We start from the raw sequence: 57069 nt of genomic DNA, 5'->3' as shown, positions 1-57069 counted from the left end.
GTACGGACCGTGACCGTGCCGGTCTTCGCCTCGGTGATACGGATGTCGCCCTTCAGGGTGCGGAGTTCCGCCGGGCCGCCCAGGCGGCCGACGGTGATGTCACCGGCCTGCAGGGTCAGGCGGGCGGAGGCGGTCTCGTCGAGCTTGACCGTGCCCTGCGCGCTGTCGTAGGTGACGTCACCCAGGCGCCCCACACCCCGCAGTTCCGCGGTCGCGGTGGTCGCCTCGACGCGGGAGCCGGCCGGGAGCTGGACGGTGACCTCGACCGCACCCGAGCCGCCCAGGATCCGGCTCTTCGGCTCCGCGGCCTCGATCCGCAGCACACCGTCGCCGTAGGCGACGGCGACCCGCTCGGCAGCCTTGACGTCGTTGCTCTTCGACGGATCCGCGGGGAGGACCTCGACCGTGGTGTCCGTCCGGTCGGCGGCGATGAACCGGATCCGGCCCGCCGGGACGGCCAGGACGGTGACGATCGCGGCGGGGGTGGCGAACTTCTGCATGATGCGCTCCTCGTGTTCTCGCGGCCGGCCCGGACTCCTCGCCCGCGCCGTTTCCGACAAGAGAAACGCTACGTTGCGTTCGACAGTTCGGCAACGCCTCCGTTGCGCTGGATGCGCATCATTGCAGGTCATTGGCGGGAATTCATTGCAACGGCCATGCCGTCTAACGCAACAATCCTTCCTCCTGCGTTGCAATGAATTGATGGTGAATGTCAGGTCGCAACGGCATCGAAGAGGGCGAGGGCGCAGCGTTCCCGTCGTCGGCCGAGTGGCCGAAGGGTGTCCCTCGTGGGAAGTTCGGCCTGGTGGAAGGGTTCCAACTGACGGGAGTGCGGCACATGGCTGACGATTTCTCTGGTCTGGCGACGGAAGCGTGGCTGTTCGGCTATCCGCTGATGCTGATGGACACCACGCGTCGAGCGATGACGTCGGGCCCGCAAGAGCCACCGGTCAATGCGTTCTCCCACCGGCGGGAGTTCCCGGACGCCTCGTTCACCTCGGTGGTGTCGCCCAATGCCGACACGCTGTACTCCATCGCGTGGCTGGACCTGCGGGCGGAGCCGATGCTGATCAGTGTCGCGGACAGCGACGGCCGGTATTGGATGCTGCCGATCCTGTCGGCCTGGACGGACGTCTTCGCCTCTCCCGGCAGCCGCACCACGGGGGGACGTGCCGACGTCTTCGCGGTGTGCGGTCCGGGGTGGGACGGCACCCTGCCGGACGGGGTCCAGCGCCTCGACGCGCCCACCGCCCTGGCCTGGGTGATCGGCCGGATCAACACCGCCGGGCCGGCGGACTACCCGGCCGTGCACGCCTTGCAGGACAAGATGCGCCTGGAACCGCTGTCCCGCTTCGACCCGGCAGCGCCGCAGCCTCCGTCCGTTCCTCCGCTGCCCGCGCAGCCCCCGAGCGTGGCTCCCGTGGAACACGTCGAGGCACTGAGTGGCGAGGCGTTCTTCTCTCAGCTGGCCGAATTGCTGGTCGACAACCCGCCCACTGCCGCCGACGCTCCGGCGATGGAACGCTTTGCCGCCCTCGGTCTCATCGCCGGACAGCCCTGGAACCCGGACGCGCTGAGCCACGAGGCCCGCCAAGCCGTGCTTGCCGCCCCCGCTGCCGGCCGGGAGGCCCTCGCGCAGGCCAAGGCGGCACAGTTCGACAACAGCCCCGGAGGCTGGTCCACCCTGCGGGACAACGGAGACTTCGGCACCGACTACACCCGGCGGGCCTTCGTCGCCCAGATCGGCCTGGGCGCCAACCTGGACGCCGACGCGATCTACCCCGGCGCGCGCCAGGACGACCAAGGCCGCCCCCTGACCGGTCGGCACCGCTACCGGATCCACTTCACCGCCGAGCAACTGCCCCCGGTGGACGGCTTCTGGTCCCTCACCCTCTACGACGAGCGTCAGGCTTTCGCCGACAACCCGCTCAACCGCTACGCCATCGGCGACCGCGATCCCCTCGTCCTGGCCGACGACGGCTCGCTGACCCTCCATGTCCAGCAGGACAGTCCCGGCCCGCATCAGGAGGCGAACTGGCTCCCCGCCCCCGCCGGGCCCTTCAACCTCTTCTTCCGCCTCTACTGGCCCAAGCCACCCGTCCTCGACGGCACATGGACCCTGCCGCCCCTCCGGCGCATCGACTGACCAGAAACACGTCCTAGTCGTTCGTCTCCTCCAGGACCGGGAAGCGGCGCGGTGCCAGGGTGAGGAGGGCCAGGAGTGCGAGGGCCGCCGCGCCCGCCGCGCCCAGGTAGACGTAGTCGACCGCCGCGTCGACCGCCCGGCGCAGGTGGTCCATGGTCTCGGCCGTGAGGGACGCGGGGGCGTCCAGTGCGCGGGCCAGGGTGTCCAGGTCGGTGCCGCCGCCCAGGCGGGCCGCCAGGACGCCGTTGGCGACCGCGCCGAAGAGGGCCGCGCCCACGGTCTGGCCGATCTGGCGGCAGAAGAGGACGGAGGCGGTCGTCGTGCCCCTTTCCTCGTACGGGACTGTCGACTGGACGCCGACGATCAGGGGGAGTTGGAAGAGGCCCAGGGTGCCGCCCAGGAGCAGCATCAGGAGCGCGGGCTGCCATGGTTCGCCGGGGAACGGCAGGAACGGGAAGGCCAGCAGTAGGAGGAGCGCGCCCGAGATGCCGAGGATCGCCGTGGCGCGGAAGCCGATGCGGTTGTAGACGCGGTTGGAGAGCGCCGCCGTGACGGGCCAGCTCAGGGTCCAGGACGAGAGGACGAAGCCGGCGGCTATGGGTCCGAGGCCGAGGACGGACTGCGCGTACGTCGGGAGGAAGACCGTCGGGGCGACCATCAGGAGGCCCAGGGCGCCCAGCGACAGGTTCACGGCGGCTATCGTGCGGCGGCGCCAGACCCAGCCCGGGATGATCGGTTCGGCCGCGCGCCGTTCGATGACGACGGTGAGGGCGCCGAGGGCGGCGGCCCCGCCGAGCAGGCCGAGGGACGGGGCGGAGAGCCAGGGCCAGGCGACGCCGCCCTGGACGAGCGCGGTGATGAGCACGGCGCCGGTGGCGAAGACGGCGAGTGCGCCGGCCCAGTCGATCCGGGTCTTCTCGCGGGGTGTGGTGCGCTGCGGTTCGATCAGGTGGCGGGTGACCAGCCAGAGCGCCACCAGGCCTATCGGCAGGTTGATGAGGAAGATCCAGCGCCAGTCGGCGTAGCCGGCGAGCAGTCCGCCCACCGCCGGGCCCGCGACCGAGGACGCGGCCCAGACGGAGGAGAGCCGCGCCTGGATCTTGGGGCGTTCCTTGAGCGGGTACAGGTCGGCGGCGATCGTCTGGACCGTGCCCTGGAGTGCGCCGCCGCCGAGGCCCTGGACGACGCGGAACGCGATGAGCGAGGCCATGCTCCAGGCGGCGGCGCAGAGCAGGGAGCCGATGAGGAAGAGGACGATCCCGGCGATGAGGACGGGCTTGCGGCCGAAGGTGTCGCTGAGCTTCCCGTACACCGGCAGGGTCACGGTCACGGCGAGCAGGTAGCCGGAGAACAGCCAGGAGAAGACGGCGAGTCCGCCGAGGTCGCCGACGATCTGGGGGACGGCGGTGGAGACGATCGTGCCGTCGATGGCGGCGAGCCCCATGCCGAGCATGAGCGCGGCCACGACGGGGCCTCGGCGTGCGGCCGTGCCGGGGGTGGGGGGTGCGGTGGTGGGCGGTGTCCCGGGCCCGCCTGCTTCCGCCGGTGTCGTGGACGGCTCGGTCACCGCAAGATTCCTTTCTTCGTACACCTAAATGTTCGCCGTCAGGGTCTCACCAGGACTACGGGTGGAGGAACCCCTAGGGGGCTCTCCCCCATACGGGCCAGGGGTCGTTCGTCCCGGCGGAGGAGGAGATGGCCGGTTCTTGCTTCTTAACTTGAACTTACAAACCCACCCACTGCTCTAGGAGAAGACCGTGACTTCGGCTGTGACCATCCCCAGGCACGGGGGTACTGGAGGGCGTACTACGGCCGTCGCCGCGCGGGCGCGTCAGGTCGTCAAGGCGTACGGCACCGGGGAGACCCGGGTCGTCGCGCTGGATGCCGTCGACGTGGACATCGCCCGCGGCGCCTTCACCGCGATCATGGGGCCCTCCGGCTCCGGCAAGTCGACCCTGATGCACTGCCTCGCCGGGCTCGACACCGTCACCAGCGGCGAGATCTTCCTCGACGAGACCGAGATCACCGGGCTCAAGGACAAGAAGCTCACGCAACTGCGCCGGGACCGGATCGGCTTCATCTTCCAGGCGTTCAACCTGCTGCCGACGCTGAGCGCCATCGAGAACATCACGCTCCCGATGGACATCGCAGGGCGCAAGCCGGACGCCGAGTGGCTGCGCCGGGTCGTCGACACCGTCGGACTCTCCGACCGCCTCAAGCACCGCCCCAACCAACTCTCCGGCGGCCAGCAGCAGCGTGTCGCCGTGGCCCGCGCGCTCGCCGCCCGGCCCGAGATCATCTTCGGCGACGAGCCGACCGGAAACCTGGACTCCCGGGCCGGCGCCGAGGTCCTCGGCTTCCTGCGGCAGTCCGTCGACGAGCTGGGGCAGACGATCGTCATGGTCACCCACGACCCGGTCGCCGCCTCCTACGCCGACCGGGTCCTCTACCTCGCCGACGGGCGGATCGTGGACGAGATGGAGCGGCCCACCGCCGACGCCGTCCTCGACCGCATGAAGGACTTCGACGCGCGCGGGCGGACGTCATGACCGTCCTCAAGACGTCGCTGCGCAACTTCCTCGCGCACAAGGGACGCATGGCGCTCTCCGCCGTCGCCGTCCTCCTCTCCGTCGCGTTCGTCTCGGGGACGCTCGTCTTCACCGACACGATGAACACGACGTTCGACAAGCTCTTCGCGTCGACCGCCTCCGACGTCACCGTCAGCCCGAAGGGTGCGGCGGCGAACGACGAGACCCCGCAGTCCGGCCGCCCCGAGTCCCTCCCCGCCTCGCTCGTCGAGCAGGTCAGGAAGGCGGAGGGCGTCCAGGCCGCGCAGGGCGGGATCGCCTCCACCAGCGTCACCGTCGTCGACGCCGGGAACAAGAACGTCGGGCCCACCAGCGGCGCCCCGACCATCGCCCTCAACTGGAGCCCCAACGAGCTCCGTTCGGTGGAGCTCGTCTCCGGCCACGAGCCGCGCGGCCCCACCGACGTGGTCGTCGACGGCGCCACCGCCGAGAAGCACGGCCTGAAGCTCGGCGACGAGCTGCGGACGATCGCCGTCGACGGCGACTTCACCGCGAGGATCTCCGGCATCGTCGACTTCAAGGTCACCAACCCCGGCGCCACCCTCGTCTACTACGACACCGCCACCGCCCAGCGCGAACTCCTCGGCAAGGAAGGCCTGTTCACACAGGTCCAGGCCGACGCGAAGCCCGGCGTCAGCGACGACGCCCTCAAGGCGGACATCGCCGCCGCCGTCGGCGACGGCTACAAGCTCCAGACGGCGGCCGAGGCCGCCGACGCGGGCCGCGAGGACGTCGCCGGATTCCTCGACGTCATGAAGTACGCGATGCTCGGCTTCGCCGGGATCGCCTTCCTCGTCGGCATCTTCCTCATCGTCAACACCTTCTCCATGCTGGTCGCCCAGCGCACCCGCGAGATCGGCCTCATGCGGGCCATCGGATCGAGCCGCAAGCAGATCAACCGCTCCGTCCTCGTCGAGGCCCTGCTCCTCGGCATCGTCGGCTCGGTCGCCGGCGTCGCGGCCGGCGTCGGGCTCGCCGTCGGCCTCATGAAGCTCATGTCCTCCATGGGCATGGAGCTCTCCACCCGCGACCTCACCGTGGCGTGGACGACCCCCGCCGTCGGCCTCGCCCTCGGCATCGTCGTCACCGTCCTCGCCGCCTACATCCCGGCCCGCCGGGCGGGCAAGGTCTCCCCGATGGCCGCCCTCCGCGACGCCGGCACCCCGGCCGACGGCAGGGCCGGACGCGTCCGGGGCGGCCTCGGCCTCGCCCTGACCGCCGCCGGCGCCGCCGCCCTGTGGGCCGCGACCCGCGCCGACGAAGCCGGCCCCGGCTCCCTCTGGCTCGGCCTCGGAGTCGTCCTCTCCCTCCTCGGCTTCATCGTCATCGGCCCGCTCCTCGCGGGCGGTGTGGTCCGCGCCCTCGGCGTCGTCGTCCTGCGGGTCTTCGGCCCGGTCGGCCGCATGGCCGAGCGCAACGCCCTGCGCAACCCGCGCCGCACCGGCGCCACCGGCGCCGCCCTGATGATCGGCCTCGCGCTGGTCGCCTGCCTCTCGGTGGTCGGCTCCTCGATGGTCGCCTCGGCCACCGACGAGCTGGACCGCTCCGTCGGCGCCGACTTCATCGTCCAGTCCGGCACCGGCCAGCCGATCGTGCCGCAGGCACAGGCCGCCCTGGAGAAGGTCCCGGGCCTCGACCACGTCACCGAGTACAAGTGGGCCGTCGCCACCATCACCGACCCGCGCGGCCGGACCAAGACGGCCGACCTGGCCGCCACCGACCCGACGTACGTGCAGGACCTCCGGCGGGAGATCAGCTCCGGCACGCTCGCCGACGCCTACGGCACGGACGCGATGTCCGTCGGCAGCGAGTACGCCACCGAGCACGGCGTGAAGGTCGGCGACGTCCTGACCGTCGCCTTCAAGGGCGGCGAGAAGGCGAAGCTCAAGGTCGCGGCGATCACCGTGGACACCGGCACCGTCGACAACGGCGCGATGTACACCAACGTCACCACCCTCGCCCGGTACGTCCCGGTCGACCGGATGCCGCACAGCCTGCTCCTCCTCGCCAGCGCGAAGGACGGCCAGGAGACCCAGGCGTACGAGGCGGTCAAGAAGGCCCTCGCGCCCTACCCCCAGTACAAGGCCAGCAACCAGGCCGACTACAAGGAGGACCTCAAGAGCCAGGTCGGCCAGCTCCTCAACATCGTGTACGGGCTCCTCGCCCTCGCGATCGTCGTGGCGATCCTCGGTGTCGTGAACACCCTGGCCCTCTCCGTGGTCGAGCGGACCCGCGAGATCGGCCTCATGCGGGCCATCGGCCTCTCCCGCCGCCAGCTGCGCCGCATGATCCGCCTGGAGTCCGTGGTCATCGCCCTCTTCGGCGCCCTCCTGGGCCTCGGCCTGGGCATGGGCTGGGGCACGGCCGCCCAGAAGCTGCTCGCCCTGGAGGGCCTCGGCGTCCTGGAGATCCCCTGGCCGACGATCCTCACCGTGTTCGTCGGCTCGGCCTTCGTGGGCCTCTTCGCGGCCCTCGTCCCGGCCTTCCGGGCCGGCCGGATGAACGTCCTGAACGCCATCGCGAGCGAGTAGCGGTACGTGCATCCGAGCGGCCCCGGCGGACCCCCGAAAGGGGTGGACGCCGGGGCCGCACCGCGTCGCCTCCCGGTGTTTCGGAAGCGACTGTCGTCGCCCCGTCGTACGCTGGGCACCCCGGCCCGTTCGACGTGTCGGGCTGTTCGCGTTGTCCGCCCCGCGCCACCGCGCCCCGTACTCCGAACCCGGGATGGAAAGCTCCATGAGCCTGCACGGCCTGCTTGATGTAGTCGTCAAGGACGCGGCCCTCGCCGAGGCGGTGAAGGCCGCCGCCGACGGGAACCGCCCGCACGTCGACCTGGTCGGGCCCGCCGCCGCGCGGCCGTTCGCCGTCGCCGCGCTCGCCCGCGACTCGGGGCGCCCGGTGCTGGCCGTCACGGCGACCGGGCGGGAGGCCGAGGACCTGGCCGCCGCACTCCGCTCGCTCCTCGACCCGGACACGGTCGCCGAGTACCCCTCCTGGGAGACCCTGCCGCACGAGCGGCTCTCGCCCCGCTCCGACACCGTCGGCCGCCGCCTCGCCGTGCTGCGCCGCCTCGCGCACCCGCGCGACGACGACCCGGCCGCCGGCCCCGTCAGCGTGGTCGTCGCGCCGATCCGCTCCGTGCTCCAGCCGCAGGTCAAGGGCCTCGGCGACCTGGAGCCGGTGGCGCTGCGCAGCGGCCAGAGCGCGGACCTGAACGAGATCGTCGAGGGCCTGGCGGCCGCCGCGTACTCCCGGGTCGAGCTCGTCGAGAAGCGCGGCGAGTTCGCCGTCCGCGGCGGCATCCTGGACGTCTTCCCGCCCACCGAGGAGCACCCGCTCCGCATCGAGTTCTGGGGCGACGACGTCGAGGAGATCCGCTACTTCAAGGTGGCGGACCAGCGCTCCCTCGAAGTCGCCGAGCACGGTCTGTGGGCGCCGCCCTGCCGCGAGCTGCTCCTCACCGACTCCGTACGCGAGCGGGCCAGGGCGCTGGCCGAGGCCCACCCCGAGCTGGGCGAGCTCCTCAACAAGATCGCGGAGGGCATCGCGGTCGAGGGCATGGAGTCGCTGGCCCCGGTCCTCGTCGACGACATGGAGCTGCTGCTCGACGTGCTGCCGAAGGGCGCCATGGCCGTGGTCTGCGACCCGGAGCGGGTCAGGACCCGGGCCTCGGACCTGGTGGCGACGTCGCAGGAGTTCCTCCAGGCGTCGTGGGCGGCGACCGCCGGCGGCGGCGAGGCCCCGATCGACGTCGGCGCGGCCTCCCTGTGGGGGATCGCGGACGTCCGGGACCGGGCGCGCGAGCTGGACATCGCCTGGTGGTCGGTGGCGCCGTTCGCGGCGGACGAGGTCCTGTCGGGCGACACCCTGCTCCTCGGCATGCGCGCCCCGGAGTCGTACCGCGGGGACACCGCCCGGGCGCTCGCCGACACCAAGGGCTGGCTGGCCGACGGCTGGCGGACGGTGTACGTGACGGAGGCCCACGGCCCCGCGACCCGCACGGTCGAGGTCCTCGGCGGCGAGGGCATCGCCGCCCGCCTCGACGCGGACCTCGCGGAGATCTCCCCGTCCGTCGTGCACGTGTCGACCGGCTCCATCGACTTCGGCTTCGTCGACCCGGCGCTCAAGCTCGCCGTCCTCACCGAGACCGACCTGTCCGGCCAGAAGGCGGCCGGCAAGGACGGCCAGCGGATGCCGGCCAAGCGCCGCAAGACGATCGACCCGCTGACCCTGGAGGTCGGCGACTACATCGTGCACGAGCAGCACGGCGTCGGCCGGTACGTGGAGATGGTCCAGCGGACCGTGCAGGGCGCGACCCGCGAGTACCTCCTCGTCGAGTACGCCCCCGCCAAGCGCGGCCAGCCCGGCGACCGGCTGTACATCCCGACGGACCAGCTGGAGCAGGTCACCAAGTACGTCGGCGGCGAGGCCCCGACCCTGCACCGGCTCGGCGGCGCGGACTGGACGAAGACGAAGGCGCGAGCGAAGAAGGCCGTCAAGGAGATCGCCGCCGACCTGATCAAGCTGTACTCGGCGCGGATGGCGGCCCCCGGGCACGCCTTCGGCACGGACACCCCGTGGCAGCGCGAGCTGGAGGACGCCTTCCCGTACGCGGAGACCCCCGACCAGCTGTCCACGATCGCCGAGGTGAAGGAGGACATGGAGAAGACGGTCCCCATGGACCGGCTGATCTGCGGCGACGTCGGCTACGGCAAGACGGAGATCGCGGTACGGGCCGCCTTCAAGGCGGTCCAGGACGGCAAGCAGGTCGCCGTCCTCGTCCCGACCACGCTCCTCGTGCAACAGCACTTCGGCACGTTCAGCGAGCGCTACTCGCAGTTCCCGGTGAAGGTGCGGGCGCTGTCCCGCTTCCAGAGCGACACCGAGTCGAAGGCGACCCTGGAAGGCCTGCGGGAGGGCTCGGTCGACGTCGTCATCGGCACCCACCGCCTCTTCTCCTCCGAGACGAAGTTCAAGGACCTGGGCCTGGTCATCGTCGACGAGGAGCAGCGCTTCGGCGTCGAGCACAAGGAGCAGCTGAAGAAGCTCCGCGCCAACGTCGACGTCCTGACGATGTCGGCCACCCCGATCCCGCGAACCCTGGAGATGGCGGTCACCGGCATCCGCGAGATGTCGACCATCACCACCCCGCCGGAGGAGCGGCACCCGGTCCTCACCTTCGTCGGCCCGTACGAGGAGAAGCAGATCGGCGCGGCGATCCGGCGTGAACTCCTGCGCGAGGGCCAGGTCTTCTACATCCACAACCGGGTCGACTCGATCGACCGGGCGGCGGCGCGGCTGCGCGAGATCGTGCCGGAGGCGCGGATCGCGACCGCCCACGGCCAGATGTCGGAATCGGCGCTCGAGCAGGTCGTCGTCGACTTCTGGGAGAAGAAGTTCGACGTGCTCGTCTCGACGACGATCGTCGAGTCCGGCATCGACATCTCCAACGCGAACACCCTCATCGTGGAGCGCGGCGACAACTTCGGCCTCTCGCAGCTCCACCAGCTGCGCGGCCGCGTCGGCCGTGGCCGCGAGCGCGGCTACGCCTACTTCCTGTACCCGCCGGAGAAGCCGCTGACGGAGACCGCGCACGAGCGGCTCGCGACGATCGCCCAGCACACCGAGATGGGCGCGGGCATGTACGTGGCGATGAAGGACCTGGAGATCCGCGGCGCGGGCAACCTGCTGGGCGGCGAGCAGTCCGGCCACATCGCGGGCGTCGGCTTCGACCTGTACGTCCGCATGGTCGGCGAGGCGGTCGCGGACTACCGGGCGCAGATGGAGGGCGGCGTGGAGGAGGAGGCGCCGCTGGAGGTCAAGATCGAGCTTCCGGTCGACGCCCACATGCCGCACGACTACGCGCCGGGGGAGCGGCTGCGCCTCCAGGCGTACCGCTCGATCGCCTCCGCGAACTCGGAGGAGGACATCCGGGCCGTACGCGAGGAACTCACCGACCGGTACGGCAAGTTGCCGGAGCCGGTGGAGAACCTGCTCCTGGTGGCGGGCCTGCGGATGCTGGCGCGCGCGTGCGGCGTCGGCGAGATCGTCCTCCAGGGCCCGAACATCCGCTTCGCGCCGGTGGAGTTGAGGGAGTCGCAGGAGCTGCGCCTGAAGCGCCTGTACCCGCGCACGGTCATCAAGCCGGCGGTCCACCAGATCCTGGTGCCGCGCCCGACGTCGGGCAAGATCGGCGGGAAGCCGGTGGTGGGGCGCGAACTGCTCGCGTGGACGGGCGAGTTCCTCACGACGATCCTGGGCTCGTGACGCGGTGACCGTCTCCCGTCCGGCAGGATGTCCCCATGCCGGACGGGGGACGAGGGGGCTGGATGGCACGCGGGTGGCTGCTGGGGGCGGGGGTGCTCGCCCTGGTGGTGGCGGGTGTCCTGTGGGCCCTGGACGGCGAGGACGCGACCGGCCCGATGGAGCTGTCGGAGCGGACGGACCTGATCGCGATGGTCTGCGCGGTACTCGGCGGTGTCGCGGTGCTCGCGACGTTGTGGCGGCGACCGGAGGAGGACTCGGCGGCAGCGGTCGCGCGGCTCGCCAGGGCGGTCAAGTCCATCGGCGAACCCCAGTGGACCAGTTCCCTGGGCGGTGACCTCAAGGCCATCGACGTCACGTTCGCCTTTCGCCCGTACGCCAGTGCCCGGGCCGCCGCGCTCCCGGCGTCGCCCGCCGGGCGGCTTGAGCGGGTGGTCGAGGACTATCGTGACCTGCGGCCCCGCCGGATGGTGATCACGGGGGAGCCGGGGGCCGGGAAGACGGTCCTGGCGCGGAAGTTCGTGATGAAGCTGATCGAGGTGCGGGGCGAGGACGAGCCCGTGCCGGTGCTGATCGCCCTGGCCGACTGGGATGCGGGCGAACCCTTCCGCGACTGGCTGATCCGGCACCTCCAGCGCGACTACGGCCTGCCGCCCGCGTCCGCCCGCCGGGTCGTCGCCGCCCGTATGGTCCTCCCGGTCCTCGACGGTCTGGACGAGATGGACGCCACGGGCGCCGACCCGGAGGACTCGAGGGCGGCCCGGGCCCTGGACGCGCTCGGCGGCTACCAGGACGGCACCGATCCGGCGCCCCTGGTCCTCACCTGCCGGTCCCGGGAGTACGACGCCCTGGAGGCGGCGGGCAGCCACATCCTCGACGCGGCCCGGCTGGAGCTCGCCCCGGTGACTCCGGAGCAGGCCCGTGACTTCCTCGCCCTGCGCGGGGCCCGCCGCCCGGCGCGCTGGCAGCCGCTCCTCGACGACCTCCGCGACCATCCGTCCGGGACGCTGGCCAGGTCGCTGGCCACACCGTGGCGCCTGACACTGGCAGCGGTGGCTTTCGACCGGGACGGTGATCCGGCGGAGCTGCTCACGGCCACCTCGGAGGGAGAGGTGGCGGACCGTCTCCTGGCCCGGTTCATCGGAGCCTCGACGGTGAACACGGCGGTGGGGTCAGGGCGTTACGCGCCGGAGCAGATCCATCGCCGGCTGGCGGCCCTGGCGCGGGGGATGGTGACGAGCCACGGCACCGAGACGGATCTGGTGCTGGAGCAACTCGCCGGGCGGCTGAACCCGAGGAGGGTGAAGGCGCTCTATCTGGCGTTCTGCCTCTGGTGGGCGGCGGTGGCGGGTGCCTCGCTGGTTCCGGGCTGGTCGGTGTTCGGCGGCGACTTGACCTTGTCGCTGATGGTCGTGGTCCTGCTCGGCCTGGCGGGAGCGCATGTCGTCGGCCGCGCGTCGCGCGTGCTGGGCCTGAAGAGGTTCTCGGTGCCGCCTCTCGGCAGCCCGATGTGGCGGGTCGGTCTGAGTGTGTCGCTGCGTGCCGACCGGCGGCCGTTCCTCGTTGTGGGGCTGATCTTCCTGGCGATCCTCTGGGTGCTGGTCGCGCCGCGGGGCTGGGGAGGGCTGGGGCTGCCGCACTTGGCGTTGGCGGCCGCGGGCTTCCTGGGCACGCTCGGTTGCATGATCGCGCTGCACGACAGCGACCTGACGGCGTTCGGGCCGTCCGGTTGGACGCGCATGGGGGTGGCCACGGCACTGGCGGTGGTGTCGACCGGCTTGATCCTGCCGGGTTCGGCATGGCTCGAGCCTGAGCTGAGGGTGTCCGTCCTCCTCCTGGTGCCCGCGACCTTCTGGCTGATGCACATGGTGATCGCGGGCCCCTGGCACCTGTACTACTGCGCCCTCCTCGTGCACCGCCCCCGCCTCCCCCTCCGCCTCGCCCGTTTCCTCGACTGGTCCGTCTCCGCCGGGCTCATGCGGACCTCCGGTGTCGCCTATCAGTTCCGGCACCGGGAGTTCCAGGAGTGGCTGGTGCGGCACCCCGAGCCGTAGGGCGGGGCGCCGCACCACCGGGGACTACAGCTCGTTCAGGTCGACGGCCTGGGCCATCGCCTCGTAGCCCGCGTCGTTCGGGTGGAGGCCGTCGCCCGAGTCGTACGCCGGGAGGATGCGGTCCGGGTCCGTCGGGTCCGCGACCGCGCGGTCGAAGTCGACGACCGCGTCGTACGCGCCGGACGTGCGGATCCAGTCGTTGACGGCGTCGCGCTTGGCCTCGTTCGCCGGGGTGTCGTAGAAGGAGCCCTTGACCGGGGTGAGGGTCGCTCCGATGACCTTGAGGCCCTTCGCGTGGGCCTCGCGGATCAGGGTGCGGTGGCCCGCGATCAGCTGTGCGGCGGAGACGTCGGGGGTGGGCGCGGCGGGGAAGGTCACCGTGCTGCCGCCGATGTCGTTGATGCCTTCGAAGACGATCACGGTCCGGACGCCGGGCTCCGCCAGCACGTCCTGCCGGAAGCGCTTGAGGCCCTTCTCGCCCGCCCAGGTGGTGTCGTTGACGACCTGGTTGCCGGCTATTCCGTGGTTGACGACGGCGCGCGGACGCCCGGACTCGGCGAGGCGTTCCGCCAGCGCGTCGGGGTAGCGGCCGTCGGCGTCGACCGTGGAGCCGACGCCGTCGGTGATGGAGTCGCCGAAGGTCACGACGCCGTTGCGGCGGGCGGTGTCCCGGCCGCCGGTGACCTCGACGCCGGAGAGGAAGTACCAGGACGCGCTGGTCTCCTGGAAGGCCGCGCCGCTCAGGTCGCCGCGGTGGTCGCCGTCGGCGCGGTAGCTGGTGGCCGAGGAGAAGTGGTGGAAGGTCGCGGGGCCGGTCTTCTCCGCGAGGTAGAGCGTGACGGTCAGGGATTCGAACGCCTCGACGGGGAGGTTCGCGGTGTCGCTGAGGAGCGTGCCGCCGGCCGGGATCGTCACGGACGCCCGCCCGTCGAAGCGGAGTTGGCGTACGGAGCCGGGGCGTACGGCGCCGCCCTCCGCCGTGCGGGCGACGGTCGCGCCGGCGATCCGCAGGGGAGTGGAGCCGTAGCGGTTCGTCAGCTCGATCCGGGCCCGGTTGCCGCCGGTGGTGACCCGGACGACCTGGCGGACGGTGTGGTTGTCGAAGCCCTGCTGCGACCAGTTGGGGGTGAGGGGCGCGGTCGGCGACTGCGGGGACGCGGCCCAGGCGGCGCGCCAGGAGGGGCCGTGGTGGCCGGTGTCGGCGAGCGCGGCGGGGGCCATGCCGAGGGCGGCGGTGGTGAGGAGGGCTATGGCGGCGCGGCGGAGGGTGTTCGTCGTTTGCATGCTTGCGTCAATTAATGGCTGGCGCGGGGTATTCCCGGCCGGCGGGAACTACTTCCGGTCCTCCGTGGGGAGTTGGCCGGTGAAGAGCAGGCCGGTCAGGGAGCGGAAGTATTCCTCGGGGTCCTGGCCGCCCAGTGCCGCGTCGACGTTCCGCGTGAGGAGCAGGGTCGCGAAGCCGTGGGCGAGCGACCAGGCGGCGATGCCCGCCGCGCGGGCGTCGGGGACGTCCGGCAGCCCGGCGACGCCCGCGCGGAGTTCGGCGGAGGCGCGTTCCTTGGCGGCGAGGAGCTCCGGGTCGTCGGCGCGGAGCAGGTCCGGCTGGAACATGATCTGGAAGTGGGCGGGGTGTTCCGTCGCGAACCGCACGTACCGCACGCCGCGTTCGCGCAGCTCGGGCGTCCCGGCGAGGGCCGCGGCCAGGAGGTCGTACCCCTCGGCGGCGATCGCCGTGAGGAGTCCGGTGCGGTCCTTGAAGTGGTGGGCGGGGGCGGCGTGGGAGACGCCGGCGCGGCGGGCGAGGTCGCGCAGGCTCAGTGCCCCGGGGCCGTCGGCGGCGATCACGTCGAGGGCGGCGGCGAGGACGGACTGCCGCAGGTCGCCGTGGTGGTAGGTCTTCCGGCTCGTCATGGCAGCAGCCTAGCCGCTATCTAGTCATTGACAAGTTCCCGAGGTCGGGTGCAATCTTGTCAGTGACAAGACGATGAGTGGTTGAGTGAGCCGATCGCGAGGGAGACCGCCGTGGACACCGGACGTGTACGTCAGATGTGGCACCTGCTCGAACCCCTGCACGCCCTGCTCTACTACGCCCCCGAGGCCTTCGACGAGGCCGCCGCCCTCGGCTACGACACCGCCGAGCGCTGGCCCTCCTACTTCGCGTGGCGTTCCGCCCCGCTCGGCGCGCCCGGCCCGGCCCGGGTGACCTCGGCGTTCTACAGCTTCAGCCCCGAGATGGTCGCCCGGTACGTCCCCGGGGGCGGCGCCCAGGAGGCCCCGACCCCCGCCGACGTCCTCGGCGCCCGCCTCCGGGCCGTCGACCGCACCTACCGTTCCGTCCTCGGCGAGGACACCGTCAAGAGCGCCGAGCTCGCCGAGGCCGCCGCCCTCGCCCGCCGCGCCGCCGAGGCGGCCGGGACCGAGGGGCGCCCCCTCGCCGCCGCCAACGCCGCCCTGCCCTGGCCCGAGGCCCCGCACCTCGTCCTCTGGCAGGCCGCGACGATCCTGCGCGAGCACCGCGGCGACGGGCACCTCGCCGCGCTCCTCGTCGCCGGGCTCGACCCGGTCGAGGCGCTCGTCTCCTTCGCGGCGATCGGCGCCGCCCCCGAGGCCGTCTTCGAGAGCCGCGGCTGGAGTGCGGCGGAGTGGGCGTCCGCGCGTGAGCGCCTCGCCGCCCGCGGTGTCCTGGGCGCGGACGGGACCGTCACCGAGGAAGGCCGTGCGCTGCGCGCCCAGGTCGAGCTGCGTACGGACGTACTCGCCGCCGCCCCCTGGGCAGCCCTCGGTCCGGACGGCACGGCCCGGCTCGCCGAACTGCTCGGCGGCCCCTGGCTGTCCGCGATCGGCTCCGGCCTGCTGCCCGCCGAGAACACACTGGGCATCGGCAAGGTGTGAGACCGGAGCGTCACGGGACGGATCTCGGAAGGTCAGAAGAGCAGTTCCCCCGCCGGGAATCTCGAACCGGCCTTCACGCGCGGGGCGTAGCCGCCGGTGCCGTCGCCCTTGTACGCGTAGAGGTCACCCCCGGCCTCGCGGCCGACCAGGTGTGAGGATGCGTATCGGAAGGACGGAACGCTACCCTCCGGCCGCGGAGGACGAAGTGCCCGTATCGGCCCAAGTGTGAGATTCCGGGGCGCCTAGGATTCCAGGGTGCTGACGAATCGAAATACCCTGACCGCGACCGCGCTCGCCGCCGCCGCCCTGGTGGCGGCCACCGCCTGCACGCCCGGCTCCGACACCCCTTCCGCCGAGGGCGGCTCGGGCGGCAAGCCGGCCGCGCGCGGGTCCGCGCTCGCCGCCGTGGACACGCTCACCGTCAAGGGCCGGGCGCCGAAGACGGGTTACGAGCGGGAGAAGTTCGGCCGGGCCTGGGCGGACGTCGACGGCAACGGCTGCGGCACCCGCGACGACATACTCCGGCGCGACCTGAGCGGCGTCCGCCTCACGGACGGCCGCTGCAAGGTCGCCTCCGGCACCCTCACCGACGACCCGTACACCGGGACCACCGTCGCGTACGTCCGGGGCCGCAGCAAGGTCGACATCGACCACGTCGTGGCGCTCTCCGACGCCTGGCAGAAGGGTGCGGGGAAGTGGGGCGAGGACACCCGCCGCCGCTTCGCCAACGACCCGCTCAACCTCCTCGCCGTCGACGCGTCGACGAACCGGCGCAAGTCCGACGGCGACGCCGCGACCTGGCTCCCGCCGAACAAGGCGTACCGCTGCACGTACGTGGCCCGGCAGGTCGCCGTGAAGAGGAAGTACGGGGTGTGGGTGACCGGCGCCGAGCGGGACGCCATGAAGCGGGTCCTCAAGGGCTGCCCGCAGCAGAAGCTCCCGTAGCGGGCTTGCCTCTCGGGAAAATCGCTTCCTCTCCCCGAAGATCATCTTTATCCTGCACGCATGGACCTGAACATATCGACCCTCGCCGCCCGTCCCGAGCTGGAAGGGCCGATGTGGAGCATGCTCGACCTCTGGCCCGAGTTCATGATGTACGACCCGGTCGGCTGGGCGAACATCGGCCGGATCGTGCGCGAGCTGCCGGAGTACGTCCTCGTCGCCACGAACGACGAGGGCAAGGTCGTCGCCCGCGGCTTCAGCGTCCCCTTCCGGATGGACGTCGACGGCCGCCGCGAACTGCCGCCCCGGGGCTGGGACGAGGTGCTGCTCTGGGCCTTCTCGGACCTGCGGGCCGGCCGTGAGGCGGACACCGTCAGCGCGATCGAGATCACGGTCGACACGAGCGCCCTGGGCAACGGCGTCTCGCACCGGATGCTCGCCGCCATGCGGGAGAACGTGAAGCGGCTCGGCTTCTCGGAGCTCGTCGCCCCGGTCCGCCCCAACGGCAAGCACCTGGAGCACGAGTCCTCCATCCACGAGTACGCCTTCCGCACCCGCGAGTCCGACGGCCTGCCCGTCGACCCGTGGCTGCGCGTCCACGTCCGCGCGGGCGGTGTCGTCGAGGCGGTGGCCCCGGCGTCGATGACGATCGGCGGCTCCGTCGAGCAGTGGCGCAAGTGGACCGGCCTGCCGTTCGACACGGACGGCCCGGTCGAGGTCGACAAGGCCCTCGTCCCGGTGCACTGCGAGGCCTCGCGCGGCTACGCGGTCTACGTCGAGCCCAACGTGTGGGTGCGCCACACCCTCTGACGGCGGATCAGTCCACCACGACGACGTCCTCGGCCGGCGGGGCCTTCGCCTCGACCGGCCTGCCGTAGTCCGAGTAGGTGGTCGTCCCCGGCACGTCGCCGCCCCTCGTGACGATCTTCAGGATGTACGGCGGGCCCTCCGCGGCGATGTAGACGGCCGTCTCGCTTTCGCCGCCCGCCTTCACCAGCTTCCGCGCCTTCCGCCCGTCGACGGTGGTCGGGTCACCCTTCGCGGAGTCGTCGTCCCACCCGTTCTCCAGACCGGCGTCGAATCCCACCCGGCTGCAGAGCGCCAGTTCCTCCGGGGCGTCGGGGCCGTCGGCGGGCGACTTCGTCCAGCGGCCCGTGAGCTTCTCGATCAGGACCTCCAGGTCTTCCGGGCTCCGGTCCCTCTCCTCCCTGCGCAGGCGCGTCTCGCTGCTGCGCACGTACACGTCCTTGTCGACCGTGATGACGTCGACCGTGTCCGACGCGCCGTAGGTCAGCGTCGCGGTGCAGTTCCCCCGGCCGTCGCGGGAGGTGCGGCTCTTCACCGGCACCGCCAACGAGAACCCGTCGGAGCGCACGGTCACGGACTCCGCCGACTCCGTCGCCTCGATCGCCTCGCCGAGGATCTCGGGCTTGGTCAGGTCGCCGACGTACCGGCCGCAGGCGCTGGCGGAGAGGGTGAAGGCCGCGCAGAGGAAGACGGCGGTGACGGGGCGGCGGAGTAAGGCGTGCATCGTGGCAGTCTCTCCGAAGGGGGAGAACGGGGGAAGGGGCCCCGTGGGGCCCCCGGTCCTGGTGGTGCGTGGTGCGTGGTGATGGGCTGGGCCCGGTCAGCCGAGCTTCAGCTCCCACTGCGAGGGGTTGTAGTCGAAGCCGGGGTTGACCTCGACGGTCAGGGTCTTGGCGGCCTTCGGGGCGTCGAAGGCGACCGTGAGGGTGGCCTTCTTGCCGGGCAGGACAGAGCCCTGGAAGCCCGCGCCGACCTTCTCGTCGAAGATCTGCTCCGCCTCGACACCCTCCGCACCAGCCCGTGCGCTCAGCAGCACGCCGACCGCGTCGAACTTCTTCGTGCCGCCGTTCTCGACGACGACGGTGACCTGGTAGGCCTTGTTGCCCTTGGTGTGGCCCACCGCGTACTCGCTCGCGGTGTACGCCTTCGGGTCCGAGACCGTGATCTTCAGCTTGTCGTCGTAGACCGACGAGTCGCCGTCCGCCAGGCCCTTCCCCTTGTCCGCCGTCCCCTTGTCCGACGTCCCGGCGTCGCCCGACGAGTCCCCGGCCTTCGTCGGGTCCTGCGGCGCCGCGTCCTTGATGGTCTTGTCGATCTCGTCCACCGCGTCGCTGACCGCCGTGACCGTGATGATCAGGCCGACCGTCGCGAGGATCAGGGACACGAGGCCGAGGATCGCGCCGGTGAGCGTCACACCCTTGTTGTTCGCCTCTCCGCGCTTCACGCGGCCCTTGCCGACGAGGCCCAGGATCAGGGCGATGACGCCGAGCGTGCCGGCCAGCCAGAAGAGCAGCGGGATCAGACCGGAGACCGCGCCGATGATGCCGAGGATCAGGGCTGCGGTGCCGAGGCCGTTGCGCATGGCCTGCCGCGGGGCGGCCGGCGGGACCTGGGTGTCGTACGACATGAGTGTGTCCTCCCGGACAGAGAAGCTGTCTGAAGCGATGGGTCAATCACAGCAGAGCTTGTGAACCGAGTCAACACGGTTCACGGAAATGAAGTCTGCTCACGCTGTGAAGTGGTGCCGCGTGCGTGCAGCAGTAAGATCGATGTCACACGAGGACGTGGACATGGACATGGACGCGGACGTGGACGCGGGCGAGTCAGGGAGATGAGTCAGGTGCCAGAGGAGAGCGCAGGAGACGCGGGCGCGACAGGCGCGGGCTCCGCGGAGGTGACCGCCGCCGGGATCGCCCGGCTCGCGGGGGTCGGCCGGGCCGCCGTCAGCAACTGGCGCCGCCGCCACCCCGACTTCCCCAAGCCCGTGGGCGGTACGGAGACCAGCCCGTCCTTCTCGCTCGCCGAGGTCGAGCGGTGGCTCCGCGACCAGGGCAAGCTGGCCGAGGTCCCGCTGCGCGAGCGCGTCTGGCAGCAGATCGCCGGCCACCCCGCCGGCGCCGTCACCGCCCTCGTCCACGCGGGCTGCGCCCTCCTTCTCGTACGGGACAGGTCGGCGGCCTGGCCGGCGCTCGCCGCGCTCCCGGACGAGCGGCTCACGGGCGTGCTCCCCGTCGCCCTGGAGGAGACGCTCACCGAGCGCCTCGGCCCCGAGCGGCCCGTCCTCACCCCCACCGCCGCCGCGCTGTCCGCCTCCGTCCCCCTCCTGCGCGGGGTCGCCGAGCTCGCGGCGGAGACGGGCGGAGTCCGTCCGGCCTTCGAGTTCCTGCTCGGCCGTCACCTCGACGCCAACCCCCGGCAGTACACGATGACCCCGCCCGGCCCCGCCTCCCTGATGGCCGCCCTCGCGACCGGCCGCACGGAGCCCCCCGCCCCCCACGGCACCGGCACCCCGCTCACCGTCCTCGACCCCGCCTCCGGCACCGGCGGCCTGCTCAGCGCGGTCGAATGGCCCGGCGCCGTCTGCGGCCAGGACGCCGACCACGACCTTGCCGCGCTCACCGCCCTCCGCCTGGCGCTCTCCACCGACGCCGACATCCGCGTCCGCTCCGGCGACAGCCTCCGCGCCGACGCGTTCCCGGCGCTCGCCGCCGACGCCGTCCTCTGCCACCCGCCGTTCAACGAACGCAACTGGGGCCATGACGAACTGGCCTACGACCCGCGCTGGGAGTACGGCTTCCCGGCCCGTACGGAGTCCGAGCTCGCCTGGGTGCAGCACGCCCTGGCCCGCCTCCGCCCCGGCGGCACCGCCGTCCTCCTCATGCCGCCGGCCGCCGCCTCCCGCCGCTCCGGCCGCCGGATCCGCGCCGAACTGCTCCGCCGGGGCGCCCTCCGTGCCGTCGTCGCCCTCCCGGCCGGCGCCGCGCCCCCGTACGGCATCCCGCTCCACCTCTGGGTCCTGCGCAAGCCCGTCGCGGGCGAGCGCCCCGCCGCCGAACTGCTCCTCGTCGACACCGCGTCCGAGCACACCGGCCAGGGTCGGGACGGCCAGGGCAGGGACGGCAGGGACAGCAGGGACCGGCTCGACTGGCCGGCCGTCCACTCGGCCGTACTGGACGCCTGGACGGCCTTCGACCGGGACGGGACCGTCACCGCGACCCCCGGCGAGAGCCGCGCCGTCCCCGTCATCGAGCTCCTCGACGACGACGTCGACCTCGCCCCCGCCCGCCACCTCCCGCCCCCGGCGGCCGCCGAGGGCGTGACCCAACTGGCCCTGGTCCGCGAGCGGCTCGCCGCGACCCTGCACCGGACCCGCGAGCTGACCCCGCCGCCCGTGACCGACCCCGCCACGGCGGGCGGCGGCGCGGCGGGCCGGCTCACGGCCACGACCGGCACGACCACCGTCGGCGAACTCGCGCGTGCCGGCGCCTTGGAGCTGTACGCGGGCGGCGCGGGCACGGCCCCCGCCGGCGCCCCCGTCGCGGTCCTCACCGACCACGACGTCCTCGCCGCCCAGCCGCCCACCGGCACGCTCCCCGACGGCCCGCCCGAGGACCCGGTCCTCCTCGCCGTCGGCGACGTCGTCGTCCCGGTCCTCGGCGGCGGCGCGGCCGTCCGCGTCGTCGGCGCCCCCGCCGAGGGCGCCGCCCTCGGCCGCAACCTCCAACTCCTCCGCCCCGACCCGGCGACCCTCGACCCGTGGTTCCTGGCCGGATTCCTCCGGGCCACCGCCAACACCCGGCAGGCCAGCAGCTACGCGTCCACCGCGACCCGGCTTGACGTGCGCCGCCTCCAGCTGCCCCGCCTGCCCCTGGCCGAACAGCGCCGGTACGGCGAGCGGTTCCGCGCCCTCGCGGAGTTCGAGGAGACCCTGCGGCAGGCCTCCCGGCTCGGCGAACAGCTCGTCCAGGGCCTGTACGACGGCCTGGCGGACGGCACGGTCGCGCCCTGATCGGGACCGTCGCGGGTCTGATCCGGCTCGTCGCGGTCACCGTCGCGCTCTGATCTGTTCGACAACGGTTCTGGACAACCCGGAACCGTTGTCGGCGACGGTGTATACGCTCGTCCTCGACCCGATCCGATCCGTTCGAGCAGGAGCAGCAGCCGATGTACGGCCCCCCGCAGGCCCCGCGGCCGTCGCCGCAGTCGCCGCCCGGCCCCGCCTCCGGTGGCGTGATCGCGCTGCGCGTCCTCTTCGTCGCGCTCCCGCTGCTCAGTTGCGGCTTCCTGGCCTGGGCGCCGATGCTGCGTCTGGCGATCCTGACGCAGAAGGTCCGGGACTGGGTGTTCTTCGGTCTGGCCTTCCTCGTGGCCACCGCGCTCTTCGTGTACATGGGCGTCACGGGCGACAAGGAGTCCTCCGACCTGGAGGCGGTCATCGGGGTCGGCACGATCCTGGCCCTGGGGGCCGGTTCCGTCGCCTACTACCTGGTCGGGGAGATCCGGCACTACGACCGCCGCCGCGCACTGCCGGCTGCCGTGCCGCCCCCGTTCCGGCCGCTCGGGTACGCGTACGGGCCGGACGGCTCCGCCGTCACGACGACGCCGAGCGGCGCCCCCGCCCCGTACATCTGCGCCCCGCCGCCCCCGGCACAGCCCGTCCAGCCCCACCAGTCGCCCACCGCGCCCCGCATCGACCAGGTCCGCGCCGAACTGGACGAGCTGAGCGATCTGCTGCGAGGGACCGACCGGGAAGACGGCAAGTGACGTGAACGGACGCGTCATCGGCGGGCGTTACGAGCTCGCCACCGTCATCGGCCAGGGCGGCATGGGCCAGGTCTGGACGGCGTACGACGGGCGGCTCGACCGCCGTGTCGCCGTGAAGCTGCTGCACCCCGCCGGCATCGCCGGGCCCGCGACCGCCGCCGACGAGCTGCGCCGCCGTTTCGTGCGCGAGTGCCGGGTCACGGCGCAGGTCGACCACCCGGGCCTGGTGACCGTGCACGACGCGGGCAGCGACGGCGAGGACCTGTACCTCGTCATGCAGTACGTGGAGGGCGCGGACCTCGCCGACCACCTGGCCGAGAACGACCCGTACCCCTGGGAGTGGGCCGTCTGCGTCGCCGCGCAGCTGTGCGCGGTCCTCGCCGCCGTCCACGCGGTGCCGATCGTGCACCGCGACCTCAAGCCGCGGAACGTGATGGTCCGCCCGGACGGCACCATCACCGTCCTCGACCTGGGCGTCGCCTCCGTCCTCGACTCTGACACCACCCGGCTCACCCACACCGGTTCGCCCATCGGCAGCCCGGCGTACATGGCGCCCGAGCAGGCCATGGGCGGCGCCGTCGGCCCGTACACCGACGTGTACGCGCTCGGCGTCGTCCTCCACGAACTCCTCAGCGGGGACGTGCCGTTCTCCGGTTCGACCGCGCTCGGCGTGCTGCACCGGCACCTGTACGAGCCGCCGCGCCCGATCCGGCAACTCCGCCCCGAGGTCCCCGAGGTGCTCGAAGCGCTCGTGCTGCGCCTCCTCGCGAAGGACCCGCGCGACCGGCCGTCTGGCGCGCAGGAGGTGTACGAGCACCTCCTCCCGCTGCTGCCCGCGCGCGGCGCCCCGGCGGGCCCGATGGACCCGACCCGCCCGTTCCTGCGCCCGCACGCGCCGTGGCCGGACCGGAGCGCGACGCCGGTCACGGCCCCGCCGCCCGTACCCGTACGGGCGCCCGTACCCGCGCAGCCGACGTCTCCGCCGCAGCCGGTCGACCCCCGGACGTACGTGACGCCGCCGCCCGCCAAGCCGGATGTCGCCGCGGCCGTCGACGAGGTCAAGCGGCTGCTCGGGGAGGGCTCGCTGACGCAGGCCGTGGACATCCTCGGCGGCATCCTGCCCGCCGCCGCGGCCGAGCACGGCGAGCGTTCGCCGGTCGTCCGCATCCTGCGCAAGCAGTACGCGTCGACGCTGATGGACGACGGCCAGTACCGGCGCGCGCTGCCGGAGCTGCGCCGGCTCGCGGAGGACCGTGCGGCGGAGGCGGGCCCGGCGGACCCGCAGACGCTCCAGTTCCGGTACGACGCGGCGGTGTGCCTGGAGCAGTTGGGCGAGACGGCCGCCGCGCTCGCGGAGTTCCGCGCGGTCCTGCCGTTCTGGGAGCAGAGCGCCGACCCGGCGCGGGCCTTCGACATCAGGCACCGCCTGGGCCTGCTCCACCTGGCGACAGGCGAGCACGCGGCCGGACAGGCGGAGCTCCAGCGGCTGTTGTTCGACACGGAGCGCGCGTACGGCCCGTATCACCCGCTTCCGGTGGACTTGCGAAGGGCGCTGGACCGTCAGCGGCAGCTGGGGCCCGGCTCCTGACGGACCGTCGGCGAGTAACGGTCAGGCCTCTGACGGCACGCCAGAATCACGACTCGGCATCTGATCTGGAAGTGGATCTTCCAGATCCTTCTTGCGCGTTTTGGCGCATGCAACGTTCGCGTCTGATCATGTCCGCGCCCAGAAGTTCGGCGTCCCGTACCTCACGGGCGAGGCCCCGGTGCACGCCGAGGCCGGCGAGTGCGTCACGGTGACCGGTCCCGACAACGACCCGAAGGTCGACACGGTCGACTGCGGCGCCGGCAAGGCCGACACGTTCAAGGTCGTCGAGGACACCTTCGACGTGAACAAGTGCGGCGAGGACCTCTCGGCCCTCGCGCAGCAGCTGGAGACGATCAAGTTCGTGCTCTGCCTCGAAGAGGTCGCCGCGAAGTAACACGCGGACGCGCCGCAGACTGCCGTACCGAGAAGGGCCGGAACCCCAAGGGGTCCCGGCCCTTCTCGCGCGTATCGGCCCGGTCAGGCGTGGGCGGCGGGGAACATGTCCCACGGCGCCTGCGGCAGGACCTCGCCGGTCTCCAGCAGCGACTTGAGGTTGGAGAGCACGGCCGGCCAGCCGAGCGAGATCCCGTCGAGCATCTCCTTGTCGGGAAGGTTCTCGTGGGTCACGGTGAGCCGGACGATGTCCTCGTGCGGCTCGGCGAGGAAGGTCACCACCGAGGGCCCTCCCGGCTTCTCCGTGTCGAGCGAGTCGTCGAAGGTGATGACCAGACGGTTCGGCGGCTCGGCCGCGATCACCTTGCCGACGACGTCGACGGCGCCCGACCCGTCGAGGTAGTTACCCGCATATCGTCAAGCGTGGCCGAAAACCGTGTGTCCCCGCATATCTCCCTTGGCCTGCTCGCCGGCCGCGACTACCGTCGGCCGGATGTCCCATCCTTCTGACGCGATCCAGCTGAACCACACAGCCGTCTACTCCTCCGACCGTTCCCTCTCCGCCCATTTCCTCGCAGACATCCTCGGTCTGGAGGTCGGCGCCCCCTTCGGCCCGTTCCTCCCCGTCGACCTCTCCAACGGCGTGACCCTCGACTACTACGAGTGGAGGGAGGGGCCGGTCCAGCCGCAGCACTACGCCTTCCTCGTCCCCGAGGAGCGCTTCGACGCGATGATCGACCGTCTGGAATCGGCCGGCGTGACGTACTACGCCGACCCCGGGCACACCGAACCGGGCAAGGTGAACGGCCTCTTCGGCGGCCGGGGCGCGTACTTCGACGACCCGGACGGCCACAACATGGAGATCATGACCGTGCCGTACGCGCGGCCGTAGCGGGCAGCGGATACGCCGAAGGGGCCGGGTCGCGGGATTCCGCGACCCGGCGCCTTCGTGTCGTGGTCAGCGCGTGAAGTCGAACTTGAGGTCGAGGGCGGCCAGATCCTCTTCGGCGGCGGTGTAGCCACGGACGGCCATGTGGAACTTGGCCGGCGGGGTTTCCCGGGGAAGTTGCATCGTAAAGGTCAGCTCCAGGTCGCCTGGCTTGATCGGCCCGCCGGCCGGGTCGGGGCTCGCGCTCCACCCCTCGGTGGGGGAGCCGTCGCGCAGCTCCTGGAAGAGGTCGAACCGCTTCTGCAGCAGCTTGACGAGGCCCAGCTTCACGGTGACGTCGAACCAGGCGCCGTCCTCGATCGCCTCCTGGACGGTCCCCTTGATGGTCAGCTTCGCCTCCTGGCCCGGCTTCGGCGGGTCCGGGGTGACGGTGACGGTGTCGATGTACAGCGGGTCTGTGTCCAGGCCCGTGTCTACGTAGCTCCAACTGGTCATGTCGCGGAGGGTACCGGTGTCATCGCTCAGCGTGCGGATGGCTTGAGTGGTTCGGGGACGGCCGGGTCGTGGGAGGTCGCGGTTCGGTGGCTCGGGACATCCCTTAAGTACCTGGGCAATTACCAAACCCCACCCTTCCCATCCCCCCGGTGGTCACCTGCGGGGGGCGCGTCACCCACACGAGCGAACATTGCCAACTGGGCTGGATCCGAGGCCGGTTGCCTGGCATATGCTCACGCCGACCCCAACTGAAAACAGTTCGGCCCCCGGCCGGGACTCGCAATCCCGATCGAGGGCCTGACCACGAGGAAGCGAAGACCTTCCCGATGGATACCCAGCACCCTAGCGCGCCCGCTTCTCGCGGGGGCGTCATCCACGTCAACGTGCCCCACACGACGGATTACGTCGTCGTCGGCAACCACCTCGCCCAGAGCGACCACCTCTCGTACATGGCGAGGGGCCTGGGCCTGTACATCCAGTCGCTGCCCGCCGGTACGGGCATCGACATCAAAAGCCTGGCGAGCAAGGCCAAGGAGGGCGAGATCAGCGTCGCCGCCGCCCTCCGCGACCTGGAGGCCGCCGGGTACCTGAAGCGGACCCGCGTACGCCTCCCGGACGGCCGGATCGTGACGGAGACGTACTCGTACAACCACCCGGCCGCGCTACGGCTGTTGAACGAGAACCCGGACCCGGACCCGGACCTGGATCCGGACCCTGACGGCCCCCCGGCGCCCGAGCCCGAGACCCGGCCGGAGCCCGAGCCGCAGGGCGAGGTCGTGTCCGCCCCGGCTCCCGCGCCCACCGTCCCCGCCTCCGCATCCCATGGGACGACCGCCCGGCTCCCGCACGGCCCGGCCGCCGAGCTGCTCGCGGGGTTGCGCGTCGAGGACCCCCGACTCCTGCTCTCCGTACGGGACGTCGAGAGACTGGCCCCGGCCGTGGACGCCTGGTTCGCCACGGGAGCCACCCCGGAGGCGGTCATCCGTACGTTGACGGCGGCCCTCCCGGCGACGCTCCAGCGCCCGGCGGGCCTGCTGGCCCACCGCCTGACCACGCTCCTGCCGCCACCCGTCCCCGCACGGCCGCGAGCGGCCGCCCCGCACCCGATCCAGTTCTGCGTGACCTGCGACGAAACGGCGTTCCGCGCCCCGCAACCGGGCCAATGCCCCGACTGCGTCGCGCTGGCCAGCGAGCATGCGGCGTGACTCGCGCGGCACGGGTCGAGCGTCACACGGGGTGGTGGCGTCCCCAGAAGTGCTGCACGAGCGGCGCCGCGATCCCGACCGCGCACAGGAGCGCGGCGGCGACCCAGTGCCTCGGCTCCTGCCCCAGCGTCAGCACGACGACGACACCCACCCCGGCGCCCAGGCTCAGGCTCATGGAGGGCCACCACGCCGCGCGGCGCAGCAGCCCGGGCACGGAGTAGATCGACACAATGAGCCCGGCGAGCAGGCCGAACTCGTACCACCCACCGCCCTCGGGCAGGCCGAAGTAGTTCGCGCCCCTCCCGTTGCCGCCGGTCCGCTCGAACCCCAGATGAACCGCGCCCGCCACACCCCAACAGAACCCGACCGCGCCCACGGCGCCTATCGCCGCCCGCCGCCCCTGACTGATCATCCGCCGGATGCTACAGCCGTCCAGGTGTTCCGGAGCGGGGAGCCGGGCGTGTCAGCACGTACGCGGGGAAGGGGCGGCAGGACCGTCTCCGTATGACGAAGCCGACCCAGCCGACGAAGTCCCTCGGGCTCACCGCCTGCGCGGCCGCCTGCGCCGTGGCCTCGCTGGCCCTCCCGGCGGGGGCGGTGGAGCCCCGGGCGGCCGCCGTGGCCGTGGCCGTGACCGTGGGCAACCCCGTCGCCGGGAACAACGGCTTCGGCGTCGTCACCGAGAAGAACGCCCTCCTCGGCAGTACGGAGTCCGAGGGCCCCGTCGCCGTCGGCGGCGACCTGGCCTACGGCGCCGGGTACGACGTCTCCCTCCACACCGCCGGAACGTTCACCGCCCCCGGCGACACCCGCCCCACCGCGCTCCTGGTCGGCGGCCGGATCGACTACGCGGACAGCAGCCAGGTGGGCGTGCTCAAGGTCCTCGCGGACGGTTACGTGAAGATCGGCGACGCGACGGGAAGCGAGGTCGTGACGAAGGACGCCAACGGGGCCACGGTCAAGACACAGGTCACGGCGACGGGCGCGGGCCACGACGCGACGCCCCGCATCGAACTCGCCGACGAGCAGCCCGCGTCCTCCGTGGCCCCCGCAGCGGGCCTGATGGACTTCACATCACTCTTCGCGACCTACCGGAACCGCGCGGACGCGCTCGCGACCTGCGAGAACACCGTCGAGATCGACGACCCCGGCCGCATCACCCTGGACACCACCCGCACCAACGTCCTCCGCCTGACGGGCGCCGAGCTGAACGGGCTCTCCGAGCTGACGTTCCTCAACCGCCCGACGGCGGCGGGCCCGCTGGTCATCGACGTGGACACGACGGCCACGGGCTCCGTGCTCACCTGGAACGTCCCCGATCTCGCCGGGGTGAGCGGCGAGGACGCCCCGTACATCCTGTGGAATCTCGCCGACGCGACGGCGATCACGATCGCCACCGGCGACTCGATCGAGGGAACGATCTACGCACCCCGCGCCCACCTGACGGACGTCGACCCGGCGAACATCGAGGGCGACATCATCGTCCGCTCCCTGACAGCGGGCCCCCTGGACGCCAACACCCGGGCGAGGTCCCCGCGCAGGGGAGTCCAGCGGGAGCTACGTTCCCCGGTGAACGCGGGCGAGATCCACTACGCCCCGTTCGCGGCGAACCTGACCTGTGGAAACGCCCTAACCCCAACGCCGACACCCACGGACCCGACCCCGACCCCCACTCCGAAGCCGACCGAGCCGGAACCGGAACCGGAACCCTCGACCGAGACCCCGAGTACCCCCAGCCCCTCACCCGGCTACCCGGGCCCGGACGGCAACCTCGCCGACAGCGGCACGACCGCCCGCACGTACGCGGCGGCCGCCCTCGCCGTACTGAGCACAGTGGCCGGCCTCCTACTGGTCCGCCGCTTCAGGCGCTGAGCCGTGCGTGCCTCGGGTTGTGCTGATCGGGTGCAAGGAGATCTCGCGTGTATTCGGAACCCCGTACGGATCGTTGGCCGGATATGAACATGAAGAGCATCACCCTCCGCATGGTCACGGTCCTCGCCGTCGCCTCGGTTCCCTTCGCCCTCGTCGGCGCCGCTCACGCCGCCGACAGCCCGAAAGCCAAGGTCGTCGCCGCCGACGTCGTGGAGGCCGAGGACGGGGTAGTGGGCACCCTGGCCCAAGACGTGAGGGATCTCCTCGGCACCGGCCTGCCCGGCAATCCCAAGGGGGGACTCGGCCTGGTCTCGAACCTGGCGGACGACCTCCTGGGCGAGGCCGGCACGGCGCAGGCGGCGGGCACCAGCGCAGTCGTCGCCACCAAGGACGCAAAGAAGGGGGCCGGCAGCTAGCTCGAGAACGGCGGGCGCGAGGCGGCATGGATAGGGCAATCGCCTCTGTCCCCCCTCGCCCCCCGGTCCGGAGCGCCGGCCGAGCCGGCGGAGGTGCTCCGGCTCATCGTCCGCGTGAGGCCGCAGAAGGTCACCGGCTTCTCCGTCTGAGCCCCGCCCCACGGCCCGCGGCCACCGTCTGCGGCCTCATCGGGCAGCGCCATGTCCCGGCGCCGCGCGCCCGCGTGCGAGCATGCTCCGGTGCGTGAACTGAGCGAGTTGATCGAGGTCGAGGACCCGGCGTGGCCGGTGCTCGGCGAGGAGTTGCGGGGCGCGGCCGTGCCCGTCGAGGTGCTGGACGCCGACGCGGGGCGCGCCGCCGCCACGCTGGTGCAGACGCAGGTGACCGTGCGGTCGTTCCTGGGCGCGTTCGTGCTGCACAGCGGCGGGGCGTTCGTCGACGACGGCTGGCTGCGGGTGTACGGCAGCGCGGCCGCCGACAACGACCGGCGGCTGCCGTCTCTCGCGAAGGTCAACGGCTATCCCCCCGTCACCGTCCCCGACTGGCGGCCCCAGGCCGGGCTCGTCGTGGCCCACGACGTCCTGGGCGGGGTGTTCGTCGTCCAGGGCGGGCCCGCGGACCAGGTCGGGCTGCCGGGTCAGCCCGGGGAGATGGTCTACTTCGCGCCGGACTCGCTCCGGTGGGACGCGCTGGGCGCCGGCTACGGGGCCTGGCTGTCGTGGATGCTCGCCGGAGGCGCGGAGGAGTTCTACGAGGGCCTCCGCTGGCCCGGCTGGCGCGACGAGGTCCGTGACCTGGACGGGGACCGGGGGCTCACCCTCTACCCGCCGCTGTGGTCCGCCGAGGCGCACCAGGACCTGGCGGCGACGAGCCGACGCATCGTGTCGATGGCGGAACTCCTGGACTTCGAGCGGGAGACGAGCGTGCAGTTCGACGAGGCCGACCCCGGATTCCTGGGGGCGGTGTGAGCGGCACGGTCACGCGGACCGAGCGGCTCGACCTCGTGCCGCTCGCCGTCGCGCACGCGGAGGAGATGGCCGAGGTCCTGGGCGATCCGGCCCTGCACGCGTTCATCGGGGGCGCCCCGCTGACCCCGTCCGAGCTGCGCGCCCGCTACGAGCGGCTGGCCGCCGGGTCGCCGGACCCCGCGGTGGTCTGGTGCAACTGGGTCGTGCGGCTGCGCGACGAGGACCGGCTCGCCGGGACCGTACAGGCGACGGTCACCGACGGCGGGCGGGTCGCGGAGATCGCGTGGGTCGTCGGCACGGACTGGCAGGGACGGGGGATCGCCCGCGAGGCGGCCCGGGGGCTCGTGGAACGGCTCGCGGACCAGGGCGTACGCACGGTGCTCGCGCACGTCCACCCCGAGCACGCGGCCTCCGCCGCCGTCGCCCGCGCGGCCGGGCTCGCCCCGACGGAGGAGGAGCAGGACGGGGAGATCCGCTGGCGCCTCGACCTCCACGGGTGAACGACAAGCGGTGAACGACAAGCGGTGAACGACAAGCGGTGAACGACAAGCGGTGAACGACAAGCGGTGAACGACAAGCGGTGAACGACAAGCTCCCCCTTCTTGATCCACTTCATGTGATGATCCACCGAATGTGGATCCGCACGGGATCCGCGGGGGAGCGAAGACCATGGCAACGACCCATCCGAACGGCATCGATCCGACCGGCCCGACCGGTCGGCTGATCCAGACGGCCGACCTCAGGGACAACCCGGCACCGCAGGCCATCGCCACCGACACGAAGAACGGCTACGTGTTCGTCCTGCAACTGGAGTCGCAGGAGACCGCCGCGAGGACGTCCGGGAACCTGATCCTCAACCGCTTCAGCCGGCAGACCGGTGCCTACCTCGACTCGATGCAGCTCGTCGGCTTCGGCCACGGCCTGTCCCTGGGCGCCGAGCCCGTCATCACCGACTCCGGAACCTACCTCTGGACCGAGTGCGCGCCGCTGCGCGTCACGACGCCGGCGGATCCGACGGAGGCCGTCGCGTACGGCACGAGCGTCACGCGCTTCACGTACGACGGAGGCGGCGTGCTCAATGCCAAAGACCCCGAGCTGCCGAAGTTCACACCGCCCGGCGGCAGCACCGCCACCGGCCCGTCGTACGACCCGACGACCACGACCGCCACGGTCACCGTCATGCACATCCAGGGCGAGACGCGGTACTTCACCCGTTACGAGGCGGCCAAGGCCGCCGCCGGCACCTGGACACCGATCGGCGACCCCCTCGGCATCGCCAGGACTCAGCTGGCGGCGACCGTCGCCCCCAGCCTGCCGACGAAGCCCGCCCTGGCCGAGAAGCTCAGCTTCCAGGGCTTCCAGACCCTGGGCGACATCCTGTACGTGTACCAGTGGGCCAAGTACACGGAGGCGGAAGGCACGTTCCCGGGTCACACCCTGCTGAGGAGGTTCCGCTGGTCGACGGGCCTCCCGATCGACCAGGAGCCCGTGGTCGTCACCAGCGCCCCCGGCCTGGAGCGCCGCGAACCGGAGGGCCTCGCCGCCGAGATCGACCCCGTGACCGGGCAGCGCCGCCTGCTGTTCGGCTTCAGCAACAAGGTCCCGGACGGCGAGCCGGGCGAACGTGACGTCACCATCTGCTGGTACCCCACCGAGGCCCCCGTCGAAGGGGTCCAGGTCCTGGCCGACTGGGAGGACCTCGCCCTCGCCGGAGGCTTCCTCCCCGGGGCGGAGCGCCCGCAAGGACGACTCGTCGCCCTCGCCGGCACCACCTACCTCCAGCTCCGGGGCAGCCTCTCCGTCTCCCCCGGCCTGACCGAGGACCGCCAGGTCGCGACGCTGCCGCACCGGCTGCGCCCGACGGTGCAGCTCCGGCACAACGCGCCCCGCAACAACAACAAGGGGCGCGCGATCTGCCGCGTGGAGGCCAACATCCGAGGCGAGCTGTGGGTGTTCGGCGCGACCTCCGACAACGCGATCACCTGGGTCGACCTCGACAGCGTCTCCGCCGTCTGGCGCTGACGGTCCCCGGTCCGCATCACGCCGCCCGGCGGCGTCCCCTTCACTTCCCGATCCGGAGGATCACCCCATGACCACGACCAGCCGCCGTTCCTTGCTCGCCGCGGCGCTCGCCGCCCCCGTAGCCGCCGTCGGCGTGCCGCTCGCCACCGCCGCCCCGGCCGCCGCCGCGGATCCCCTCACGGGCTGCCAGACCGTCGTCGGCTGGACGGACATCGTCCCGGCGCCGGGCATCACCGCCGAGACCGGCTCCCCGATCCAGGCCCGGATCATCCGGCTCGCCGGCACGGAGTTCCTCCAGCTGCGCGGCGTGGCGCTCTGCACCTTCACGGCCGACACCGACCTCGGTACGTTGCCGGCCGCGGTCCGCCCGCCCAAGCTGACCCGCGGCATAGCCGCGCGGAACAACCACGAGGGCATCAGCGCGATCCGCGTCGAGGTGAACACCGCCGGAGTCCTCAGGGCCTTCGGCACGGCGACGGCGGCGGGCCAGCCGCCGTCGACGAACGTCGTGCGCTGGATCCAGCTGGACTCCTTCTCGGCCGTCACACGCTGACCCGGGACGGCGACGGCTAGGGCGTGCCGCCGCCCCACACCGTGGCGATCAGGGCGTCCGCCGTGCCGGGGTCGTCCGCGAGGCGGCCCGCCTCGCGGACCTGGTCGGCGTCCAGGGCGCCGGACTTCGCCAGTTCGATCGCCTCGTGGACGCCGTCGCCCTCGCCGTGCGCGAGCATCGTGAAGAACCAGCGCACCGCCTGCACCGGGTCCGGGTCGGTGCCGAAGCCGTCGCGGTACCAGCAGGCGGCGGCGTGCATCGCGCCCGTGTGGCCGCGCTCGGCCGCCCAGAGGTACCAGGTCAGCGCCTCCTCGTCGCGGTCCAGCTCCGAGAGGCGGTCGGCGAGCAGGGCGCCGGCGATGTCGATGCCCTCCCGGGTGGCCGTCTCCAGGAGGCGCCGGGACTCGTCGGGGTCGTCGACGAGCTGGGCGAGGTTCAGGCAGGCGTAGGCGTCCCCGGCCTCGGCGGCCGACCTGAACAGGTCCGCGGCACGGTCGTGGTCCTCGTCGACGCCGATCCCTTCGAGCAGCATGTACCCGAAGGTGCGCTGTCCGGCCGGGTGCCCGGCCCCGGCCGCCGCGCGGGCGTACCGCACGGCGTCGGGCAGGGCCGACTCGTCGAAGTACTCCAGGTAGATCCCGGCCAGCAGCGCGGCGGCCTCCGCCGACCCCGCGTCCGCCAGCGGTACGAGGCCGACGGTCACCTGCGTCGCCAGCTCGGCGCCCTCCGCGCTGCCGTCCATGGCGGCCCGCACGAACGCGTGCCCGGCCGCCACCCACTCCCCGGCCTCGGCGGCCTTCCGTCCCTCGTCCAGATGCATGCCCCGACCTTAAGGCCGGGGCCGGGAACGCCTGATGGCGGTCAGCCGCCACAGCAGCAGTACCGTCAGCGCCGCCGCTCCCGTCGCCAGGCCCGCCCGCAGGCCTGGTGGGCGGAACGTGCAGTCGATGGTTCCGGACGCCGGTGCCGGGAGGGCGAGCAGGCCGCCGTACGACGTCGGCCGGGCGCCCCCGGCGCACTGCCAGCCCGCGATGTGGGGGGCCGCTATGACCACCGTGCCCGGACCGCCCGCGGGGACGGTCGCGCTGATGCCGTCCCGTGTGGGGCGGATCGTCGTGGCTGACGTGGTGCGGAGGGCCGTCACCGCCTCCCGTAGCCGTGCGTGGTCCAGGCAGCCGACCTCGGCCTTCCCTCCGCCGCCCGGGGCCTCCACCTTCGTGCCCGCCGTGCGTTGGATCCCCAGTGACGTCATGGCCGCGCTGCGCTTCGGCCGGCCGCCCAGGAGGTGGGTCGTGTGCGTGCCCAGGCGGGCCGGGCCCGAGGCGTCGGGGGCCCAGAGGAAGACCTCGGTGCCGACCGGGCAGGCGCCCGCGCGCGGAGCCTCGTACACCCGGGCGCCCAGCAGGAGTTCCTGGTTGCGGAAGGGGGACGGGCCGTAGACCGGGGGCGGGCCCGGCGGGCGTGCCGTCACGAGCGGGAGGTACGTGTCCGTGCGGTCCACGGCGCCGTCCCGCCACCGCGCCCCCACCCCGAACACCGCGTCCGTCACCGGGTTGTCCAGGCTCAGCAGGTTCCGGCCCCGCGAGGTCCAGCCGCCGCCGAGCGCCGTCAGCGTCTCCGTGAGGACCGCCGGCGTGTGGCTGCTGTAGTACGCGGCGCCCTGACCGCCCAGGAGCAGGGGATCGTTCCCGGCGAACCGGGGGAGGCCCGTGTCCGTGCGGTACGCGGGCCAGCCGTCGGCCGCCGCCAGGGCCGCCGCCCGCCGCTCCTCCTCCGGACCCAGCGGGGGGTAGTCGTCGAGGCGGGTCAGTCGCTCGCGGTCCGCGTATGCCGTCGTCGCTGCCGCCTGGCCGAGCAGCGTCCCTGTGACGAGGAGCGCGGCCAGGATCCCGTACCGGCCGCGGCGGGGGAGGAGGAGCGCGCCCGCCACCGCCGCGAGGCCCGCGCCCGCGAGCAGCAGCGCCCAGCGCGTGACGACCTCGCTCGGCAGCGCGCCCGCCGCGAGGACCACGACCACGCCCGCGCCGCCGAGCAGCGCCCGGCGGTCCGGGAGGCCGTGGGAGACGGCCGTCCAGGCGGCGAGGACAAGGACGCCGGAGAGGACGAAGGTCTGGCGGTACGGGCTGCCGTTCGGGGTGGCGAAGACATGCCAGAGGAGGTGGGTCGGGCCCCATTGCATCGAGAGCGCGACCGCCGCGCACAGGGCCGGCCACAGCCATCGCTCGCGGCCCGGGACGTCCCGGCGGAAGAGCAGCGTCCCCGCGAGCAGCGGCACCGCCGTGCAGACGAAGGCCGCCGGGGTGGCGAAGCCGTACGTCGCCGGGAGCAGCCGGGCGAGGACGTCCGTACCGGCCGCCGGGTCGAACTCCCGGACCACGCCGGGGTGGGCGTGGCGGGACCCGAGGAAGACGGGGACGAGGACGGGCGCCGCGAGGCCGATGCCGAGTGCCGTCGTCGCCACCGCCCGGACCACGACGGTCCGTACGCGGAGGCCGTCCGTCGTCGCCAGGCGGACCAGGAGGACGAGGGCGGCGCCGAGCGTCGCCATGTACGCCGTGTAGAAGTTCGCCAGCCAGCAGACCGCCACCACCAGCGGCCCCAGGAGCGGCCTGCGGCCCTCCCGTACCCACTCGCCGACCAGACAGAGCAGCGGGAAGGCGATCAGGCCGTCCAGCCACATCGGGTTGTACGTGCCCTCCGCGAGCGACCAGCCGCACAGCGCGTACGCGGCGCCCAGGACCGCCGCCCACCACCACGCGCCGGCGCCGGGGCCCGGGCCGAGACGGCGCAGCAGGAACGTCATCGCGGCCGCCGCGACCGCCGTCTTCAGGACGGTGATCCCGTACACCGCGTACTCGATGTCCGCGCGGGGCAGGAGCGCCACCAGCGGGGCGAAGGGGCTCGACAGGTAGGTGCCGTAGTCGGGGAGGAAGCTCGTGCCCCAGCCCGCCCGCCAGTCGAGCAGCAGTCCGCCGTCCGCGCGCCCGTGCAGCAGGTCCCAGAGGTGCGCGTGGAACGGCACGAACTGGTTCGCGAGGTCGTTGACGGCCCGGTGGCGCGGCCCGAAGGGGAAGACGCGGGCGACGGCGTCCCCGGCGCAGACGGCGACCGTGGCGAGCAGGGCGGCCAGCAGGGACGAGCGCCTGGTGTTCGAAGAAGCCTGGGCGGTGTTCGGCATGACGGGTCGAATATGCCAGCGACCGCGCGGGAAAGGCCCGGCCCGGCAGGCCAGTTCACGCGATGGTCGCCTGCCCGTCATCCGGGCGGACCGGCCGGGTCACCGGGCTCCGTTGTCGTGGTCCGCGTGCTGCTCTCGATCGTGGTCCCGTGCTTCAACGAGGACGACGTCCTCACCCGCTTCCATGCCCGCGTGACCGAGGAATTCTCCCGTCTCGACGGGGAGTTCGAGCTGGTCTACGTGGACGACGGGAGCCGGGACCGGACCCTCCCGCTCCTCCAGGAGCTCGCCGCCGCCGACCCCGGCCGCGTCCGCTACGTCTCCTTCAGCCGCAACTTCGGCAAGGAGGCCGCGATGCTCGCCGGTCTCCGGCACGCCGTCGGGGACGCCGTCGTCATCATGGACGCCGACCTCCAGCACCCGCCCGAGCTCGTGCACCGCATGGTCGCCCTGCACGCCGAGGGGTACGACCAGGTCGTCGCCCGCCGCACCCGCGAGGGCGACCGGGTCACCCGGACCCTGACCGCCCGCCTCTACTACCGGGCGATCAACCGGCTCGTGGACGTCGAGCTCGTCGACGGCGTCGGCGACTTCCGGCTGCTCTCCCGCCGTACCGTCGACGCCCTCCTCGGCCTCGGCGAGTACAACCGCTTCTCCAAGGGCCTCTTCGCCTGGGTCGGCTTCCGCACGACGACGTTCTCCTACGAGAACGCCGTGCGCGAGGAGGGCCGCTCCAAGTGGACCTTCGGCAAGCTCCTCAACTACGGGCTCGACGGACTCCTCTCCTTCAACAACAAGCCCCTGCGGGCCGCCGTCTACCTCGGCCTGCTCCTCGTCTCCCTCGCCTGCGCCTACGCCGCCTGGATCGTCGTCGACGCCCTCGCCAACGGCGTCGACACACCCGGCTACGTCACGCTCCTCGTCGCCGTCACCGCGCTCGCCGGCGTCCAGATGGTGATGGTCGGACTCATCGGCGAGTACGTCGGCCGCATCTACTACGAGGTGAAACGACGCCCCCATTACCTGGTGCAGGAGACGGAGACGGGTCAGGAGGAGAGGGAGTTGCGGGCCGACACCCGGCGTGCCGGTGACTCGTTGTGGGAAACAGTCGCTCCGAAGTAGTGGCTACGGCCCCGGCGACTCCCTACCATCGATCACCGCAAGGTCGTTCAACTGACGCACGACCAGCCCGGGAGGCTCCTGTGCACCGCCGCGATCGCCGCATTGCTCTCTCCGTCTCCGCCGCGCTCCTCGCGGCGCCGTTGCTCACCGCCTGCGGGAGTGACGCCCACCCAGGAGCGGCGGCCGTCGTCGGCGGCGAGCGGATCGAGGTGGCCACCCTCCAGGCGCAGGTCACGGACGTGCGGGCCGCGCAGGCCGCCTCGCCGCAGGCCGCCCAGCTGCTCGGGGCCACCGGCGACCTCAACCGCCGCAAACTCAACGCCCTGATCTTCGACCGGGTCGTGAACAAGGTCGCCGACGACAACGGCGTCACCGCGAGCCGCTCCGAGCTCCAGCAGACCCGCGCCGCCTTCGTCCGCCAGAGCGGCGGCGAGGACCGGCTCGCGGACGCCCTGCTCCAGGAGCAGGGCGTGGCGCCCGACCAGATCGACGACGTCGTCCGCCGCAACGTCCTCATGAACAAGATCGCCGCCAAGCTGGGGATCACCGAGACCCCCGAGGGCCAGAAGAAGCTGACGGACGTCTTCACCGCCGCCTCGAAGTCCCTCGACATCGACGTGAACCCGCGGTTCGGCGCCTGGGACGACGCCCAGGTCCAGCTCGACGGCGGCTACAACGGTGCGCCGTGGCTGCGGCAGGTCAGCCAGGACCCGGGCGCGGCCCAGACCGGGGCCTGAGCAAGGCAGCTCGGGGCCGGGGGCCGAGTCCGCTCCCCGGTCGCGAGTCCGGTCCCCGGTCCCGAGTCCGGGGGCCGGGCCCGTCCGGGCCCGCGACACCCGGCCCGCCCCCGTCCGGGTAGGTTCGAGGGGTGACATCTGAGAGCCCCGGCCGCATCGTCCTGCTGACCGCCAGCCATCGTGTGGCGCCCGGACTGCTGTCCTGGCCCGCGTGGCAGGCCCTGCACGGCGCGGACCGGGTGCTCTGTCCCGACGAGCGCCACCCCCAGCTGCCGTACCTGACGGAGGCCGGGGTCGCCGTCGAGCACGTCCTGCCCACCGCGCAGGAGCTCGTCGAGGACTGCGCCGGCGGCCGGACGATCGTGCTGCTGCCCTCCGGCGAGGGCGACCGCGCCCTCACCGACGGGCTCGCCCGGCTGGCCGGCTCCGGCCGGGTCTCCATGCCCGACCTGGAGCTGCTCCCCGGCTCGTACGACCTGCCCGGCTCCCGCCTCCTCGACCTGGTGCAGGTCATGGACCGGATCCGGCGCGAGTGCCCCTGGTCGTCGCAGCAGACGCACAAGGCGCTCGCCAAGTACGGCATCGAGGAGGCGTACGAGCTCGTCGAGGCGATCGAGGAGGGCGACCGCGAGGAGCTCCGCGAGGAGCTCGGGGACGTCCTGCTCCAGGTCGTCTTCCACGCCCGGATCGCCGAGGAGGACCCGGAGGAGCCGTTCTCCGTGGACGACGTCGCCGGGACGATCGTCGAGAAGCTGATCCACCGGCACCCGCACGTCTTCGGGGACGCGACCGCCGAGACCCCGGAAGAGGTCAAGGCGCACTGGCTGCGGACCAAGGCCGTCGAGAAGCAGCGGGAGTCCGTGACCGACGGCGTGCCGCTCGGGCAGCCCGGGCTCGCGCTCGCCGCGAAGCTGGCGGGCCGCGTCCGGACGGCGGGGCTCGACGTGCCGCTGCCGGAGGGCGAGGGCATCGGGTACGAGCTGCTCGGCCTCGTCGCACGGGCGGAGGCGACCGGCGTGGACCCGGAAGCTGCCCTGCGCGCGGCGGCCCGGACGTACCGCGACGCGATCCGCGCGGCGGAGGGGCTGTGACGGAGCCGAAGGAGCTCCGGCGGCCGGCCGCCGCCAGGCAGTGGATCCAGATGATCCCGATCGCCCTGTTCGGCACGGCGAAGGCGCTGGACGACGCTTCGGCGTGGTGGGTGCGGGCCCTCTGCGCGCTGTTCGCGCTGTGGGCCGTCACGGGGCTGGTGCGGGTGGCCGTGTGGCGCCTGCGCAGGCGCGCCCGCGTCGTCGCCCGCTTCCGCCGGGCCTGAACCCCCGGCTCAGGACTCGCGCGGGGCGCGGGCCTCGGGGTCGTGCCAGTGGAGTTGGGGCGGGCCGAGGAGGCGTTCGGCCGCGGTGCTCGGGCGGGTCGAGAAACGGCCGATCGCCGGCAGCGTGTCCTGGTGGATCCGGTCCGGGTCGGTGCCGAGCTCCGTCAGGACCTCGGTGACCTCCGTCAGGAAGCCGGGCGGCCCGGCGAGGTAGACCTCGTGCGCGGGCCACTGCCCGCAGGCCTGGAGCGCGTGGACGAGGCGTTCGGTCGCCTGGTCGCGTCGGCGCCCGGGGGCAGCCGTGATGTAGGTGACGTTCAGTCCGGGGAGACGTTCCTTCAGGGACTCGGCGTCGGGGCGCCCGTACAGATGGTCCTTCGCGCGGGCCACGACGAACAGCCGGCCCTCAAGGTCCGGCTCCGTCTCGGTGGCCTCCTCCAGGAGGGCCCGCACCGGCGCCCAGCCCGTACCCGCGCATATATACGTGCGGAGTCCGCCCGAAGGCGTCCGTGACGTGAGGCCGCCGCCGGCGGCGCTGAGCCGCAGGACCTCGCCGGGACCGGTCTCCTCGACGAGCGCCGTGCTCATCGCGCCGCCGGGGATCCGGCTCACATGGAGGTCGAGCGTGCCGTCGTCACGGGGCGCGTTCGCGACGGAGTAGGTGCGCCAGACGCGCGGGACGCGCAGCGAGCTGACGCTGACGTACTGGCCGGGGACATAGGGGAAGGGCTGCCGGGGCCGCAGGGTCAGGACGGCCAGGCTGTCGCCGTACCGCTCGTGGCGGACGACGTCCGCGTCCCACCAGGCGGGCTCGCCTGCCCCGGCGGCCTCGTCGGCGCCCGCCTGCATCAGCTCGACCACGAGCCCGTACGCCTCCGTCCAGGCCTTCTCCGCCTCGATGGTCCACGCGGACCCGGCGGCGTGCGCGAAGGCGCCGATCAGGCTCTCGCCGACGGCGGCGTACAGCGCGGGCGAGGCGAGGAACTTGCGGTGGTCGCGGCCCAGGTGCCCCAGATAGGCGGCGAGGGCGGGGTCCTCCAGGTGGGTCACCACATGCGTCAGCGCGGCGAAGAGCCGGTCCCGCTGCGGGACCATGTCCTCGGGGAAGAGCTCGCGCACTCCCGGGTTGTTCCAGAAGAGGTGCGAGTAGAAGAAGGTGACGGCGTGCTCGGCCCGTCTCTCGACGATCGCGAACGTGCTTCTGATCTGCTGGGGATCCACTGACATGAATCTAGGGCACGTCCGGCACCTCATGATCACAGGTTCTCCATACATGCGCCCCGCCTGTGACCCGGAGCCCTCCCTGTACGGTCGGGGAGTGAGTACCAGCCCCGCCCCCGAGCTCTTCACCTGGGAGTTCGCCAGCGATCCCTACCCCGCCTACGCCTGGCTGCGGGAGCACGCGCCCGTGCACCGCACCAGACTGCCCAGCGGGGTCGAGGCCTGGCTCGTGACCCGGTACGCGGACGCCCGGCAGGCCCTCGCCGACCAGCGTCTCTCCAAGAACCCGGCGCACCACGACGAGTCCCCGCACGCGAAGGGGAAGACGGGCATCCCGGGCGAGCGCAAGGCCGAGCTGATGACGCATCTGCTCAACATCGACCCGCCGGACCACACCCGGCTGCGGCGGCTCGTGTCGAAGGCCTTCACGCCGCGCCGGGTCGCGGAGTTCGCGCCGCGCGTGCAGGAGCTGACCGACCGGCTCATGGACGACTTCGTGGAGAAGGGGAGCGCCGACCTCATCCACGAGTTCGCGTTCCCGCTCCCCATCTACGCGATCTGCGACCTGCTCGGCGTGCCCCCGGAGGACCAGGACGACTTCCGGGACTGGGCCGGGATGATGATCCGGCACGGCGGCGGGCCGCGCGGCGGGGTCGCCCGGTCGGTGAAGAAGATGCGCGGCTATCTCGCGGAGCTGATCCACCGCAAGCGCGAGGAGCCGGGCGAGGACCTCATCTCGGGGCTCATCAGGGCCTCCGACCACGGTGAGCACCTCACCGAGAACGAGGCCGCCGCCATGGCCTTCATCATCCTCTTCGCCGGTTTCGAGACGACCGTGAACCTCATCGGCAACGGCGTCTACCAGTTGCTGCGCCATCCCGAGCAGCGGGAGCGGCTCCAGGCCTCGATCGCGGCGGGGGAGACGGGGCTGCTGGAGACGGGCGTCGAGGAGCTGCTGCGGTACGACGGGCCGGTGGAGATGGCGACCTGGCGGTACGCGACGCAGGCGCTGACCGTCGGCGGACAGGAGATCCCGGCGGGCGACCCGGTGCTCGTGGTCCTCGCCGCCGCCAACCGGGACCCGGAGCGGTTCGCGGAGCCGGACACGCTGGACCTCTCCCGGCGCGACAACCAGCACCTCGGGTACGGGCACGGCATCCACTACTGCCTGGGGGCGCCGCTCGCCCGCCTGGAGGGGCAGGCCGCGCTGGCCACGCTCCTGACGCGCCTGCCGGACCTGCGACTTGCGGCCGACCCGGCCGAACTGCGGTGGCGCGGCGGGCTCATCATGAGGGGATTGCGCACCCTTCCAGTGGATTTCACCCCTTCCGCACGCCTCCTATGAGTTGACGGACCGTCAGAAATGTGATCTTCACGTGATCGGGGGTCCATCGACTTGTGACGAGCGTTCGAATGCCGCTACGTTTCCCGGCAGTCTCAGCCGTCACGCGAAAGGCCCTCCGTATGCGCTCCGGGAACGGAAGACACCGTCGCCCCCGTCAGGCCCCCGCCATCGTCGTCGCCGCGGGAGTGACCGGATCCGCCCTGGCGCTGCCGCTGCTCGCCAGTGGCTCCGCCTCCGCCGCCGACGCGGCGACCTGGGACCGGGTCGCCGAGTGCGAGTCCGGTGGCCAGTGGAGTGCCAACTTCGGCAACGGCATGTACGGCGGCCTCCAGTTCACCCAGGACAGCTGGGAGCGGAACGGCGGCCTCGCCTACGCGCCCAGCCCCGACCTGGCCAGCCGCGCCCAGCAGATCGCGATCGCCGACACGGCGCTCGCCGGTGGCAGCAACGACTGGGCCACCTGCGCGCCCATCGCCGGTCTGTCGAACGACGGCAAGGTCACCGGGGTCAACCCGGGCCCCGCCACCGCCACGAAGGCGCCCACGGGGCCCGTGGCGGAATCGAACCGGACCGCGGGCGTCCCGGTCGCGCCCTCGGAGACCGCCGCCGCCGAGAAGTCGGCGGAGGAGTCCGCCACGGCCACCCCGACCACCGAGGGCGCCGAGGGCGCCGAGTCGCCCCGTACCGCGTCGAAGACCCCCGCCGCGTCCACCACCCCCGTCAGCCCCACCGCGCCGGTCAGTCCGACCGCGCCGGCGACGGCGGCCACCACCCCGGCCGCGCCGGGCACGGCGACCACCCCGGCCACTCCGGTCGGCCCGGCCACGCCGGGCACCCCGACCACCCCCGCCGCGCCGGACGCGTCCCTGACGCCCGTATCGCCCGGGGCGCCGAAGGATGACGCCTCGTCGGCCACGCCCGGCACCGGCAAGCACCGGGGCGACGCAGCTCCGGAGGAAACCGGCAAGACGGACACTCCTGTCGATTCCGGCAGACACGCTTCATCCACGGACAAGCTGGCGGAAACCCCTGCCGCCACACCCGTCACTGACGAGGCGAAGAAGTCGGACACAACGGACAGTCAGGACGCTTCGGACGCGTACACCGTGCGGCCCGGTGACAACCTGTCCGAGATTGCACAGGAGAACGAACTCCCCGGCGGCTGGAACGCCCTCTACGACGCCAACCGCGGGACGGTGGGCATCGATCCGGACCTCATCGTCCCTGGTCAGAGCCTCGACCTGACGATCGGTTCGGAAGCGAAGGCGGAGTAGTTCGGGGTCATATGTCCGGTTCTGGGGAAGTGAGACATGGGTCTCTTCGCCCCAACTGGCGTGTCACGTCCGCGAACTTTGCTCCCGTCACCTCCCACCTGCACAAACGCCCCCCACCGGAGGGCAAGTAGGGGCGAAATTTCCGTAATGCGCCTCTTTGAACTTCCGGTGGGTCTGTGTCTACGGTCGTAACCGCTCGCCACCGCGGGCCCCGTCGACCGAAACGCCGAATCCTGCCGTCGGCCGATGGGAACGTCGCGTAAGCGCCGTAGGCAGGAGCGGGGGACCCAAGGTAAGTGCCGACCCCGGCCGTTGAGACAGACGGCCGACGATCGGCTAGGGGTTAAGTCGCGTGCTAGGACACGCGGCCGGACAACTCATTGGTCCGAACCCGACAGCTCACCTCGTAGGCGTCGGTGAGGAGAATCTCCATGCTGTTTTCCGGCAAGGGCAAACACCGTCGTCCCTCCAAGGCCACCCAGGTCGTCACGCTCGTCGGCGTCACCGGTGTCGCCGTCGCCGCCCCGCTGATGACCGCGGGCACCGCCTCGGCCGCCACGTCCTCGGAGTGGGACCGCGTCGCCCAGTGCGAGTCCGGCGGCAACTGGTCCATCAACACCGGCAACGGGTACTACGGCGGCCTGCAGTTCTCCGCCTCCACCTGGGCCGCGTACGGCGGCACCGCCTACGCCTCGACCGCCAACCAGGCGTCGAAGTCCCAGCAGATCGCCATCGCCGAGAAGGTCCTCGCGGGCCAGGGCAAGGGTGCCTGGCCGTCCTGTGGCGTGGGCCTCTCCGGCGCCTCGTACGACGGCGGCTCCGCCGAGAGCGCGCCGCAGCAGCAGGCCGCGCCGAAGCAGGAGACCCAGCAGCAGCCGCAGCAGCAGCAGCGCTCGACCGAGCAGCCGACCACCCGCAGCGAGCAGCGCCAGGCCCCGAAGCAGGCCACGCAGCAGCAGGCCGCCCCGAAGGCCGCCACCAAGAAGACGGTCACCACCCCGACCGGCAAGGTGGTCAAGAAGGGTGACGGCGAGTACAAGGTCGTCGCCGGCGACACCCTCAGCAAGATCGCCGAGGCGCACGGCGTCAAGGGCGGCTGGGCCGAGCTCTTCGAGCTGAACAAGGACGTCGTCGACAACGCCGACCTCATCTACGTGGGCCAGCAGCTCCACCTGAAGTGAACCCGGCGGCTCGGGTGAGTCCGGCGGCTCGCCCGACCCCTCTATGACCCTCCCGCGGTGACCACCCCGGTCCGGCGCACTCTCCCCCGTGCGCGCCGGACCGGGGTTCCGTGTATCCGGCGCCCCTTTCAGGGCGACCTGACGGTTACCGTCCAGTAGATCTGGGGCCCTTCGTCCCGAGATGCATGCCCTCGGGTCCTTTTTCGTCCCAGGGGGCGGGCGTCCGGCCGGCCGGAGCCCCGGAGCCGGTTAGGCTCTTGTCGCAAGGCCGAGCGACCCTGCACCGGCCATGCGTCACATCCAGCGTCACATCCCAAAAAGGAGATGCTCGTGCCGTCCATCGACGTCGTCGTAGCCCGGGAAATCCTGGACTCCCGAGGTAACCCCACGGTCGAGGTCGAGGTCGGCCTCGACGACGGCAGCACCGGTCGTGCTGCTGTCCCGTCCGGTGCCTCCACCGGTGCGTTCGAGGCCATCGAGCTTCGCGACGGTGACCCGAACCGCTACCTCGGCAAGGGTGTCGAGAAGGCCGTCCTCGCCGTCATCGAGCAGATCGGCCCGGAGCTCGTCGGCTACGACGCCACCGAGCAGCGCCTGATCGACCAGGCGATGTTCGACCTCGACGCCACCGAGAACAAGGGCTCGCTCGGCGCCAACGCCATCCTCGGCGTCTCCCTCGCCGTCGCGCACGCCGCGTCCGAGGCCTCGGACCTCCCGCTCTTCCGCTACCTCGGCGGCCCGAACGCGCACCTGCTGCCCGTTCCGATGATGAACATCCTCAACGGTGGGTCGCACGCCGACTCCAACGTGGACATCCAGGAGTTCATGATCGCCCCGATCGGCGCGGAGTCCTTCTCCGAGGCCCTCCGCTGGGGTGCCGAGATCTACCACACCCTCAAGGGCGTGCTGAAGCGCAAGGGCCTCTCCACCGGCCTCGGCGACGAGGGCGGCTTCGCGCCGAACCTCGAGTCGAACCGCGCCGCCCTCGACCTCATCGTCGAGGCCATCAAGGAGGCCGGCTACACCCCGGGCTCCGACGTCGCGCTCGCCCTCGACGTGGCCGCGTCCGAGTTCTACAAGGACGGCAAGTACGAGTTCGAGGGCAAGTCCCGCACGGCCGCCGAGATGACCGAGTACTACGAGGAGCTCGTCTCCGCGTACCCGATGGTCTCCATCGAGGACCCGCTGTACGAGGACGACTGGGCGGGCTGGAAGGTCCTCACCGACAAGCTGGGCACCAAGGTCCAGATCGTCGGCGACGACCTCTTCGTCACCAACCCGGAGCGCCTCGCCCGCGGCATCGAGGAGGGCACCGCGAACGCCCTCCTGGTCAAGGTCAACCAGATCGGCTCGCTGACCGAGACCCTGGACGCCGTCGAGCTGGCCCAGCGCAACGGCTTCAAGTGCATGATGTCCCACCGCTCCGGCGAGACCGAGGACGTCACCATCGCCGACCTCGCCGTCGCGGTGAACTGCGGTCAGATCAAGACCGGCGCCCCGGCCCGCTCGGACCGCGTCGCCAAGTACAACCAGCTCCTGCGCATCGAGGAGATCCTCGACGACGCCGCGGTCTACGCCGGCCGCAGCGCCTTCCCGCGCTTCAAGGGCTGACCAGCAGATCAGGGGCTGACACCTCTCCGTAGTGCAGCTTCCGTACGTCCCCGTACTCGGTCCCGTACCGTGTGCGGGGACGTACGTATGAACAGGGGAGGCGACACGACATGGCCGCGAAGGACCGGGACCGGTTCTCGACCGCGACCCGGATCAGGCTGCTCGGCGAGCAGACCGCCGCCCGTGTCTACCGCTCCCAGACCCGCCGTCAGGCCCGCCGCTCCCGGCTCACCGGCCGTGCGGCCTTCCTCGCCCTCGTCGTCTGCTCTCTCGTCGTGGCCCTCGCCTACCCGATGCGGAGCTACGTCTCCCAGCAGGGCGAGATCGCCGACCAGGAGCGCCGGGCGGCCGAGGCGGCCCGCCGGGTCGAGGAACTGCGGGACGAGAAGGCCCGCCTCCAGGACCCGGCCTACGTCCGCCGCCTCGCCCGCGAGCACCTGCACTACCTGCTGCCCGGCGAGACCGGCTTCACCGTGAACGACCCCGACGCGGAGCAGCGGCCCCGCGCCGACCAGGGAGCGGCCGAGCGCCCCTGGTACGACAACCTCTGGGACGGCGTCGACCACGCCGACCGCCCCTGACCCCTCCTCCGCGACACACGAGCAAGGCAACCGAAAAGACATGGAAACGCCCCCTCCGCAGACCGAACGCACCGAGCCCACCGAGAAGGACATCGCCGCCTTCGAGCTCCAGCTCGGTCGGCCGCCCCGCGGCCTGCGCGCCATCGCGCACCGCTGCCCGTGCGGCAATCCGGACGTCGTCGAGACCGCGCCGCGGCTCCCCGACGGCACGCCGTTCCCGACGACGTACTACCTGACCTGCCCCCGGGCGGCCTCGGCCATCGGCACCCTCGAGGCCAACGGGGTCATGAAGGAGATGCAGGCCCGGCTCGCCACGGACCCGGAGCTCGCCGCCGCCTACCGGGCCGCGCACGAGGACTACATCGCCCGCCGTGACGCGATCGAGGTCCTGGAGGGCTTCCCGAGCGCCGGCGGCATGCCGGACCGCGTCAAGTGCCTGCACGTCCTCGTCGGCCACTCGCTGGCCGCGGGACCGGGCGTCAACCCGTTCGGCGACGAGGCCCTCGCGATGCTGCCGGAGTGGTGGGCGAAGGGCCCGTGCGTCACCCCGTGCACCGACGAAGGGAAGTCCGCGGAATGACCCGGGTCGCCGGAATCGACTGCGGGACGAACTCGATCCGCCTCCTCGTCGCCGACGTCCACCCCGAGACGGGTGACCTCGTCGAGCTGGACCGGCGGATGACGATCGTCCGGCTCGGGCAGGGCGTCGACAAGACGGGCCGGCTCGCGCCCGAGGCGCTGGAGCGGACCTTCGCGGCCTGCCGCGAGTACGCCGCGGTCATCAAGGAGCTCGGCGCCGAGAAGCTCCGCTTCGTCGCCACCTCCGCCTCGCGCGACGCCGAGAACCGCCAGGACTTCGTGAACGGGGTCGTGGAGATCCTGGGCGTCGAGCCCGAGGTGATCACCGGCGACCAGGAGGCGGCGTTCTCCTTCACCGGCGCCACCGGCGAGCTGCACGGCACGGAGACGTACCTCGTCGTGGACATCGGCGGCGGCTCGACCGAGTTCGTCACCGGTAACAAGCACGTCGAGGCCGCCCGCTCCGTCGACATCGGCTGCGTCCGGCTGACCGAGCGCCACGTCCGCCACGACCCGCCGACCGCCGAGGAGGTCGCCGCGATCCGCGCCGACGTCCGCGCCGCGCTCGACCTGGCCGCGGAGACCGTGCCGATCGGCACGGCGGAGACCCTCGTCGGCCTCGCCGGGTCGGTCACCACCGTCGCCGCGATCGCCCTCGGGCTCACCGCGTACGACTCCGAGAAGATCCACCACTCCCGGATCTCCGCCGCCCAGGTCGCCGAGGTGACCGACCGGCTCCTCGCCTCCACGCACGACGAGCGGGCCGCGATCCCCGTCATCCACCCGGGACGGGTCGACGTGATCATCGCCGGAGCGCTCGTCCTGAGGGAGATCGTGGAGCGCGTCGGAGCGAGCGAGGTCGTCGTCAGCGAGCACGACATCCTCGATGGGATCGCCCTATCCGTGGCATAGCGGGCATCTATCGAGCGTCCTGACGACACCCCGTCGGGAAAGTTCGTGAAGTTCTTCACAAGGAAAAGGGCCCTGATGGCGCCCGAAGAGGGTCCGGAGGGGGTCTTTGGGCCTTCCGAGGGGCGTCTCAGGGCCCTTTCGCAGGCGCGGAGGCCACTTCGCTCGTTGTTTCCATCGCGTGAACGCACCCGGTGGTTCAGCGTTAACGAGGCCTCTCCAGGCCAGTTCACGAGGGGTGAACAACGTTCACCCCCGCACCCCGGTTCCTTTGCACCGTCATGACATGGATCACGTGGGCGGCGGAGTGTAGCAGAGGTGCGCCAGGACCTTGTGAAGGGGCGCACGAGCAACCCCCCAGGGCTGGGTGGATACTCGATCCCATGAGCACCACGGAGCGTCCCAGGATCCTCGTAGTAGGCGGCGGGTACGTAGGCCTGTACGCAGCTCGGCGCATCCTCAAGAAGATGCGCTATGCGGAAGCGACCGTCACGGTCGTCGACCCGCGGTCGTACATGACCTACCAGCCCTTCCTGCCCGAAGCCGCCGCCGGCAGCATCTCGCCGAGGCACGTCGTCGTCCCGCTGCGACGCGTCCTCCCCAAGGCCGAGGTGCTCACCGGTCGGGTCACCACCATCGATCAGGACCGCAAGGTCGCCACCGTCGCGCCGCTCGTCGGCGAGGCGTACGAGCTGCCTTTCGACTACCTCGTCATCGCGATGGGCGCGGTCTCCCGCACCTTCCCGATCCCCGGCCTCGCCGAGCAGGGCATCGGCATGAAGGGCATCGAGGAGGCCATCGGCCTGCGCAACCACGTCCTCGAGCAGCTCGACAAGGCCGACTCGACCACTGACGAGGAGGTCCGCCGCAAGGCGCTGACCTTCGTCTTCGTGGGCGGCGGCTTCGCCGGCGCGGAGACCATCGGCGAGGTCGAGGACCTGGCCCGTGACGCGTCGAAGTACTACCAGAACGTCAAGCGCGAGGACATGCGCTTCGTCCTGGTCGACGCGGCCGACAAGATCCTCCCCGAGGTGGGCCCCAAGCTCGGCCTGTACGGCAAGGAGCACCTCGAGGGCCGCGGTATCGAGATCTACCTCGAGACCTCGATGGACTCCTGCGTCGACGGCCACGTCGTGCTGAAGAACGGCCTCGAGGTCGACTCCAACACGATCGTGTGGACCGCCGGTGTGAAGCCGAACCCGGCGCTCTCCCGCTTCGGTCTGCCGCTCGGCCCCCGCGGCCACGTGGACTGCAACGAGAAGCTCCAGATCAACGGCCTCGACTACGCGTGGGCCGCGGGCGACAACGCCCAGGTGCCGGACATGGTCGGCCGCAAGGCCGGCAACCCGAACGCCTGGTGCCCGCCGAACGCCCAGCACGCGCTGCGTCAGGCGAAGGTCCTCGGCGACAACGTGGTGGCCGGCATGCGCGGCTTCCCGCAGGCCGACTACAGCCACGCCAACAAGGGCGCCGTGGCCGGCCTCGGCCTCCACAAGGGCGTCGCGATGATCGTCATGGGCAAGGTGAAGATCAAGCTCAAGGGCCGTCTCGCCTGGTACATGCACCGCGGCTACCACGGCATGGCCATGCCGACCTGGAACCGCAAGATCCGCGTCTTCGCGGACTGGACCCTCGCGATGTTCCTCAAGCGCGAGGTCGTCTCGCTCGGCGCCATCGAGACGCCGCGCGAGGAGTTCTACGAGGCCGCCAAGCCCGCCCCCGCCCCGGCCGCGCCGGCGCAGGAGAAGGCCAAGGCCTCCTAGGGCACCGCAGTACACGCAATACCCCGAAAGGGCCGTCCGCCATCCGTGGTGCGGACGGCCCTTCGCGTGTTTTGCCGAGGTGTTGCGCTGCGCCGGGATGGGAAACGCCTACGCAGGGTGTTCCCTTGGTGACGAGCATTTCTGGGGCACGAGATCACGGAGGTGTGCACCATGGCCGACGCCGCGTCGCGGCTGACGACTCTCGCCGAGGAACTCCTCGGAGGACCGCTCCCGGTCCGACTGCGAGCCTGGGACGGCAGCGAAGCCGGCCCCGCGGGCGCCCCCGTCCTGATCGTCCGTGACCGCCGCGCCCTGCGGAGAATGATCTGGAAGCCCGGCGAACTGGGTCTTGCCCGCGCCTGGGTGGCCGGGGAGCTCGACGTCGAAGGGGACCTGTACGAGGTCCTGGACCGGATCTCGGGCCTCCTCTGGGAGCGCCCCGAGGACACCAGGAGCCGCCTCACGGCCCTGCGCGACTCCGTACGGGACCCGAAGCTCCGCGCCGCCGCCCGCGCCCTGCTGCGGCTCGCCGGGCCGTTCCCGCCCCCGCCGCCGCCCGCCGAGGAGATGCGCGGCCGCAGCGGCCACAGCCACAGCAGGCGCCGCGACAAGCAGGCGATCAGTCACCACTACGACGTGGGCAACGACTTCTACGAGATCGTCCTCGGCCCGTCCATGGTCTACTCCTGCGCCTACTGGACGGCGGACGGCACCCTGGAGGACGCCCAGCGCGACAAGCTGGACCTCATCGCCCGCAAGCTGAACCTCACGGAGGGCGACCGGCTCCTCGACGTGGGGTGCGGATGGGGCTCCATGGCCCTGCACGCCGCCCGCGAGTACGGCGCCCGGGTCGTCGGCATCACCCTCTCCCGCGAGCAGGCCGCCTACGCCCGCAAGCGCGTCGCGGACGAGGGCCTCACCGACCTCGTGGAGATCCGCGTCCAGGACTACCGGGACGTCGCGGACGGCCCGTACGACGCGATCTCCTCGATCGGCATGGCCGAGCACGTCGGGGCCGTGAAGTACCGGGAGTACGCCGACACGCTGTACGGGCTCCTCAAACCCGGCGGTCGGCTCCTCAACCACCAGATCTCCCGCCGCCCCGAGCCCGACGAGGAGGCCTACGAGATCGACCCCTTCATCGACGCGTACGTCTTCCCGGACGGCGAACTCGCCCCCATGGGCCGGACACTGTCCACCCTGGAGGACGCCGGCTTCGAGGTCCGCGACGTCGAGGCGATCCGCGAGCACTACGCGCTCACCCTGCGCCGGTGGGTGGCCAACCTGGAGCGGGAGTGGGACCGGGCGGTCCGGCTCACCTCGCCCGGCCGGGCCAGGATCTGGCGGCTCTACATGGCGGCCTCCGCCGTCTCCTTCGAACGCAACCGGATCGGCGTGAACCAGTTCCTCGCCGTGAAGACCCCGCTGTCGGGGAAGAGCGGGACGGCGCTGCGGCCGCGCGTCTGGAACGAGAAGACGGACTGAGCGGGCGGACTGAGCGGACGGACCGAGCGGACGGACTGAGCCGGATACGGCGAAGGGCCGGCCTCCCCGGGTGGGCAGACCGGCCCTTCGCCGGGGAGTTCCTACTCGGCCTTGATGGCCGAGAGCATGTTCAGCCGCGCGGCGCTCCGGGCCGGCCACAGGGAGGCGAGGACGCCGACCAGGGCGGCCAGGACCAGGAAGAGCCCGATCCGGTCCCAGGGCAGGACCAGGGAGTAGCCCGGCAGGCTGTCGGCGAAGGTCTCGCCGATGGCCCAGCCGAGGAACGCGCCCAGGCCGATGCCGACGACCGCGCCGAACACCGAGATGACCACGGCCTCCAGACGGACCATCCGCTTCACACGGCGCCGGTCGAGACCGATCGCCCGCAGCATGCCGATCTCCTGCTGACGCTCGAAGACGGACATCGCGAGGGTGTTGACGACACCGAGGATGGCGATGAGCAGGGCCATCGCGAGCAGGCCGTAGACGATGTTCAGGAGCAGGTTGATCTGCCCGCCGAAGGTGTCACGGATGTCCTTCTCGTCCATGATGCTGATGGCCGGGTTGTCGCCCAGCGCCTTCGCCAGCGCCTTCTCGTTGGCGGCGGACGCGCCGCCGTCCGTCTTCACGAAGATCTGCGGCGTGTAGGCCCGCTGCTCGTGCGCCGTGATGGTCTTGTGGTCGATCAGGACCGGCGAGACGAACTCGCTGTCCTTGTAGACCGCGCCGATCGTGAGCTCGGCCTTGGCCTTGTCGAGGTACTCGACCGGGACGGTGTCGCCGACCTTCAGGCCGCGCTTCGTCGCGGTCTTCTCCGCGACGGCGATCTTGCCGTCCTTGAGGGAGCCGAGCGAGCCGGTCACGACGTCGAGCTTGAGGACCTTCTCGACGTCGCCGGGGGTGACGCCGGAGGCCGAGGCGAAGTCGCCCTTGATCTTCAGGGCGCCGGCCTGCTGCGGGGAGACCGCCGTGACGCCCGCGGCCTTCTCCAGGGCGGTCAGCGCCTCCTGGCTGAGGCTCTCGCCACTGGCCATGGTGATCATGTAGTCGGCCTTGATCTGGTCGACCGTCATCTTGTCCAGGGCGCTGCCGACGGTCGCGCCGAGCACCGAGAGGCCGGTGACCAGGGTCAGACCGATGGCGAGCGCGGAGGCGGTGGCGCCGGTACGGCGCGGGTTGCGGACCGCGTTGAGGCCGGCGAGCTTGCCGGAGACCCCGAAGACGCTCACGAAGAGCGGGCGGATCAGCGCGATCACGGGCCGGGACAGGAACGGGATCAGCACGATGACACCGATGAGGGTGACGAAGGCGCCCCCCGCGATGAGCATGCGGCCCTCGTCGCCGCCCTGGCCGGCGCCGAGCACGATCAGGACCACGCCGAGCGCGGTGAGCGCGGCGCCGATGGAGTTCCGCACGACGAGCGACTTGCCGCTGGGGGTGGAGTGGACGCTGCTCATGGCGGCGACCGGCGGGATCTTCGCGGCGCGGCGGCCCGGCAGCCAGGCGGCGAGCATCGTGATGAGGACGCCGACGCCGAAGGCGGCGAGGACGGGGGTGGCTTCGAGGACGAGCGGGCCGCCCGGAACCTTCAGGTCGAAGGCGCTCATGGCGGAGCGGAGACCGGCGGCGAGACCGACGCCCAGGGCGTAGCCGACGGCCGAGGCGACGAGACCGACGAGACCGGCCTCGGCGAGGACGGAGCGGGTGATCTGCTTGCGCGAGGCACCGACCGCACGCATCAGCGCCAGTTCCTTGGTGCGCTGCGCGACCAGCATGGTGAAGGTGTTGGAGATCAGGAAGACGCCGACGAAGAGGGCGATGCCCGCGAAGCCGAGCAGGACCTGGTTGAGGTTGCCGAGGCCGGACTCGATGTCCTTGGCCTGTTGGTCGGCGAGGGCCGCGCCGGTCTGGGCCGTGGCGGACTTCGGGACGACCTTCAGGACCTCGGTGAGGATCTTGTCCGCGTCGGTGCCGGGGGCGGCGGTGACGGTCAGGTCCCGGAAGAACCCGGGCTTCAGGTAGAGCTTCTGGGCGACGGGGGTGTCGAAGAGGATCAGGCTGCCGCCCGCGTTGACGGCGCCGTCCTCGGTCGTGAAGACACCGGAGAGGGTGTACTCCTTCACCGGGCCGTTGGTGGCGACGCGGACGCTGTCGCCGACCTTGTAGCCGCCCTTGTCGGCGGTGTCCTTGTCCAGGGCGATCTGACCCGCCTCGACCGGTCCGGCGCCCGCGGTGAAGGCGTACGCGCGGTCCTTGCCGTCCTTGCCGGGCGCGAAGTTGGTGCCCTTGTTGGACCAGCCGACGCCGATCAGCTTGCCGTCCTTGTCGGGGACACCGGCGAAGCCGTCGACGCGGGCGGAGACGGAGGCGACGCCGTCGAGCTTCCCGACGCGGTCGACGACCGCCTGCGACAGGCCGGGGGTCTTCTGGGCCTCCGCGTCGCTCGGGTACATGTTCACGGCGACGGCGACGTCGTCGTAGCTCTTGGCGGACTGGCTGCGGAAGGCGCTGGAGAGGGTGTCGGTGAAGACGAGGGTGCCGGAGACGAAGGCCACGCCGAGCATCACGGCGAGGACGGTCATCAGCAGTCTCGCCTTGTGCGCGAGGACGTTGCGCAGGGCGGTACGGAACATGGGTGTGTCCTGAAGGAGGGTGGGGCGGGACGGAGGTCGGGGCGGCGTGACGCTTCGGCGTCGCTCGCGTCAGCTCGTACGGCCCTTGGCGTCGAAGGCCTTCATGCGGTCGAGCACCCCGTCCGCCGTCGGGTGCAGCATCTCGTCGACGATCCGGCCGTCGGCGAGGAAGATCACGCGGTCCGCGTAGGAGGCGGCGACCGGGTCGTGGGTGACCATGACGACGGTCTGGCCCAGCTCGCGGACCGAGTTGCGCAGGAAGCCCAGGACCTCGGCGCCGGAGCGCGAGTCCAGGTTTCCGGTCGGCTCGTCGCCGAAGATGATCTCCGGGCGGGAGGCCAGGGCGCGGGCCACGGCCACGCGCTGCTGCTGGCCGCCGGAGAGCTCGGTGGGGCGGTGGCTGAGCCGGGCGGAGAGGCCGAGCATGTCGATGACCTGCTGGACCCACTGCTTGTCGGCCTTGCGGCCCGCGATGTCCATCGGCAGCGTGATGTTCTCCAGGGCCGTCAGCGTCGGCAGCAGGTTGAAGGCCTGGAAGATGAAGCCGATCTTGTCCCGGCGGAGCTGGGTGAGCTGCTTGTCCTTGAGGGTGGAGAGCTCGGTCTCGCCGATCCGCACCGAGCCGGAGGAGAAGGAGTCCAGACCGGCGACGCAGTGCATCAGGGTCGACTTGCCGGAGCCGGAGGGGCCCATGATCGCGGTGAACTCGCCCTGCCGGAAGTCGACGGTGACGTGGTCGAGCGCGACCACCTGGGTCTCGCCCTGTCCGTAGACCTTCGAGAGATCCGTGGCGCGGGCGGCCACCGCGGTGGCGCGGGACACGGTGGGGGTGGTGGTCACGAGGGGGACTCCTGTCACTGCGGGGCTGCTGCGGGAACCCCTCCATCGTGTCGAGCGTTACGGCCCGGGACGTCCGTCCACGTGCCCGTTCTCGGGGCAGTCTCGAGTCGGACCGGAGCCGCCGATCCTCCTCCTGAGGTATGACGGCGTCCCTGAGAGACGGCTTCGAGCCGACGTGACAGACGTGCGACGACTTTTCGTCATTCCGGTGGGCTCGGCTTTGCGCCTGCGACCCCCGTCACAGTTCGGCGAAAAGCCTCCCACCTGCACTGACGCACCCTCAGGCGTCAATAAAATAAGACAACATCGGGCTGATCTTCCGCTGAACGAGGGAAGGGGCCCGGATAGGCTCCTGTGCCAACGCGGAGCTTCGCGGAACGCCCGGATGGTGGAATACGCAGACACGGCGAGCTTAAACCTCGCTGGCCCTCGGGCCGTACCGGTTCAAGTCCGGTTCCGGGCACCACCCCGGGCCGCAGGCGAGTGCCTGGGGCCCGGCGCAGTCCCTCCGTCAGCCCTTCGGGAGACGGTCGACCAGCCAGGAGCCGACTGGGTCCAGAGCGACTGATCCGCGGTCGGAGCGACGAGGACCACGTCGAGACCGTGTGCGTGCAGCTCCGCGAGGAGCGGGTACGAGCCGTCGGTGAGGCTCGCCGTCAGCGCCTCCAGGTCCGTACCGGGCGCTCCGACCACTGCCAGGTCGTGCTCGGTGCAGTGGCCATCAGTTCTCCCGAGCGGGTGGGTACATGTACGGGAGGAGCGTCGTGGAGCGGTGCGCTCCGGTGTGGGGGAAGATCGAAATCTTCCGGGAAAAGATCCTCCCCGAGCACTAGGGAGTTTCTTTTGCCTACGCATTACCCTTGACGCAAGGCCGCGCCGTGCGGTCTGCCATGGAGGAGTGAGATGAGGAGCAGCAACCCGGTCTTCTCGCGACGGGGGTTCAGCCGCGACAACGGCTACGCGGTGAACGCGCAGCAGCCGCAGGCCGGGGGCCCCGCCGTCGGAACCAACCCGTACGCCACCGGCAACCCGTACGCCGAGGGTGCGACGAACCCGTACGCCACCAACCCGTACGCCCCGCAGGACGCCGCGCTCGGCGCCCCGCAGCAGGCCCGCGGCAACGTGATGACGATCGACGACGTCGTGAGCCGTACGGCCATGACGCTCGGCACGGTCGTGCTCACCGCCGTCCTGTCCTGGTTCCTGCTGCCGGTCGACTCGGCCAACCTGGGCAAGTCGTACGGCATCGCCATCGGCGCCGCGCTCGTCGCGTTCGTCCTGGCGATGGTGCAGTCCTTCAAGCGCAAGCCGTCTCCCGCGCTGATCCTGGGCTACGCGGCCTTCGAGGGCGTCTTCCTCGGTGTGATCTCGGCCGCCGTCTCGACGTACATCGCCGACGGCGTGGTCATCCAGGCGGTCCTGGGCACGATGGCGGTCTTCGCCGGTGTCCTGATCGCCTACAAGATGGGCTGGATCCGGGTCAACCGACGCTTCTACGGCTTCGTGATGGCCGCCGCCATGGGCTTCATGCTGCTCATGGTGGTCAACCTCCTCTTCGCCGTCTTCGCCGGCGGTGACGGCCTCGGCTTCCGCAGCGGTGGCCTCGGCATCCTCTTCGGTGTCATCGGCGTCATCCTGGGCGCCTGCTTCCTCGCCCTCGACTTCAAGCAGGTCGAGGACGGCGTGAACTACGGCGCGCCGCGCGAGGAGGCCTGGCTGGCCGCCTTCGGTCTCACCATGACCCTGGTGTGGATCTACCTGGAGATGCTGCGTCTGCTGTCGATCCTGCAGGGCGACGACTGACGCGTCAGAGCTCGGGGGAAGGGCCCGTCCGGCTTCGTGCCGGGCGGGCCCTTTCCGCGTGTACGGGGGCCTGTCGCGCCGCGTCGAGGAGGACGCGGGCGGCGGCCCGGGCGGCGCGTAGGGTGACGGGGTGCGTGATACGAGTGAACTGACCGCCGCCGTCGAGCGCTTCGCCGACCGGCTGCGGGCCGCCCCGCAGAGCCGCCTCCAGCGCGGGGCCGCGGCCGAGGGGCTCGCGCTCGCCCGGGAGCTCGCGGTGCGCGCCCAGCGCGCCGAGAACCCGGAGCGGGAGCCGCTGACGATGCCGGACGCGGGGGTCTTCACCGTCGCCGACCAGCTCGTCGTCGCCGGGAACGACCTGGCGGAGATCCTGCGAACGGCCCCGGCCGATTCCCGCGAGGGGGAACTGGGCGAGGCCGTGAGGCTGGTACGTGAGGCGGCGGAGCGCTCGGGGCTCTGAGGCCTCTGGGGCTCCCAGAGGCTGACGCCGCCTTGCTGCGGGGGCTTGCGGGGGCTGTGGGGCCTTGTGGGGGCTACAGCGAGGCGATGACGCGGTCCGCCAGGATGTAGACGTTCTCCTCGTCCGTGTCGCCGTACGAGAAGGTGAGCGCGAAGGCGCCCGAGACGCCCGAG

49 protein-coding genes, 1 tRNA gene, 1 pseudogene and 1 riboswitch (2 of these 52 cut by a window edge) are annotated in these 57069 nt (G+C 71.9%); of the genes and pseudogenes, 36 read left to right on the top strand and 15 right to left on the bottom strand.

Annotated features, from left to right (window positions below):
- Nucleotides 1-500: the 5' portion of a DUF4097 family beta strand repeat-containing protein gene (locus ACIBG6_RS28485; protein ID WP_399225512.1), read on the bottom strand. It extends 172 nt beyond the left edge of the window; the window shows 500 of its 672 coding nt (coding positions 1-500); the start codon lies at nt 498-500; its stop codon lies beyond the left edge, outside the window.
- A 338-nt stretch (nt 501-838) separates the two neighbouring features.
- Between ACIBG6_RS28485 and ACIBG6_RS28480 the strand changes: the two genes are divergently transcribed.
- On the top strand, nt 839-2146 hold the full coding sequence (locus ACIBG6_RS28480; protein WP_399225511.1) for a DUF1254 domain-containing protein: 1308 nt from the start codon (nt 839-841) through the stop codon (nt 2144-2146).
- Nucleotides 2147-2159: 13 nt separating this feature from the next.
- Here the strand turns inward: ACIBG6_RS28480 and ACIBG6_RS28475 are convergent, their stop codons facing one another.
- Nucleotides 2160-3713, bottom strand: a complete 1554-nt coding sequence (locus tag ACIBG6_RS28475; protein ID WP_399225510.1) for an MFS transporter — start codon at nt 3711-3713, stop codon at nt 2160-2162.
- A 190-nt stretch (nt 3714-3903) separates the two neighbouring features.
- Between ACIBG6_RS28475 and ACIBG6_RS28470 the strand changes: the two genes are divergently transcribed.
- The 4 genes from ACIBG6_RS28470 to ACIBG6_RS28455 all read left to right on the top strand — a co-directional run bounded on the left by ACIBG6_RS28470 (nt 3904) and on the right by ACIBG6_RS28455 (nt 13052).
- Nucleotides 3904-4695 (top strand): ABC transporter ATP-binding protein, encoded by a 792-nt coding sequence (locus ACIBG6_RS28470; RefSeq protein ID WP_399225509.1) that lies wholly within the window; start codon nt 3904-3906, stop codon nt 4693-4695.
- Entirely contained in the window at nt 4692-7265 is a 2574-nt protein-coding gene (locus ACIBG6_RS28465) for an ABC transporter permease (protein WP_399225508.1), read from the top strand. The genes ACIBG6_RS28470 and ACIBG6_RS28465 overlap by 4 nt, the downstream gene beginning before the upstream one ends.
- A gap of 205 nt (nt 7266-7470) precedes the next feature.
- Nucleotides 7471-11001, top strand: a complete 3531-nt coding sequence (gene mfd / locus ACIBG6_RS28460) for a transcription-repair coupling factor (protein ID WP_399225507.1) — start codon at nt 7471-7473, stop codon at nt 10999-11001.
- Nucleotides 11002-11063: 62 nt separating this feature from the next.
- Nucleotides 11064-13052: an NACHT domain-containing protein gene (locus tag ACIBG6_RS28455; RefSeq protein ID WP_399225506.1), complete on the top strand. Its 1989-nt coding sequence runs from the start codon at nt 11064-11066 to the stop codon at nt 13050-13052.
- Between the two features lie 24 nt (nt 13053-13076).
- On the opposite strand, the gene ACIBG6_RS28450 is transcribed toward ACIBG6_RS28455, so the two are convergent.
- The gene (locus tag ACIBG6_RS28450; protein WP_399225505.1) at nt 13077-14336 is read right to left on the bottom strand and encodes an SGNH/GDSL hydrolase family protein; all 1260 of its coding nucleotides are present in this window, start codon (nt 14334-14336) and stop codon (nt 13077-13079) included.
- A 48-nt stretch (nt 14337-14384) separates the two neighbouring features.
- Entirely contained in the window at nt 14385-14963 is a 579-nt protein-coding gene (locus tag ACIBG6_RS28445; RefSeq protein ID WP_399225504.1) for a TetR/AcrR family transcriptional regulator, read from the bottom strand.
- A gap of 135 nt (nt 14964-15098) precedes the next feature.
- Between ACIBG6_RS28445 and ACIBG6_RS28440 the strand changes: the two genes are divergently transcribed.
- The 3 genes from ACIBG6_RS28440 (at nt 15099) to ACIBG6_RS28430 (ending at nt 17696) form a co-directional block, all read left to right on the top strand.
- Nucleotides 15099-15944 (top strand): hypothetical protein, encoded by an 846-nt coding sequence (locus ACIBG6_RS28440; RefSeq protein WP_399225776.1) that lies wholly within the window; start codon nt 15099-15101, stop codon nt 15942-15944.
- 255 nt (nt 15945-16199) lie between these two features.
- Entirely contained in the window at nt 16200-16889 is a 690-nt protein-coding gene (locus ACIBG6_RS28435; RefSeq protein WP_399225502.1) for an HNH endonuclease family protein, read from the top strand.
- Between the two features lie 60 nt (nt 16890-16949).
- A complete protein-coding gene (locus ACIBG6_RS28430) occupies nt 16950-17696 on the top strand; it encodes an N-acetyltransferase (RefSeq protein ID WP_399225501.1) in 747 nt (248 codons plus the stop codon).
- 7 nt (nt 17697-17703) lie between these two features.
- Here ACIBG6_RS28430 and ACIBG6_RS28425 read toward each other — a convergent pair whose 3' ends face one another.
- Both ACIBG6_RS28425 and ACIBG6_RS28420 read right to left on the bottom strand, forming a co-directional pair.
- Entirely contained in the window at nt 17704-18417 is a 714-nt protein-coding gene (locus ACIBG6_RS28425; RefSeq protein WP_399225500.1) for a hypothetical protein, read from the bottom strand.
- 96 nt (nt 18418-18513) lie between these two features.
- Nucleotides 18514-19320 carry a DUF4190 domain-containing protein gene (locus ACIBG6_RS28420; RefSeq protein WP_399225499.1) on the bottom strand — a complete coding sequence of 269 codons (807 nt, stop codon included), beginning with the start codon at nt 19318-19320 and terminating at the stop codon, nt 18514-18516.
- A 267-nt stretch (nt 19321-19587) separates the two neighbouring features.
- Here ACIBG6_RS28420 and ACIBG6_RS28415 point away from each other — a divergent pair, with 267 nt between their 5' ends.
- From ACIBG6_RS28415 to ACIBG6_RS28400, 4 genes are all read left to right on the top strand, one after another.
- Entirely contained in the window at nt 19588-21702 is a 2115-nt protein-coding gene (locus ACIBG6_RS28415) for an N-6 DNA methylase (protein ID WP_399225775.1), read from the top strand.
- A gap of 155 nt (nt 21703-21857) precedes the next feature.
- Complete coding sequence (locus ACIBG6_RS28410; protein WP_399225498.1) at nt 21858-22457, top strand: hypothetical protein; 600 nt, start codon at nt 21858-21860, stop codon at nt 22455-22457.
- 1 nt (nt 22458) lies between these two features.
- A complete protein-coding gene (locus ACIBG6_RS28405) occupies nt 22459-24045 on the top strand; it encodes a protein kinase (RefSeq protein ID WP_399225497.1) in 1587 nt (528 codons plus the stop codon).
- 100 nt (nt 24046-24145) lie between these two features.
- Nucleotides 24146-24439 (top strand): hypothetical protein, encoded by a 294-nt coding sequence (locus ACIBG6_RS28400; RefSeq protein ID WP_399225496.1) that lies wholly within the window; start codon nt 24146-24148, stop codon nt 24437-24439.
- A gap of 83 nt (nt 24440-24522) precedes the next feature.
- Here the strand turns inward: ACIBG6_RS28400 and ACIBG6_RS28395 are convergent.
- Nucleotides 24523-24813 (bottom strand): annotated as a pseudogene (locus tag ACIBG6_RS28395) (SRPBCC domain-containing protein); the annotation flags it as partial.
- A gap of 118 nt (nt 24814-24931) precedes the next feature.
- Here ACIBG6_RS28395 and ACIBG6_RS28390 point away from each other — a divergent pair.
- Nucleotides 24932-25330 carry a VOC family protein gene (locus ACIBG6_RS28390; RefSeq protein WP_399225495.1) on the top strand — a complete coding sequence of 133 codons (399 nt, stop codon included), beginning with the start codon at nt 24932-24934 and terminating at the stop codon, nt 25328-25330.
- 66 nt (nt 25331-25396) lie between these two features.
- Here ACIBG6_RS28390 and ACIBG6_RS28385 read toward each other — a convergent pair whose 3' ends face one another.
- Nucleotides 25397-25822 (bottom strand): ML domain-containing protein, encoded by a 426-nt coding sequence (locus tag ACIBG6_RS28385; protein WP_399225494.1) that lies wholly within the window; start codon nt 25820-25822, stop codon nt 25397-25399.
- Between the two features lie 383 nt (nt 25823-26205).
- On the opposite strand from ACIBG6_RS28385, the gene ACIBG6_RS28380 reads away from it, so the two are divergent.
- Entirely contained in the window at nt 26206-27027 is an 822-nt protein-coding gene (locus ACIBG6_RS28380; protein WP_399225493.1) for a helix-turn-helix domain-containing protein, read from the top strand.
- Between the two features lie 22 nt (nt 27028-27049).
- Here ACIBG6_RS28380 and ACIBG6_RS28375 read toward each other — a convergent pair whose 3' ends face one another.
- Nucleotides 27050-27439 carry a hypothetical protein gene (locus tag ACIBG6_RS28375; RefSeq protein ID WP_399225492.1) on the bottom strand — a complete coding sequence of 130 codons (390 nt, stop codon included), beginning with the start codon at nt 27437-27439 and terminating at the stop codon, nt 27050-27052.
- A 92-nt stretch (nt 27440-27531) separates the two neighbouring features.
- On the opposite strand from ACIBG6_RS28375, the gene ACIBG6_RS28370 reads away from it, so the two are divergent.
- The 6 genes from ACIBG6_RS28370 to ACIBG6_RS28345 all read left to right on the top strand — a co-directional run bounded on the left by ACIBG6_RS28370 (nt 27532) and on the right by ACIBG6_RS28345 (nt 32859).
- Nucleotides 27532-28899, top strand: a complete 1368-nt coding sequence (locus ACIBG6_RS28370) for a collagen-binding domain-containing protein (RefSeq protein ID WP_399225491.1) — start codon at nt 27532-27534, stop codon at nt 28897-28899.
- 89 nt (nt 28900-28988) lie between these two features.
- On the top strand, nt 28989-29315 hold the full coding sequence (locus ACIBG6_RS28365) for a hypothetical protein (RefSeq protein WP_399225490.1): 327 nt from the start codon (nt 28989-28991) through the stop codon (nt 29313-29315).
- 240 nt (nt 29316-29555) lie between these two features.
- Entirely contained in the window at nt 29556-30284 is a 729-nt protein-coding gene (locus ACIBG6_RS28360) for a DUF2625 domain-containing protein (protein ID WP_399225489.1), read from the top strand.
- Nucleotides 30281-30784, top strand: coding sequence for a GNAT family N-acetyltransferase (locus tag ACIBG6_RS28355; protein WP_399225488.1), 504 nt, complete (start codon nt 30281-30283; stop codon nt 30782-30784). The genes ACIBG6_RS28360 and ACIBG6_RS28355 overlap by 4 nt, the downstream gene beginning before the upstream one ends.
- A 169-nt stretch (nt 30785-30953) precedes the next feature.
- Complete coding sequence (locus ACIBG6_RS28350; protein WP_399225487.1) at nt 30954-32306, top strand: hypothetical protein; 1353 nt, start codon at nt 30954-30956, stop codon at nt 32304-32306.
- A gap of 67 nt (nt 32307-32373) precedes the next feature.
- On the top strand, nt 32374-32859 hold the full coding sequence (locus ACIBG6_RS28345) for a hypothetical protein (protein WP_399225486.1): 486 nt from the start codon (nt 32374-32376) through the stop codon (nt 32857-32859).
- A 16-nt stretch (nt 32860-32875) separates the two neighbouring features.
- On the opposite strand, the gene ACIBG6_RS28340 is transcribed toward ACIBG6_RS28345, so the two are convergent.
- Together ACIBG6_RS28340 and ACIBG6_RS28335 are read right to left on the bottom strand one after the other, a co-directional pair.
- Nucleotides 32876-33679, bottom strand: coding sequence for a tetratricopeptide repeat protein (locus ACIBG6_RS28340; RefSeq protein WP_399225485.1), 804 nt, complete (start codon nt 33677-33679; stop codon nt 32876-32878).
- 9 nt (nt 33680-33688) lie between these two features.
- Nucleotides 33689-36037 carry a YfhO family protein gene (locus ACIBG6_RS28335; RefSeq protein ID WP_399225484.1) on the bottom strand — a complete coding sequence of 783 codons (2349 nt, stop codon included), beginning with the start codon at nt 36035-36037 and terminating at the stop codon, nt 33689-33691.
- Between the two features lie 126 nt (nt 36038-36163).
- On the opposite strand from ACIBG6_RS28335, the gene ACIBG6_RS28330 reads away from it, so the two are divergent.
- The 4 genes from ACIBG6_RS28330 to ACIBG6_RS28315 all read left to right on the top strand — a co-directional run bounded on the left by ACIBG6_RS28330 (nt 36164) and on the right by ACIBG6_RS28315 (nt 39211).
- Nucleotides 36164-37159 carry a glycosyltransferase family 2 protein gene (locus ACIBG6_RS28330; protein WP_399225483.1) on the top strand — a complete coding sequence of 332 codons (996 nt, stop codon included), beginning with the start codon at nt 36164-36166 and terminating at the stop codon, nt 37157-37159.
- Nucleotides 37160-37239: 80 nt separating this feature from the next.
- Nucleotides 37240-37896 carry a SurA N-terminal domain-containing protein gene (locus ACIBG6_RS28325; RefSeq protein WP_399225482.1) on the top strand — a complete coding sequence of 219 codons (657 nt, stop codon included), beginning with the start codon at nt 37240-37242 and terminating at the stop codon, nt 37894-37896.
- Between the two features lie 131 nt (nt 37897-38027).
- Complete coding sequence (locus ACIBG6_RS28320; RefSeq protein ID WP_399225481.1) at nt 38028-38987, top strand: nucleoside triphosphate pyrophosphohydrolase; 960 nt, start codon at nt 38028-38030, stop codon at nt 38985-38987.
- Nucleotides 38984-39211 carry a hypothetical protein gene (locus ACIBG6_RS28315; RefSeq protein ID WP_399225480.1) on the top strand — a complete coding sequence of 76 codons (228 nt, stop codon included), beginning with the start codon at nt 38984-38986 and terminating at the stop codon, nt 39209-39211. The genes ACIBG6_RS28320 and ACIBG6_RS28315 overlap by 4 nt, the downstream gene beginning before the upstream one ends.
- 9 nt (nt 39212-39220) lie before the next feature.
- Here the strand turns inward: ACIBG6_RS28315 and ACIBG6_RS28310 are convergent, their stop codons facing one another.
- The gene (locus tag ACIBG6_RS28310) at nt 39221-40438 is read right to left on the bottom strand and encodes a globin domain-containing protein (protein ID WP_399225479.1); all 1218 of its coding nucleotides are present in this window, start codon (nt 40436-40438) and stop codon (nt 39221-39223) included.
- 46 nt (nt 40439-40484) lie between these two features.
- Here ACIBG6_RS28310 and ACIBG6_RS28305 point away from each other — a divergent pair, with 46 nt between their 5' ends.
- From ACIBG6_RS28305 to ACIBG6_RS28265, 9 genes are all read left to right on the top strand, one after another.
- Nucleotides 40485-41777: a cytochrome P450 gene (locus tag ACIBG6_RS28305; protein ID WP_399225478.1), complete on the top strand. Its 1293-nt coding sequence runs from the start codon at nt 40485-40487 to the stop codon at nt 41775-41777.
- A 185-nt stretch (nt 41778-41962) separates the two neighbouring features.
- The gene (locus ACIBG6_RS28300) at nt 41963-43051 is read left to right on the top strand and encodes a transglycosylase family protein (RefSeq protein ID WP_399225477.1); all 1089 of its coding nucleotides are present in this window, start codon (nt 41963-41965) and stop codon (nt 43049-43051) included.
- 214 nt (nt 43052-43265) lie between these two features.
- Nucleotides 43266-43479: riboswitch (cyclic di-AMP (ydaO/yuaA leader) on the top strand.
- 3 nt (nt 43480-43482) lie between these two features.
- On the top strand, nt 43483-44232 hold the full coding sequence (locus ACIBG6_RS28295; RefSeq protein WP_399225476.1) for a transglycosylase family protein: 750 nt from the start codon (nt 43483-43485) through the stop codon (nt 44230-44232).
- Between the two features lie 324 nt (nt 44233-44556).
- Entirely contained in the window at nt 44557-45843 is a 1287-nt protein-coding gene (gene eno, locus ACIBG6_RS28290; protein WP_399225475.1) for a phosphopyruvate hydratase, read from the top strand.
- A 110-nt stretch (nt 45844-45953) separates the two neighbouring features.
- The gene (locus ACIBG6_RS28285) at nt 45954-46424 is read left to right on the top strand and encodes a septum formation initiator family protein (protein ID WP_399225472.1); all 471 of its coding nucleotides are present in this window, start codon (nt 45954-45956) and stop codon (nt 46422-46424) included.
- A 40-nt stretch (nt 46425-46464) separates the two neighbouring features.
- Nucleotides 46465-47004 carry a DUF501 domain-containing protein gene (locus tag ACIBG6_RS28280; RefSeq protein ID WP_317596014.1) on the top strand — a complete coding sequence of 180 codons (540 nt, stop codon included), beginning with the start codon at nt 46465-46467 and terminating at the stop codon, nt 47002-47004.
- Nucleotides 47001-47915: an exopolyphosphatase gene (locus ACIBG6_RS28275; RefSeq protein ID WP_399225471.1), complete on the top strand. Its 915-nt coding sequence runs from the start codon at nt 47001-47003 to the stop codon at nt 47913-47915. The genes ACIBG6_RS28280 and ACIBG6_RS28275 overlap by 4 nt, the downstream gene beginning before the upstream one ends.
- Nucleotides 47916-48295: 380 nt before the next feature.
- Nucleotides 48296-49675 carry an NAD(P)/FAD-dependent oxidoreductase gene (locus ACIBG6_RS28270; protein WP_399225469.1) on the top strand — a complete coding sequence of 460 codons (1380 nt, stop codon included), beginning with the start codon at nt 48296-48298 and terminating at the stop codon, nt 49673-49675.
- A gap of 171 nt (nt 49676-49846) precedes the next feature.
- Nucleotides 49847-51160: a class I SAM-dependent methyltransferase gene (locus ACIBG6_RS28265; RefSeq protein WP_399225468.1), complete on the top strand. Its 1314-nt coding sequence runs from the start codon at nt 49847-49849 to the stop codon at nt 51158-51160.
- Nucleotides 51161-51261: 101 nt separating this feature from the next.
- On the opposite strand, the gene ACIBG6_RS28260 is transcribed toward ACIBG6_RS28265, so the two are convergent.
- Together ACIBG6_RS28260 and ACIBG6_RS28255 are read right to left on the bottom strand one after the other, a co-directional pair.
- Nucleotides 51262-53793 carry an ABC transporter permease gene (locus tag ACIBG6_RS28260; RefSeq protein ID WP_399225467.1) on the bottom strand — a complete coding sequence of 844 codons (2532 nt, stop codon included), beginning with the start codon at nt 53791-53793 and terminating at the stop codon, nt 51262-51264.
- Nucleotides 53794-53862: 69 nt separating this feature from the next.
- Nucleotides 53863-54633 carry an ABC transporter ATP-binding protein gene (locus tag ACIBG6_RS28255; RefSeq protein WP_317596006.1) on the bottom strand — a complete coding sequence of 257 codons (771 nt, stop codon included), beginning with the start codon at nt 54631-54633 and terminating at the stop codon, nt 53863-53865.
- Between the two features lie 379 nt (nt 54634-55012).
- Between ACIBG6_RS28255 and ACIBG6_RS28250 the strand changes: the two genes are divergently transcribed.
- The 3 genes from ACIBG6_RS28250 (at nt 55013) to ACIBG6_RS28240 (ending at nt 56896) form a co-directional block, all read left to right on the top strand.
- Nucleotides 55013-55099: transfer RNA gene (locus tag ACIBG6_RS28250), tRNA-Leu, on the top strand.
- Nucleotides 55100-55536: 437 nt separating this feature from the next.
- Nucleotides 55537-56436, top strand: a complete 900-nt coding sequence (locus ACIBG6_RS28245) for a Bax inhibitor-1/YccA family protein (RefSeq protein ID WP_329623074.1) — start codon at nt 55537-55539, stop codon at nt 56434-56436.
- 130 nt (nt 56437-56566) lie between these two features.
- Nucleotides 56567-56896 carry a hypothetical protein gene (locus ACIBG6_RS28240; protein WP_329623077.1) on the top strand — a complete coding sequence of 110 codons (330 nt, stop codon included), beginning with the start codon at nt 56567-56569 and terminating at the stop codon, nt 56894-56896.
- Nucleotides 56897-56969: 73 nt separating this feature from the next.
- Here ACIBG6_RS28240 and ACIBG6_RS28235 read toward each other — a convergent pair whose 3' ends face one another.
- On the bottom strand, nt 56970-57069 hold the 3' portion of the coding sequence (locus ACIBG6_RS28235) for a hypothetical protein (RefSeq protein WP_399225465.1). The gene runs 737 nt beyond the window's last position; only the last 100 of its 837 coding nucleotides appear in the window; the start codon falls outside the window, past its right edge; it ends in the stop codon at nt 56970-56972.

This window comes from Streptomyces sp. NPDC050842 (assembly GCF_044456565.1).
In the GTDB taxonomy this organism is placed as follows: Bacteria; Actinomycetota; Actinomycetes; order Streptomycetales; family Streptomycetaceae; genus Streptomyces.
This window is presented reverse-complemented; position numbering and strand designations above follow the sequence as displayed.

Excerpts from the sequence above, each read along its gene's own strand:
- ACIBG6_RS28480 (WP_399225511.1), top strand. The coding sequence starts at position 839 with ATGGCTGACGATTTCTCTGGTCTGGCGACGGAAGCGTGGCTGTTCGGC.
- ACIBG6_RS28465 (WP_399225508.1), top strand. The coding sequence starts at position 4,692 with ATGACCGTCCTCAAGACGTCGCTGCGCAACTTCCTCGCGCACAAGGGA.
- mfd (WP_399225507.1), top strand. The coding sequence starts at position 7,471 with ATGAGCCTGCACGGCCTGCTTGATGTAGTCGTCAAGGACGCGGCCCTC.
- ACIBG6_RS28455 (WP_399225506.1), top strand. The coding sequence starts at position 11,064 with ATGGCACGCGGGTGGCTGCTGGGGGCGGGGGTGCTCGCCCTGGTGGTG.
- ACIBG6_RS28450 (WP_399225505.1), bottom strand. The coding sequence starts at position 14,336 with ATGCAAACGACGAACACCCTCCGCCGCGCCGCCATAGCCCTCCTCACC.
- ACIBG6_RS28445 (WP_399225504.1), bottom strand. The coding sequence starts at position 14,963 with ATGACGAGCCGGAAGACCTACCACCACGGCGACCTGCGGCAGTCCGTC.
- ACIBG6_RS28440 (WP_399225776.1), top strand. The coding sequence starts at position 15,099 with ATGTGGCACCTGCTCGAACCCCTGCACGCCCTGCTCTACTACGCCCCC.
- ACIBG6_RS28430 (WP_399225501.1), top strand. The coding sequence starts at position 16,950 with ATGGACCTGAACATATCGACCCTCGCCGCCCGTCCCGAGCTGGAAGGG.
- ACIBG6_RS28425 (WP_399225500.1), bottom strand. The coding sequence starts at position 18,417 with ATGCACGCCTTACTCCGCCGCCCCGTCACCGCCGTCTTCCTCTGCGCG.
- ACIBG6_RS28420 (WP_399225499.1), bottom strand. The coding sequence starts at position 19,320 with ATGTCGTACGACACCCAGGTCCCGCCGGCCGCCCCGCGGCAGGCCATG.
- ACIBG6_RS28410 (WP_399225498.1), top strand. The coding sequence starts at position 21,858 with ATGTACGGCCCCCCGCAGGCCCCGCGGCCGTCGCCGCAGTCGCCGCCC.
- ACIBG6_RS28390 (WP_399225495.1), top strand. The coding sequence starts at position 24,932 with ATGTCCCATCCTTCTGACGCGATCCAGCTGAACCACACAGCCGTCTAC.
- ACIBG6_RS28385 (WP_399225494.1), bottom strand. The coding sequence starts at position 25,822 with ATGACCAGTTGGAGCTACGTAGACACGGGCCTGGACACAGACCCGCTG.
- ACIBG6_RS28375 (WP_399225492.1), bottom strand. The coding sequence starts at position 27,439 with ATGATCAGTCAGGGGCGGCGGGCGGCGATAGGCGCCGTGGGCGCGGTC.
- ACIBG6_RS28370 (WP_399225491.1), top strand. The coding sequence starts at position 27,532 with ATGACGAAGCCGACCCAGCCGACGAAGTCCCTCGGGCTCACCGCCTGC.
- ACIBG6_RS28365 (WP_399225490.1), top strand. The coding sequence starts at position 28,989 with ATGAAGAGCATCACCCTCCGCATGGTCACGGTCCTCGCCGTCGCCTCG.
- ACIBG6_RS28350 (WP_399225487.1), top strand. The coding sequence starts at position 30,954 with ATGGCAACGACCCATCCGAACGGCATCGATCCGACCGGCCCGACCGGT.
- ACIBG6_RS28345 (WP_399225486.1), top strand. The coding sequence starts at position 32,374 with ATGACCACGACCAGCCGCCGTTCCTTGCTCGCCGCGGCGCTCGCCGCC.
- ACIBG6_RS28340 (WP_399225485.1), bottom strand. The coding sequence starts at position 33,679 with ATGCATCTGGACGAGGGACGGAAGGCCGCCGAGGCCGGGGAGTGGGTG.
- ACIBG6_RS28335 (WP_399225484.1), bottom strand. The coding sequence starts at position 36,037 with ATGCCGAACACCGCCCAGGCTTCTTCGAACACCAGGCGCTCGTCCCTG.
- ACIBG6_RS28310 (WP_399225479.1), bottom strand. The coding sequence starts at position 40,438 with ATGTCAGTGGATCCCCAGCAGATCAGAAGCACGTTCGCGATCGTCGAG.
- ACIBG6_RS28305 (WP_399225478.1), top strand. The coding sequence starts at position 40,485 with ATGCGCCCCGCCTGTGACCCGGAGCCCTCCCTGTACGGTCGGGGAGTG.
- ACIBG6_RS28295 (WP_399225476.1), top strand. The coding sequence starts at position 43,483 with ATGCTGTTTTCCGGCAAGGGCAAACACCGTCGTCCCTCCAAGGCCACC.
- eno (WP_399225475.1), top strand. The coding sequence starts at position 44,557 with ATGCTCGTGCCGTCCATCGACGTCGTCGTAGCCCGGGAAATCCTGGAC.
- ACIBG6_RS28285 (WP_399225472.1), top strand. The coding sequence starts at position 45,954 with ATGGCCGCGAAGGACCGGGACCGGTTCTCGACCGCGACCCGGATCAGG.
- ACIBG6_RS28280 (WP_317596014.1), top strand. The coding sequence starts at position 46,465 with ATGGAAACGCCCCCTCCGCAGACCGAACGCACCGAGCCCACCGAGAAG.
- ACIBG6_RS28275 (WP_399225471.1), top strand. The coding sequence starts at position 47,001 with ATGACCCGGGTCGCCGGAATCGACTGCGGGACGAACTCGATCCGCCTC.
- ACIBG6_RS28270 (WP_399225469.1), top strand. The coding sequence starts at position 48,296 with ATGAGCACCACGGAGCGTCCCAGGATCCTCGTAGTAGGCGGCGGGTAC.
- ACIBG6_RS28265 (WP_399225468.1), top strand. The coding sequence starts at position 49,847 with ATGGCCGACGCCGCGTCGCGGCTGACGACTCTCGCCGAGGAACTCCTC.
- ACIBG6_RS28260 (WP_399225467.1), bottom strand. The coding sequence starts at position 53,793 with ATGTTCCGTACCGCCCTGCGCAACGTCCTCGCGCACAAGGCGAGACTG.
- ACIBG6_RS28245 (WP_329623074.1), top strand. The coding sequence starts at position 55,537 with ATGAGGAGCAGCAACCCGGTCTTCTCGCGACGGGGGTTCAGCCGCGAC.